Source organism: Acidovorax sp. GW821-FHT09B03 (assembly GCF_059418305.1).
On the sequence record NZ_JBWKPP010000010.1, the window covers coordinates 55,769 to 111,739 of the forward strand.

The 55,971-nt window shown below is 68.4% G+C and carries 49 protein-coding genes and 1 other RNA gene (2 of these 50 only partly in view); 25 read left to right on the top strand and 25 right to left on the bottom strand.

Going from position 1 to position 55,971, the window contains the following annotated elements; genetic code table 11:
* Positions 1-185 carry the 5' end (the start) of a TetR-like C-terminal domain-containing protein gene (locus AC07PA_RS18545; RefSeq protein WP_145698010.1) on the bottom strand. The gene continues 415 nt to the left of window position 1, outside the view, so only the first 185 of its 600 coding nucleotides appear in the window; it begins with the start codon at positions 183-185; its stop codon lies off the left edge, out of view.
* A gap of 70 nt (positions 186-255) precedes the next feature.
* Between AC07PA_RS18545 and AC07PA_RS18550 the strand changes: the two genes are divergently transcribed.
* The 3 genes from AC07PA_RS18550 (at position 256) to AC07PA_RS18560 (ending at position 1,781) form a co-directional block, all read left to right on the top strand.
* The gene (locus tag AC07PA_RS18550) at positions 256-699 is read left to right on the top strand and encodes a DUF4345 domain-containing protein (RefSeq protein WP_494606133.1); all 444 of its coding nucleotides are present in this window, start codon (positions 256-258) and stop codon (positions 697-699) included.
* A gap of 50 nt (positions 700-749) precedes the next feature.
* Positions 750-846, top strand: an RNA gene (gene ffs, locus AC07PA_RS18555) — signal recognition particle sRNA small type.
* A gap of 200 nt (positions 847-1,046) precedes the next feature.
* Positions 1,047-1,781 carry a hypothetical protein gene (locus tag AC07PA_RS18560; protein WP_494606135.1) on the top strand — a complete coding sequence of 245 codons (735 nt, stop codon included), beginning with the start codon at positions 1,047-1,049 and terminating at the stop codon, positions 1,779-1,781.
* Between the two features lie 40 nt (positions 1,782-1,821).
* On the opposite strand, the gene AC07PA_RS18565 is transcribed toward AC07PA_RS18560, so the two are convergent.
* From AC07PA_RS18565 to AC07PA_RS18575, 3 genes are read right to left on the bottom strand one after another with little or no spacing between them, the layout of a single operon-like run.
* Positions 1,822-3,186, bottom strand: a complete 1,365-nt coding sequence (locus tag AC07PA_RS18565; protein WP_494606137.1) for a TIGR03862 family flavoprotein — start codon at positions 3,184-3,186, stop codon at positions 1,822-1,824.
* Positions 3,187-3,224: 38 nt separating this feature from the next.
* The gene (locus AC07PA_RS18570; protein ID WP_494606139.1) at positions 3,225-6,737 is read right to left on the bottom strand and encodes a UvrD-helicase domain-containing protein; all 3,513 of its coding nucleotides are present in this window, start codon (positions 6,735-6,737) and stop codon (positions 3,225-3,227) included.
* Complete coding sequence (locus AC07PA_RS18575; protein WP_494606141.1) at positions 6,734-9,280, bottom strand: PD-(D/E)XK nuclease family protein; 2,547 nt, start codon at positions 9,278-9,280, stop codon at positions 6,734-6,736. The genes AC07PA_RS18570 and AC07PA_RS18575 overlap by 4 nt, the downstream gene beginning before the upstream one ends.
* Positions 9,281-9,389: 109 nt before the next feature.
* Here AC07PA_RS18575 and trxA point away from each other — a divergent pair, with 109 nt between their 5' ends.
* Both trxA and rho read left to right on the top strand, forming a co-directional pair.
* Complete coding sequence (gene trxA, locus AC07PA_RS18580) at positions 9,390-9,722, top strand: thioredoxin TrxA (RefSeq protein ID WP_007847638.1); 333 nt, start codon at positions 9,390-9,392, stop codon at positions 9,720-9,722.
* 261 nt (positions 9,723-9,983) lie between these two features.
* Entirely contained in the window at positions 9,984-11,246 is a 1,263-nt protein-coding gene (gene rho, locus AC07PA_RS18585) for a transcription termination factor Rho (protein ID WP_007847642.1), read from the top strand.
* A gap of 72 nt (positions 11,247-11,318) precedes the next feature.
* On the opposite strand, the gene AC07PA_RS18590 is transcribed toward rho, so the two are convergent.
* Positions 11,319-12,707: a CoA transferase gene (locus AC07PA_RS18590; RefSeq protein WP_494606143.1), complete on the bottom strand. Its 1,389-nt coding sequence runs from the start codon at positions 12,705-12,707 to the stop codon at positions 11,319-11,321.
* 96 nt (positions 12,708-12,803) lie between these two features.
* Here AC07PA_RS18590 and AC07PA_RS18595 point away from each other — a divergent pair, with 96 nt between their 5' ends.
* The 4 genes from AC07PA_RS18595 to AC07PA_RS18610 all read left to right on the top strand — a co-directional run bounded on the left by AC07PA_RS18595 (position 12,804) and on the right by AC07PA_RS18610 (position 17,642).
* A complete protein-coding gene (locus AC07PA_RS18595; protein WP_494606145.1) occupies positions 12,804-13,997 on the top strand; it encodes a citrate/2-methylcitrate synthase in 1,194 nt (397 codons plus the stop codon).
* A 126-nt stretch (positions 13,998-14,123) separates the two neighbouring features.
* Complete coding sequence (locus AC07PA_RS18600) at positions 14,124-14,390, top strand: type B 50S ribosomal protein L31 (RefSeq protein WP_007847661.1); 267 nt, start codon at positions 14,124-14,126, stop codon at positions 14,388-14,390.
* A 178-nt stretch (positions 14,391-14,568) separates the two neighbouring features.
* On the top strand, positions 14,569-16,278 hold the full coding sequence (locus AC07PA_RS18605; protein ID WP_494606147.1) for a hypothetical protein: 1,710 nt from the start codon (positions 14,569-14,571) through the stop codon (positions 16,276-16,278).
* Entirely contained in the window at positions 16,278-17,642 is a 1,365-nt protein-coding gene (locus tag AC07PA_RS18610; RefSeq protein WP_494606149.1) for an MATE family efflux transporter, read from the top strand. The genes AC07PA_RS18605 and AC07PA_RS18610 overlap by 1 nt, the downstream gene beginning before the upstream one ends.
* Here the strand turns inward: AC07PA_RS18610 and phoR are convergent.
* The 7 genes from phoR to pstS all read right to left on the bottom strand — a co-directional run bounded on the left by phoR (position 17,599) and on the right by pstS (position 24,290).
* Positions 17,599-18,951 carry a phosphate regulon sensor histidine kinase PhoR gene (gene phoR / locus AC07PA_RS18615; RefSeq protein WP_145698019.1) on the bottom strand — a complete coding sequence of 451 codons (1,353 nt, stop codon included), beginning with the start codon at positions 18,949-18,951 and terminating at the stop codon, positions 17,599-17,601. The two genes, AC07PA_RS18610 and phoR, sit on opposite strands and share 44 nt — an antisense overlap.
* A 57-nt stretch (positions 18,952-19,008) precedes the next feature.
* Positions 19,009-19,725, bottom strand: a complete 717-nt coding sequence (gene phoB / locus AC07PA_RS18620) for a phosphate regulon transcriptional regulator PhoB (RefSeq protein ID WP_007847669.1) — start codon at positions 19,723-19,725, stop codon at positions 19,009-19,011.
* Positions 19,726-19,740: 15 nt separating this feature from the next.
* Complete coding sequence (phoU, locus tag AC07PA_RS18625) at positions 19,741-20,442, bottom strand: phosphate signaling complex protein PhoU (protein WP_007847672.1); 702 nt, start codon at positions 20,440-20,442, stop codon at positions 19,741-19,743.
* A 10-nt stretch (positions 20,443-20,452) separates the two neighbouring features.
* The gene (pstB, locus tag AC07PA_RS18630; RefSeq protein ID WP_007847674.1) at positions 20,453-21,238 is read right to left on the bottom strand and encodes a phosphate ABC transporter ATP-binding protein PstB; all 786 of its coding nucleotides are present in this window, start codon (positions 21,236-21,238) and stop codon (positions 20,453-20,455) included.
* A 26-nt stretch (positions 21,239-21,264) separates the two neighbouring features.
* Positions 21,265-22,161: a phosphate ABC transporter permease PstA gene (gene pstA / locus AC07PA_RS18635; RefSeq protein ID WP_494606153.1), complete on the bottom strand. Its 897-nt coding sequence runs from the start codon at positions 22,159-22,161 to the stop codon at positions 21,265-21,267.
* On the bottom strand, positions 22,158-23,120 hold the full coding sequence (pstC, locus tag AC07PA_RS18640) for a phosphate ABC transporter permease subunit PstC (protein WP_238541777.1): 963 nt from the start codon (positions 23,118-23,120) through the stop codon (positions 22,158-22,160). The genes pstA and pstC overlap by 4 nt, the downstream gene beginning before the upstream one ends.
* Positions 23,121-23,249: 129 nt before the next feature.
* Positions 23,250-24,290: a phosphate ABC transporter substrate-binding protein PstS gene (gene pstS, locus AC07PA_RS18645; RefSeq protein ID WP_007847680.1), complete on the bottom strand. Its 1,041-nt coding sequence runs from the start codon at positions 24,288-24,290 to the stop codon at positions 23,250-23,252.
* A 194-nt stretch (positions 24,291-24,484) separates the two neighbouring features.
* On the opposite strand from pstS, the gene AC07PA_RS18650 reads away from it, so the two are divergent.
* The 4 genes from AC07PA_RS18650 (at position 24,485) to AC07PA_RS18665 (ending at position 28,313) form a co-directional block, all read left to right on the top strand.
* Positions 24,485-24,976, top strand: coding sequence for a fasciclin domain-containing protein (locus tag AC07PA_RS18650; RefSeq protein ID WP_007847681.1), 492 nt, complete (start codon positions 24,485-24,487; stop codon positions 24,974-24,976).
* Between the two features lie 17 nt (positions 24,977-24,993).
* Positions 24,994-26,178, top strand: coding sequence for an ABC transporter substrate-binding protein (locus tag AC07PA_RS18655; protein WP_494606156.1), 1,185 nt, complete (start codon positions 24,994-24,996; stop codon positions 26,176-26,178).
* Between the two features lie 70 nt (positions 26,179-26,248).
* Entirely contained in the window at positions 26,249-27,727 is a 1,479-nt protein-coding gene (locus tag AC07PA_RS18660; protein ID WP_494606158.1) for a Ppx/GppA phosphatase family protein, read from the top strand.
* Between the two features lie 52 nt (positions 27,728-27,779).
* Entirely contained in the window at positions 27,780-28,313 is a 534-nt protein-coding gene (locus AC07PA_RS18665; protein ID WP_494606160.1) for a hypothetical protein, read from the top strand.
* Positions 28,314-28,366: 53 nt separating this feature from the next.
* Here the strand turns inward: AC07PA_RS18665 and AC07PA_RS18670 are convergent, their stop codons facing one another.
* The 5 genes from AC07PA_RS18670 to AC07PA_RS18690 are packed head-to-tail and all read right to left on the bottom strand — an operon-like array spanning position 28,367 to position 33,862.
* Positions 28,367-28,831 (bottom strand): SixA phosphatase family protein, encoded by a 465-nt coding sequence (locus AC07PA_RS18670; protein ID WP_007847685.1) that lies wholly within the window; start codon positions 28,829-28,831, stop codon positions 28,367-28,369.
* A complete protein-coding gene (ppk1, locus tag AC07PA_RS18675; protein WP_494606162.1) occupies positions 28,831-31,029 on the bottom strand; it encodes a polyphosphate kinase 1 in 2,199 nt (732 codons plus the stop codon). The genes AC07PA_RS18670 and ppk1 overlap by 1 nt, the downstream gene beginning before the upstream one ends.
* Positions 31,030-31,068: 39 nt before the next feature.
* On the bottom strand, positions 31,069-32,160 hold the full coding sequence (locus AC07PA_RS18680) for a glycosyltransferase family 4 protein (protein ID WP_494606164.1): 1,092 nt from the start codon (positions 32,158-32,160) through the stop codon (positions 31,069-31,071).
* The gene (locus tag AC07PA_RS18685) at positions 32,157-33,035 is read right to left on the bottom strand and encodes a UDP-2,3-diacylglucosamine diphosphatase (RefSeq protein WP_494606166.1); all 879 of its coding nucleotides are present in this window, start codon (positions 33,033-33,035) and stop codon (positions 32,157-32,159) included. Before AC07PA_RS18685 ends, AC07PA_RS18680 begins: the two co-directional genes overlap by 4 nt.
* Entirely contained in the window at positions 33,035-33,862 is an 828-nt protein-coding gene (locus AC07PA_RS18690; protein ID WP_494606168.1) for a GNAT family N-acetyltransferase, read from the bottom strand. The genes AC07PA_RS18685 and AC07PA_RS18690 overlap by 1 nt, the downstream gene beginning before the upstream one ends.
* Before the next feature lie 284 nt (positions 33,863-34,146).
* On the opposite strand from AC07PA_RS18690, the gene AC07PA_RS18695 reads away from it, so the two are divergent.
* Entirely contained in the window at positions 34,147-36,375 is a 2,229-nt protein-coding gene (locus AC07PA_RS18695) for an EAL domain-containing protein (RefSeq protein ID WP_007847694.1), read from the top strand.
* Positions 36,376-36,389: 14 nt separating this feature from the next.
* Here AC07PA_RS18695 and AC07PA_RS18700 read toward each other — a convergent pair whose 3' ends face one another.
* Positions 36,390-39,029 carry a diguanylate cyclase domain-containing protein gene (locus tag AC07PA_RS18700; protein WP_494606171.1) on the bottom strand — a complete coding sequence of 880 codons (2,640 nt, stop codon included), beginning with the start codon at positions 39,027-39,029 and terminating at the stop codon, positions 36,390-36,392.
* A 195-nt stretch (positions 39,030-39,224) separates the two neighbouring features.
* Here AC07PA_RS18700 and azu point away from each other — a divergent pair, with 195 nt between their 5' ends.
* The 3 genes from azu to AC07PA_RS18715 all read left to right on the top strand — a co-directional run bounded on the left by azu (position 39,225) and on the right by AC07PA_RS18715 (position 41,429).
* Entirely contained in the window at positions 39,225-39,689 is a 465-nt protein-coding gene (gene azu / locus AC07PA_RS18705; protein ID WP_494606173.1) for an azurin, read from the top strand.
* A 79-nt stretch (positions 39,690-39,768) separates the two neighbouring features.
* Positions 39,769-40,038 carry a hypothetical protein gene (locus AC07PA_RS18710; RefSeq protein ID WP_494606175.1) on the top strand — a complete coding sequence of 90 codons (270 nt, stop codon included), beginning with the start codon at positions 39,769-39,771 and terminating at the stop codon, positions 40,036-40,038.
* Positions 40,038-41,429 carry a 3-deoxy-D-arabino-heptulosonate 7-phosphate synthase gene (locus tag AC07PA_RS18715; protein ID WP_494606177.1) on the top strand — a complete coding sequence of 464 codons (1,392 nt, stop codon included), beginning with the start codon at positions 40,038-40,040 and terminating at the stop codon, positions 41,427-41,429. The genes AC07PA_RS18710 and AC07PA_RS18715 overlap by 1 nt, the downstream gene beginning before the upstream one ends.
* 12 nt (positions 41,430-41,441) lie before the next feature.
* Here the strand turns inward: AC07PA_RS18715 and AC07PA_RS18720 are convergent, their stop codons facing one another.
* Complete coding sequence (locus AC07PA_RS18720; protein ID WP_494606179.1) at positions 41,442-42,347, bottom strand: LysR family transcriptional regulator; 906 nt, start codon at positions 42,345-42,347, stop codon at positions 41,442-41,444.
* 101 nt (positions 42,348-42,448) lie between these two features.
* Between AC07PA_RS18720 and AC07PA_RS18725 the strand changes: the two genes are divergently transcribed.
* Genes AC07PA_RS18725 through AC07PA_RS18735 form a run of 3 tightly spaced genes read left to right on the top strand, consistent with a single transcriptional unit; the run spans position 42,449 to position 46,307 of the window.
* Complete coding sequence (locus tag AC07PA_RS18725) at positions 42,449-44,158, top strand: acyl-CoA dehydrogenase family protein (protein ID WP_494606181.1); 1,710 nt, start codon at positions 42,449-42,451, stop codon at positions 44,156-44,158.
* Between the two features lie 36 nt (positions 44,159-44,194).
* On the top strand, positions 44,195-45,169 hold the full coding sequence (locus AC07PA_RS18730; protein WP_494606183.1) for a Bug family tripartite tricarboxylate transporter substrate binding protein: 975 nt from the start codon (positions 44,195-44,197) through the stop codon (positions 45,167-45,169).
* 7 nt (positions 45,170-45,176) lie between these two features.
* Positions 45,177-46,307, top strand: coding sequence for a CaiB/BaiF CoA transferase family protein (locus AC07PA_RS18735; protein ID WP_494606185.1), 1,131 nt, complete (start codon positions 45,177-45,179; stop codon positions 46,305-46,307).
* 15 nt (positions 46,308-46,322) lie between these two features.
* Here the strand turns inward: AC07PA_RS18735 and AC07PA_RS18740 are convergent, their stop codons facing one another.
* From AC07PA_RS18740 to AC07PA_RS18765, 6 genes are all read right to left on the bottom strand, one after another.
* Positions 46,323-47,363 (bottom strand): amino acid ABC transporter substrate-binding protein, encoded by a 1,041-nt coding sequence (locus tag AC07PA_RS18740; RefSeq protein WP_494606187.1) that lies wholly within the window; start codon positions 47,361-47,363, stop codon positions 46,323-46,325.
* A gap of 212 nt (positions 47,364-47,575) precedes the next feature.
* Positions 47,576-48,088: a GNAT family N-acetyltransferase gene (locus AC07PA_RS18745; RefSeq protein ID WP_494606189.1), complete on the bottom strand. Its 513-nt coding sequence runs from the start codon at positions 48,086-48,088 to the stop codon at positions 47,576-47,578.
* 4 nt (positions 48,089-48,092) lie between these two features.
* On the bottom strand, positions 48,093-49,427 hold the full coding sequence (glmM, locus tag AC07PA_RS18750; RefSeq protein WP_494606190.1) for a phosphoglucosamine mutase: 1,335 nt from the start codon (positions 49,425-49,427) through the stop codon (positions 48,093-48,095).
* Positions 49,428-49,492: 65 nt separating this feature from the next.
* Positions 49,493-50,338, bottom strand: a complete 846-nt coding sequence (folP, locus tag AC07PA_RS18755) for a dihydropteroate synthase (RefSeq protein ID WP_007852348.1) — start codon at positions 50,336-50,338, stop codon at positions 49,493-49,495.
* 168 nt (positions 50,339-50,506) lie between these two features.
* Complete coding sequence (gene ftsH, locus AC07PA_RS18760) at positions 50,507-52,435, bottom strand: ATP-dependent zinc metalloprotease FtsH (protein WP_007852345.1); 1,929 nt, start codon at positions 52,433-52,435, stop codon at positions 50,507-50,509.
* A 357-nt stretch (positions 52,436-52,792) separates the two neighbouring features.
* Complete coding sequence (locus tag AC07PA_RS18765) at positions 52,793-53,446, bottom strand: RlmE family RNA methyltransferase (RefSeq protein WP_007852342.1); 654 nt, start codon at positions 53,444-53,446, stop codon at positions 52,793-52,795.
* A 390-nt stretch (positions 53,447-53,836) separates the two neighbouring features.
* Here AC07PA_RS18765 and AC07PA_RS18770 point away from each other — a divergent pair, with 390 nt between their 5' ends.
* From AC07PA_RS18770 to AC07PA_RS18790, 5 genes are all read left to right on the top strand, one after another.
* The gene (locus tag AC07PA_RS18770) at positions 53,837-54,208 is read left to right on the top strand and encodes a hypothetical protein (protein WP_494606193.1); all 372 of its coding nucleotides are present in this window, start codon (positions 53,837-53,839) and stop codon (positions 54,206-54,208) included.
* Position 54,209: 1 nt separating this feature from the next.
* On the top strand, positions 54,210-54,383 hold the full coding sequence (locus AC07PA_RS18775) for a hypothetical protein (protein ID WP_494606195.1): 174 nt from the start codon (positions 54,210-54,212) through the stop codon (positions 54,381-54,383).
* A gap of 87 nt (positions 54,384-54,470) precedes the next feature.
* Entirely contained in the window at positions 54,471-54,815 is a 345-nt protein-coding gene (locus tag AC07PA_RS18780; RefSeq protein WP_494606197.1) for a hypothetical protein, read from the top strand.
* A gap of 70 nt (positions 54,816-54,885) precedes the next feature.
* Positions 54,886-55,095 (top strand): major capsid protein, encoded by a 210-nt coding sequence (locus AC07PA_RS18785; RefSeq protein ID WP_494606199.1) that lies wholly within the window; start codon positions 54,886-54,888, stop codon positions 55,093-55,095.
* A gap of 629 nt (positions 55,096-55,724) precedes the next feature.
* A protein-coding gene (locus AC07PA_RS18790; RefSeq protein WP_494606201.1) for a hypothetical protein crosses the window boundary here: on the top strand, positions 55,725-55,971 show its 5' end (the start). It continues 1,127 nt past the right edge of the window; the window shows 247 of its 1,374 coding nt (coding positions 1-247); it begins with the start codon at positions 55,725-55,727; its stop codon lies off the right edge, out of view.

The window sequence follows — 55,971 nt, forward strand, 5'->3', positions numbered from 1 at the left end:
GCCAGCAAGGCCTCCAGGTTGGCGAAGTGGTGGTAAGGGGCAGCGTGTGACACGCCCGCCGCCTTGGCCACCGAGCGCAGGCTGAGCGTGGCGCCCGTGGCCAGCAAAGACTCTGCGGCGGCCAGCAGGGCGGCACGCAGATCGCCATGGTGGTAGGGCGCGCGGGAGGCTTGCAGATCGGTCATGGCGGCAATCTTGACACAGTCAAGATCGGCACCGACAATGCAGCCATCTTGACGCTGTAAAGATAAATCCATGACCCGACGCCTGCTGCAAGCCGCCACCGCCGTGATGGCACTCATCCCGGTGGTCACCGGCGTGCTGACCATGATGGGAATCGACGATCCGCTGTACCGCGCGAGCGGCCTGCCGCGCGATGCCCTGCTCGACGGCAACCTGCGATTTTTCGGGGGTGTCTGGCTCGCGCTCGGGCTGGCCATGCTGTCGCTGGTGCCACAGATCGAGCGCGAGGGGCGCATGTTCGCGGTGCTCTGGGGCGCCGTGTTCCTGGGCGGCGTGGGCCGGGCGCTGTCGATGGCCTGGCTGGGCCTGCCGCCCGTGCCGTTCATCGGCTTCACGCTGCTGGAGTTGGTGGGAGCCCCCGCCTTCATTGCCTGGCAGCGGCGGGTGGCGGCGTGCGCGCCTGCTACAGCGCCTTGCCCCACGCGAGGCATAAAAAAGTCCCTTCAGCAGGGATAAACAGGCCCTCGAAGCCGGCGGCCTTGCGCGCACCCGCTACAATAACCAGCGACGGGCCTCCCCGCATGGCAAAGCGGCCAACCGGGTCAGGTGGGGAACCAAGCAGCCCTAACTGTGGAGTCAGTGCCGGGGGTAAGGCTCGTCAACTTCTTTCTGCTGCCGCGACGCGCGCAGCGCATGGATGTGCAGGCGCCACGCGCAGCGCACCATCGCCCCACCCCATTCCAGCTGTTTTTTTGCCCGTGTCGGTGCTGTCCGACACAGTTTTGCGGCGGTCGGCACTTTCCGGCAACACGACACAGGCGCACACTTTGTGACATCGCTTAACCCCCTTTTCGGGTGCTGCCATGTCCACCGCCATGACCGTGCAAGTGTCCAGTGTCCGCCAGAGCACAACGGCATTTTTCGATGACTCGGCCGCGGCAACGGGCCGTGCTGTATCGGCCTGGATCAGGCCTGTGTGCAGCGCGGGACTGGTGCTGTTCGGCACAGGACTGGCGGCAGCGGCCGATACCTCCTCTTTCGGCGACGAGGCCATGGCCGGCTGGCAGGAAAAGTCTGCACGGCTGTCTTCGGCGTATGAGGTCAACAGTGCCGTGTTGCCCGACCTGGGCGACTACACCGCACGCAACCCCGCCCTCGCGGGCGGCAACACCCCCAGCACCCAGTACATGGACATTACGCGCTGGCTCACGCCGGATTCGCCGACCCGCTTCGGCCTGTCCCTGGGCCTGAGCGCGCCCGCAGCGGGCGCCATGCCGCTGGCTGCGGAAGCCGCCGCCCCCGCCAGCCTGGACCTGGGCGTGCGCTGGAGGTCCCGGCTGGAAAGCGGGCGGCAGCTCGATATCTCTGCCTGGGCGCGCACGCCACAGGGAGCGCAGGCCCCCGATGCCCTGGGCCTGATCCGGCAGGCCCAGCAGCCCTCGTACGGCACGCGCCTGGAAGTGCAATGGGCCACCGCGAAAACCGGGGGCCTGACACCCGAGTTCGGTGCCGTAGGGGTGCAATTGCAGAGCGGCTCGCGCCTGGTGCTGCGGGCCCGCAAGGGCGGCCCGATGCTGTATTACCGCTCCAGGTTCTGAGCAGGGCCTGTTGCCACTGTTTTGGGGGGCCGCCAAGACCCTAGCGGGCCTGCCCCAGCCAGCGCAGCACGCCCTCGCCCGCCGCCTTGCCGCTGGCCATGCTCGCGGTGAGCAGGTAGCCGCCGGTCGGGGCTTCCCAATCGAGCATCTCGCCCGCGCAGAACACGCCTGGCGCGGCCGTGGCCATGAGGTGGGCGTCCAGCGCCTCGAAGGTGACGCCACCGGCCGTGCTGATGGCTTCGTCCAGCGGCCGCGCCGCCACCACCGTCACGGGCAGGGCCTTGATGGCATGGGCCAGGGCCACGGGGTCGGCCATGCCGTCCTTGCCCAGGTGCTCGTAGAGGATGCCGGCCTTGATGCCGTCCAGGCCCAGGCGGCTCTTCAAGTGGCTGGACAGCGAGCGCGAGCCGCGCGGGTGGCGCACTTCCACCAGCACGCGCTCGGGCGTGTGGTCAGGCAGCAGGTCGAGGTGGAAGGTGGCGTGGCCATGGGCCTCGATCTCGTCGCGCAGCAGCTGCGAGACGGCGTAGACCAGGCTGCCCTCTACGCCCGTGGCGGTGGCCACGAACTCGCCGCGGCGGTGAAAGCTGCGCCCCTGGCTGTCGGTAAAGCCGATGGCCACCGTCTTGAACGGCTGGCCGCCAAAGCGCTCGGTGAAATGCGGGGTCCAGCCCACGGCGGGCGCAGGCGTGCGGCCGATCAGCTCGCGCAGGAAATCGCGCCGCGTCTCGCCCGCGGGCGCATCGGCGCGCACCACGTCGAAGCCGCTGTTGGCCGGGCGCAGCGGCGCCACGGCCACGCCGCGCGCCTCCAGCAGCGGCACCCAGGCGCCGTCGGAGCCCAGGCGCGCCCAGCTGCCGCCGCCGAGGGCCAGCAGCGTGGCGCGCGCGCCCACGGCCACCTCGCCAGCGGGCGTGGCAAAGCGCAACGCACCGCCCTGGCCGGCATCGGCCCAGCCCAGCCAGCGGTGGCGCATGTGGAACTGCACGCCCTGGCTGCGCAGGCGCTGCAGCCAGGCGCGCAGCAGCGGCGCCGCCTTCATGTCGGCCGGGAAGACCCGGCCCGAGGTGCCGACGAAGGTCTCCACACCCAGGCCCTGGGCCCATGCGCGGACGGCGGGCCCGCCAAAGGCGGTGATCAGCGGCTCGACCTGCTTTTCGCGGCCGGCAAAGCGGGTGGCAAAGGCCTCGTGCGGCTCGGAGTGCGTGAGGTTGAGCCCGCCCTTGCCGGCCAGCAGGAACTTGCGGCCCACCGAGGGCATGGCATCGAACACATGCACGGCCACGCCTGCCTGCGCGAGCACCTCGGCGGCCATCAGGCCGGCCGGGCCGCCGCCCACGATGGCGACATCACAGGCCAGGCCCGGGGCGGCCGCGTCCTGGGCGGTGGAGGTGCTTGCATTCATGGTGGTGGGGCTTTCGGAAATCGGAACAACGGCAGGGGTCAGAACAATGAACCCTGGGGGGAATCATCCACCGCGGGCGGCGCCCGGCGGGGTTTGGCGGCCACCGGCGGTGCAGGTGCTGCGGGGGCGAGAGTATGCCCCAAGGTGCCACCCCCACCCGCCGCACCGGCATCCGCAGGCACCACGACCATGCGCCCGTCGCCGGTCAGGAAGGCTGCATGCACCGGCTCGCCGGGCATCAGCGCGCGCACCGCCTCGCGGTAGCGCTGCAGCTGGGCCATCAGCCCAGGCTGGCGCTCGGGCTGGGCGGCGCTCTTGTAGTCGAGCACCCACCAGCCCGGCGCAGGGCCGGTACCGTGGCCCGCCATCGGCCGATGCACCAGGCGGTCGAGCCGCAGGCTCTGGCCCTGGTGGTTCAGGGGCGCCTCGTTCATGGCACTGTCCATCTCGGCCGGATCCCAGGCCCAGGCGCCCTCGCCCGCCAGGATGCGCTGGGCGAGTTGCGCGGCGCGCGCGGCGGCCGCGGCGGTGATCTCGTGGTCCTGCGCCAGGCGGGCCAGGCGCGCGGGCTGCCAGCCGTGGCTGCGCAGCTGGGCCAGCGCCATGCCCGCGACGCCGGCCTGCTCCAGCAACTGGTGCATGGCCTCGCCCAGGCGGGATTCGGGCGTGGACTCGCGCGCCTGCCGCTCGGCCGGGCCGTCGGGGCGGTTCGAGCCCCCGAACCCTTCGACCAGGCCCGCACCGGACTCGCCCTTGCGACCCTGGCCCAGTTCCGGGGGCAGCACAGGCAACCCGGCCACGGCGAAGACCTCTGGCGCGTCGGCCTCCACCACCAGGCCCCCGGCGCCGTCGTCGCCGGGCACCACGGCCTCCTGCACCAGCGTCGCCAGGCGGTTCCACCAGCTGCCGGGCGCCGAGCTCGTGGGCTGCACGGACGACAGGGCCAGGCAGTGCTTGGCCCGCGTCATCGCCACGTAGAGCATGTTGAGCTCCTCGCGCTGGCGCGCCTGCTGCTCCACGGCCAGGGCATCGACCGCGCTGGGTGGCGGGCTCGATTCGCTGGCCAGGAAGACGAAGCCCGTGGGCACCGCCTGCTCACCGGGCCAGTCCACCAGCACGCCCATGGTCTCGGCCTTCTGCGGGCGGGTGTCGGTGTCGAGCAGCAGCACGCACTCGGCCTCCAGCCCCTTGGCGCCATGCACGGTGAGCAGGCGGATGGCCTGCGCATCCACGCGACCGGGCGCCCGCACCCCGCCCTTCTTCATGGCACGCACGAAGGCATAGGGCGTGAGGTAGCGCCCGCCATCGTGCTGCAGCGCCGCCGCCAGCAAGGCGCGCAGATTGGCCTGCACCGCCGCGCGCTGGGTGGCCGGCGCCGCCGCCGCAAAGCGGGCCAGCACGTCGCCCTCTGCATAGATGGCGTGCAGCGCATCGTGCGGGGGCAAGGTATCGACCCAAGCCTTGTACTGCGCGAGCACAGGGCCGGCCGCGGCGGCTGGCGTGCCCTCCATGAGTTCTGGCCGCTGCAGCAGTTCGAACCAGTTCAGGCTGGCATGCTCGGGCTGGCGGCGCAACAGCGCCAGGGCCACCAGGGCATCGTCGCCCAGACCGAACAGCGGCGAGCGGAGCGCGCGCGCGAGCGACAGGTCGTGCCCGGTGGAGACCAGGGCATCGAGCAGGGCCACGATGTCCTGCACTTCGGGTGCATCGAACAGGTCGGCCTTCTCGGGCTGCACACAGGGCAGGTGCAGGGCACGCAGTGCGTCCTCCATGGAGGCCAGGCGGTCGCGCTTGCGTGCCAGCACCAGCACCTCCTTGGGCGGCACGCCCTGCGCTATCTGCCGGGCCACCCAGCGCGCGGCCTGCTCGCATTCGCGCATGCGCTGGGTTTCCTCGGCCTCGTGGCGCGGCTCGGTCAGGCTGTCGCGCCAGGCCAGCAGGCCGCTGCGGCCCGAGGAGCCCTCTTCGTCCAGCGGGCCGATCGCGGGCAGGCGCAGCAATTCGCCGGGGGCGGTCGATTCGGTCGTGTGCTCGCGAAAGCCGCTGGTCTCGCCCTGCGCCTGGGCCGTGCCCAGGGCATCGTTCACGGCCGCGATCACGCCGGTGGCGTTGCGGCGCGTGTGGTCGCAGCTGAGCAGGTCGCCCGAGAGGCCGTTGCGCACGAAGGCCTGCGCCGCCAGAAAGACCTGCGGCTCGGCCCGGCGAAAGCGGTAGATGCTCTGCTTGGGGTCGCCCACGATGAACACGCTGGGCGCGCCGGCACCGCCGCCCGAGCCCGCATAGCCCGACAGCCAGGCGTGCAGGGCCTGCCACTGCAGCGGGTTGGTGTCCTGGAACTCGTCGACCAGCAGGTGGCGGATGCGTGCATCGAGCCGCTCCTGCACCCAGCCGCTGAGCACCGGGTCGGCCAGCATGACCAGGGCCGTGCGCTCCACGTCGTTCATGTCCACCCAGCCGTGCGCGTTCTTGACGGCGGCGAACTCTCTGACCAGGCACCGCGCCAGCCGCGCCATGCGCTGCTGGTGCTGCCAGGCATCGTGCTGGAGGCGCGCCAGCAGCAGGCGCTGCAGCTCGGGTTCGGCCTCCTGCGCGGCGGCGAACTTTTCGAGGTTCTTCGAAAGCCGGTCTTCCTTGGCCACGAACAGGGCCTTGCGCAGCAGGTCCAGGCGCAGGTCCAGGTCGTCGCAGGCGAAGGCGTCGACGATGGCATCGGCCGCCTTCTGCGGCGTCTTGGCAGACTCGGCGCCCAGGGCCTGGGCGCGGTCGAGCCAGCGGCGGCGCACGGGGTCGCCCCGCAGCGCCTCGGCGGGGCTGTCCAGGCCAACCAGTTCGGGGCAGTGTTCGAAAAACGGCGGCACCGAGGCATCGACCACGCCGGCCTCGTCGGCCAGGTCGAACTCCACGCGCTTGGACAGGGCCGCCGCGAGCGCCTTGTGCGTCTGCGAGCGGCCGTGGCGGAACACGGCGGCCGCGTAGTCGGCGCGCAGGCCGGCGTGGCTGTCCACCGCGTGCAGAAAGGGCTGCCAGACCTCGCGCACGGCTTCGGCATCGTCCTCCAACAGGTCGAAGTTGGCTGGCAGGCCCCGGGCCTGCAGCAGCGCCAGCGGCGCCGTGCCCAGCAGCGCCGCAAACCAGCTGTGGAAGGTGCGAATCTGCACCGGCCGCCCGCTCTCCAGCATCGTGCGGTACAGGCCGCGCAGGGCCTCGCGCTGCTCCAGCGCCCGCTCGGGGCGGATGCCACGCGCCACGAGTTCCCCCGTGAGCCGGTCCAGCGGCGCATCGGCAAACTGCTCCAGCCATTCCTGCAGGCGCTGGCGCATTTCGCCGGCGGCCTTCTTGGTGAAGGTGATGGCCAGGATCTCGTGCGGCGCGGCCCCGTCGAGCAGCGCGCGCAGCATGCGCGAGACCAGCATCCAGGTCTTGCCCGCGCCCGCGCAGGCCTCGACCGCCACGCTGCGCTGCGGGTCGCAGGCAATGGCATAGAAGCCCTCGCGCGAGATGGGCTGGCCGTTGTGTTCGTAGGCGGCGCCCTTCATTCCAGGATTCGTCATGCCCAAAAGTCCTTGCGGCACAGGCCGCGCACCGCACAGTATTCGCAGACCATGCCTTCGCCCAGCGCGGGCATGGGGTCGCCTGCGGCGATGCGCTCGAAGTCGTGCTGTATGCCCTCGACCAGCAGGTCGCGCAGGGCCACCACCTCCTCCTGCTCGTGCATCTGCGTCTCGCCGCGTTCGCCCACGTTCACGTAGGCGGCGCGCAGGGTGTCGTGGCTCAGGAGCGCAGCATAGAAGGCCAGCTGCGTGTCCTCCGATCCGGCGCCGATGCGCTGGCGCGTGACGGAGTCGGTCTCGGTCTTGTAGTCGATCACCAGGGTGGTCACTTCGCCGGTACCCGACACCGCATCGATGCGGTCGATGGTGCCCACCAGTTCCATCGCGCCCAGCGGCTGCGTTGTGCGCAATTCGGCCTGGCGAAAGACCGCTCCCTGCTGCTCGTGCCGTGCCAGCCAGCGCAGATAGCCATCGCGCACCTGGGGCCAGCCGGCGGCAAAGGGCAGGAAGTCGCCGCCCGAGAGGCCCTGGCGCGCGGTGACCGCCAGGGCCGACTCGTCGAGCCGGCCCTGGCGTGCAGGCCCGGCGTCGAGCGGGGCATCGAGCAGGCCCTCGTGGAAATGCTGCAACACCTCGTGCAGCCAGTTGCCGAAGTCGCGCTTGTCCACCTCGCCGCCCAACTCCTCTGCCTCTTGCAGGCCGAGCTGGCGCAGCGCGAAGAAGCGATACGGGCAATGGCGCAGGTCCGAATACGCGGTGGAGGACAGCTTGTGCACCGGCAATGCCTGGCCGCTGGGCAGCGGCCGGGCCGTGGGAGTGCCAGCCACGCTGCGCGCAAGGCGCAGGTCCTGGCCCGCATGCGCCGTGCCATCGAGGTGCAGCGCCAGCACCAGGGCGCTGGCCAGCAGCGGCTCGCCCCCCTCGTCGCCGGTGCGCCACAGCACGTCCACCACGGGGGTCTGCAGCGCGCTGCGCCAGGCCAGGCGCTGTGCGGCCTCCAGCGATTCGCGGGTGGGCAGGCCCCAGGCCTCGCGTTGGGCATGCGTCCACTCACCGGGCGGCTCGGGCGCAGGCTGCAGGCGCTTTTCGTCGCAGCCCGGCAGCACCAGCGCCACAAAGGTCCGCCCCAGCAGCTGCGGCAGCGGCAGGATCACGACCGGCGCGCCGGGCGGCGGCGGGGGCACGAAACGCGCAGCCTCCAGCACCTCGTCGGCCCAGCGCGTGAACTCGGCCAGTGCCATGCGCCGGCCCACGCCCTCCCAGGCTTCGAGCTCGGCCTGCAGTCCTTCGGGCAGGCGCAGCAAGGCCAGCACCCGCTCGCCGGCCTCGTCGGCCTCGAGCACGGTCCACTGGCCCGTGGCCTCGAGCAGCCCCCGCAGGGCCGCGAGCCACTGCACCAGCGGGCGCGCCGCGCGCAGGCCGGCACGCCAGGCCTCGGTCTGCGCCACGCCGGCGGCCAGCGCCGGGTGCGCGCTCCAGTCGCGCGCGGCCACCGCATCCCAGCGCGCGAGCGATGCCCGGCGCAGCGCTTTTTCCAGCGGGTTGAGCGCGGCGGCCGGCCATGCGGGCACCTGCTTGAGCCAGGCGAGCACGGCGTCGGCATCGGCATCCCAGGCGCAGGCCTTCAGTGCGGCCATGACCTGTGCGGCCGCGCGCGTGGTCGACAGGGTCCAGCCGCTTTCATCGCGCACGTCCACGCCGCTGCTGCCCAGGTGGGCGTGCACGCGGCGGGTCAGCGCCCGGTCGGTGGCGGCCAGCACCACGGGCGTGCGGCCTGCGGCCAGGTGGTCCAGCACGCAGGCGGCGGCGCGCTGCGCCTCGTCCTCGGCGTCACTGGCCGCATGCAGGGCGACCTGCCCCTGCGCCCCGCCATCCTCGCCGGGGGCATACAGCTGCAGCACCAGGGCCCGGTCGCCCCAGTAGGCCTGCAGCGCGGCGGCCAGGGGCTCGGCCTGGAAGCCTTCGAGCACCACCAGCGCGTCGGTGGCGGCGCGCACGCCCGCCTCGAACAGCACGTCGGTGGCGTAGCGCGAGGCCAGTGCCCATTCGAGCGCAATGCGCGCCACCACGGCCTCGAAGCGCAGGGCGCTGCCCTCGTCCGCCACCGGCAGCAGGCCGCGCGCCTGCACGCCCCAGGCATCGCGCTGCGTGGGCGGCACGGCCGCCACGGCCAGGGCCAGTTGGGCAGCAGCCTCCTGCAGCGGCGTGGCCAGCACGTCGCGCTGCGCCGACAGGCCCGCCTGGTCGAGCAGGGTGCGCGCAGTGAGCGTATCGCGCGCCACGTCGCCGGCCAGGTCGCGGCCCTCGGGCACGAAGACCGCCAGCTGGTGGGCCCAGTTGCGCGTGGTCTCGAAGCGCGGAACGAAGCTGTCCGGCTGCCGGCGCGCCCACAGGCGCTGGCCCCAGGGCATGAGCTGCGCATAGGGCACCAGCACCACGGTGCGGGCCGCATGCGCACCGCACCCGGCGAGATGCCGCGACACGGCATCCAGCACCCGGGCCCAACAAGGGGCCGCCTGATCGGTTTTAGCTATGACAGTCATAGCATCGGAGGGCCCGGCCACACCGGTGAACGTGGGATTGGTTTCTGTCACAATGACCCAACTTTATACGTACCCCGGTCCCAACCCGCCCAGATACAAGGAATACGCCATGGCCAGCGAACTCATCAAGCACCTCACCGACGCCAGCTTTGAAGCCGACGTACTGCAGTCCACCACCCCCGTGCTGGTGGACTACTGGGCCGAATGGTGCGGCCCCTGCAAGGACATCGCCCCCCACCTCGACGATCTGGCCAAGACCTATGAAGGCAAGCTGCAGGTCGCCAAGCTGAACATCGACGAGAACCGCGAAACGCCTGCCAAGTTCGGCATCCGCGGCATTCCCACGCTGATGTTCTTCAAGGACGGCCAGCTGTCGGCCACCAAGATCGGCTCCATGCGCAAGGAGCAACTGACGGCCTTCGTCGACCAGCAACTGGCCTGAGGCCTTGCTGGCTGCGGCTCCCCGGGCCGGGGTGCCGCAGCCCCCTTTCTTCACCGCCGCTTGCATCTCTTCACATGCCCGCAAGCAGCGGCCCGGCCTTCCCGGATTTTTTCCTGTCATAATTCCAGCAGATCACCGGCTTGCACGCATTGGCAGCCGGTTCGAGAGATCCTCAGGCACGCCGTGACTGCCATCAGCAGACCACCGGCGAACAGCCCACCTCCCCCGAGACACCTACCTACTCCGCCAAGGAGTCATTCCATGCACTTAAACGAACTCAAGGCACTGCACGTGTCTGAAGTCCTGAAGCAGGCCGAAGAACTCGAAATCGAAAACACGGGCCGGATGCGCAAACAGGAGCTGATGTTTGCCATCATCAAGAAGCGCGCCAAGGCGGGCGAGCAGGTGTTTGCGGATGGGGTGCTGGAAATTCTGCCCGACGGTTTCGGCTTCCTGCGCAGCCCGGACACGAGCTTCACCGCCAGCACGGACGACATCTACATCTCCCCCAGCCAGGTGCGCCGCTTCAACCTGCACACCGGCGACATGATCGAAGGCGAAGTGCGCACCCCGAAAGACGGCGAGCGCTACTTTGCCCTGACCAAGCTCGACAAGGTCAACGACGGCCCACCAGAGCAGAACAAGCACAAGGTGATGTTCGAAAACCTGACGCCCCTGTTCCCCAAGGAGCAGATGCGCCTGGAGCGCGACGTCAAGAGCGAAGAGAACATCACCGGCCGCATCATCGACATCATCGCGCCCATCGGCCGCGGCCAGCGCGCGCTGATCGTCGCCCCGCCCAAGAGCGGCAAGACGGTGATGATGCAGCACATCGCCCACGCCATCACGGCCAACAACCCCGACGTGCACCTGATGGTGCTGCTGGTGGACGAGCGCCCTGAAGAAGTGACCGAAATGCAGCGCACGGTCAAGGGCGAGATCATCGCCTCCACCTTCGACGAGCCCGCCGCACGCCACGTGCACGTGGCCGAGATGGTGATCGAGCGCGCCAAGCGCCTGGTCGAGCTCAAGAAGGACGTGGTGATCCTGCTCGATTCCATCACCCGCCTGGCCCGCGCCTACAACAACGTCGTGCCCTCCAGCGGCAAGGTGCTGTCGGGTGGTGTGGACGCCGCTGCACTGCAGCGCCCCAAGCGCTTCTTCGGCGCCGCCCGCAAGGTCGAGGAAGGTGGCTCGCTGACCATCATCGCCACCGCGCTGGTCGACACCGGCAGCCGCATGGACGAAGTGATCTTTGAAGAATTCAAGGGCACGGGCAACTGCGAAATCCACCTGAACCGCCGCCTGTACGAAAAGCGCGTGTTCCCCGCCATCGAGCTCAACAAGAGCGGCACGCGCCGCGAAGAGCTGCTGCTGGTGCCCGAGATCCTGCAGAAGACCCGCATCCTGCGCCAGTTCATGTACAACATGGACGAGATCGAGTCCATGGAACTCATGATCAAGAACATGAAGGCGACAAAAACCAACGTCGACTTCTTCGACATGATGCGCCGCGGCGGCTAGGCACTCCCTGACACCTTCGCACAACGCCTCGCAGGTTTCACGGCCTGCGGGGCGTTGTGCCTTCTGCACCACCTACCAGCGCGCCTGCGCGGAACCCAGCGCCAGTGCCGGCCGGTCCCAATGCATGGCAGCGCCCTGCACCTGAAGCGGCGGCCGCACCCGCCGGGCCGGGCCCCAGGAGGTGGGCTCCAGCGCCTCGCCCACGTCGTCCCCCCGCTCGGGTGCCAGCGGCTCCACAGGATGCTGCTCGGCGGACACCAGCCAGTGTGCCGTGCGCGCCAGCGACAGCCGCGCCGTGCTGCCCGCTCCGGTGGCCACGCGGCGCACCAGGCCGCGCACGGCAGCGGCCGCCATCAGGTAGCCCGTGGCATGGTCGATGGCCTGCACCGGCAGCGGCGTGGGCCGGTCGTGCCCACCCCGGCGCATGCCGGCATCGGCGATGCCGGTGCTCATCTGCACCAGGCTGTCGAAGCCACGCCGGCCCTGCCAGGTGCCACTCGCGCCGTAGGCGCTGAGCGACACATCCACCAGGCCCGGGTTGAGCGCGCGCCTGCGCTGCGCACCCAGCCCCAGGTGCTCGAGGGCACCGGGCCGCAGGCCATGCACCAGCACATCGGCCTGGCGCAGCAAGCCTTCCAACACCGCGCTATCGGCAGGCACCCGCAGGTCCAGCCGCGCGCAGCGCTTGCCCAGCACCACCTCGGGCACGGTGACGGGCTCCTCCCAGCCGGGCGGATCGATGCGCAGCACATCCGCGCCATGGCCCGCGAGAAAACGCGTGGCCGTGGGGCCGGCCAGGATGCGCGTGAGATCGAGCACGCGCACACCGCGCAGGGGCCGCGCGGGATCGGTGGGCCAGGTGGGCTGGGCCACCGGGGCTGCGGTCTCCCAGTGCACCAGGGGCTCCGCCTGCAGCGCCCGGCCCTGCGGGTGGAGTGCCCAGTCTTCGATGCTTCGCATGGCGGCGGCACAACCCCCCTGCGCCACCACGGCAGCCTCCAGCGCGTCGGACTTCCAGCCTCCCACGGCGTGTGCCACGGCCTCCCGGTCGGCCGCCACACCCAGCACGGCCAGGGCCGCATCGCGGTGGTGCGGCGCATTCGTGTGCAACCGCACCCAGCCATCGGCCGTGCGGTAGTCCCCGGCCACGGCATCCCAGACCGGCGGCAGGGTCCAGCCGTGGGGACGCAGCGACATGCCGAACCAGAAGGACGCGAGGCGCCGGTCCACCTGCACGGCAGGCCACGCGCCACCCGCCTGCGCAAGGAGCTCGGCCACGGCCAGCCCCGCCACGCCGACCGAGGCGGTGGCCAGGTCCGTGACCGGAAACACCGAGGGCAGATCGCCCCGGCCTGCAACCGACAAGTGGTCCAGCGCCGATGCGGGGCCACCCAGCGCCATCCATGCCTGGCCAGCCAGCGCCAGGGCGCCTGGGGGAGCAGAAATCAGTGGGGCGGGCATGAGAACCTCCTTGAAAGAAGCTTCTCAGAATAGATTGGCAGCATTTATTGTCAATATTGATTTATATTTTCAACATGCCTTTTCTCTGATCCACCCATGTCCAGCTACCTCACCGCCGCCGAAACCGCCGAGCGCCTGGGTGTCTCGCGCGCCACGCTGTACGCCTATGTGAGCCGCGGCCTGCTGCATGCCCACCCCGGTCCCACGCCACGCGAAAGCCGCTATGCGCAGGCCGACGTGGAGATGCTGGCCGGCCAGCGCAAGCGCGGCCGCAAGCCGCGCGAGGTGGCCAAGGCCACTTTGAGCTGGGGGCTGCCGGTGCTCGAATCGGCGATCACGCTGATCGAGGACGGCCAGCTGTACCTGCGCGGCGTCCCTGTTGAGGATCTGGCGCAGTCCTGCAGCGTGGAGGCCGTGGCCTCCCGGCTCTGGCAGTGCACGCAAGCCGCCGCCTTTGGCGCCGGTGCCCCCGAGGCCTCCCCCGTGCTGGCTGCCGTGCAGTCGCATCTGGCCGGCCACCGGCCGGAGGAGGCCCTGCTGCCGCTGTTCACCATCGCCAGCGACGACGCACCCACCGCCCAGTGGCAGACCACGCCCGAGCGCCTGGCCGAGGGCTGTGGCGCCCTGGTGCGCCAGCTGGCCGCCTGCCTGCTGGGCACGGCGCCCGGTGCCGACCCCATCCACCTGCAGTGCGCACGGGCCTGGCAGCTCGACCACCAGGGGGCCGACCTGGTGCGCATGGCGCTGGTGCTGTGCGCCGACCATGAACTCAATGCCTCGGGCTTCACGGCGCGCTGCGTGGCCTCCACCGGTGCCAGCCTGCGCGCGGCCGTGGTGGGCGGGCTGGCGGCGCTGACCGGCGCGCGCCACGGCGGGGCCACGGCCCGGGTGGAGGCCTTGTGGGACGAACTGGACGGCAGGCAAGAGCAGTCCTCGCCCGCCGCAGGCCTGCGCCAGCGGCTGGCCCGCGGCGAGGCCCTGCCCGGCTTTGGCCACCACCTGTACCCGCAAGGCGATGTGCGCGCCCGGCTGCTGCTGGCGCGCATCCTGCCCGCGCGCCCGGCCTGGGCGCCCTGGGTCGCCGACGCCCAGGCCCTGGTGGGCCAGCCCCCGTCCCTGGACTTCGCGCTGGTGGCCGTGCGCCGCCACCTGGGTCTGCCGCAGGGTGCCGCCTACGGGCTGTTCGCGCTGGGACGCTCCCTGGGCTGGATCGCGCACGCACTGGAGCAGCGCAGCAGCGCCGGCCTGATCCGCCCACGGGCTGCCTACACCGGCCCACGCCCCGCCTGAGTTTGGGGAAATCACTGGACTCTGGTTATAATGGAGGGCTTTTTCTGCGGAAAGTACGCTGGATGCTCCACGGCGCAAAGGTTGCTCCGGGTCCAGCACGGCTCCCGCACTTGACAAGGATTGATCATGAAAGAAGGCATTCACCCCAACTACCGCGAAGTTCTGTTCGTGGACCTGTCCAACGGTTTCAAGTTCGTGACCCGTTCGTGCGTGAACACCAAGGAAATGGGCAAGACCGACGACGGCCGTGAGCTGCCCCTGTTCAAGCTCGATACCTCCAGCGAATCGCACCCCTTCTACACGGGCACGCAAAAGTCCGTGGACAACATGGGCGGCCGCGTCGAGAAGTTCCGCAACCGTTTCGGCAAGACCACCGCTACCGCTGCCAAGTAATCCTTCGCACGCTGTATGCCAAGAAGGCAGCCCGGGCAACCGAGCTGCCTTTTTTCATGTTCGCGTCACTGCGCTGTGACCGGGGTTACCAGACTTACCCTGCCCGCCGCAGCCTGCTGACGGAACCCGGGCGCTTATCCCTTATTCTTGGCGGCTCCTTCAAGCCACCAGCCGACGCGTGAATCCACCGACCCCAGCCATCGTTACCCAGAATGCCGTGCGGCCACTGCCGCGCTGGGCCCTGATGCTGCTGTGCATTGCCTATGTGATCCCCGGCTTCGTGGGGCGCGCGCCATGGAAGAGCGCCGACATCACCGCCTACGGCTACATGCTGGAGCTGGCGCAGGGCCGCACCAGCTGGCTCAACCCGCTGCTGGGCGGCATGGCACCCGAGACCGAGGGCCTGCTGCCCTACTGGATCGGGGCCCTGGCCCTCCAGTGGGCGCCGGCCTGGCTGTCGCCCGAAATGGCCGTGCGCATCCCTTTTGCCGCGCTGCTGGCCCTCACCTTCATGGCCACCTGGTACGGCGTGTACTACCTGGCACGCAGCCCGGGTGCGCAGCCCGTGGCTTTCGCCTTCGGCGGCGAGGCCACCCCGCTCGACTATGCGCGCGCCATTGCCGATGGCGCCCTGCTCGCGCTGATCGCCTGCCTGGGCCTGGCCCAGCTCTCGCACGAGGTGACGAGCTACCTGGTGCAACTGAGCTGCACCTCCTTCCTGTTCTTTGCCTTTGCCGTGCTGCCCTACCACGCCACCAAGGCGCTGGGAGCCATGCTGGTGGGCGCCTTCGGCCTCACGTTGGCGGGCGCCCCCGCGCTCACGGTGCTGCTGGGTGCCAGCGGCGTGCTGCTGGCGCTGCGCCTGCCCGACAAGGACGCGCGCCAGTGCCGGGCCTGGGCGGTGGCCACGGCCCTGGCCATCGTGGCTGCGGCGGTGCTGGCCTGGCAGCTCGACCTGTGGCGCTGGCGCATCGTGAGCACCGAGGGCGGTGGCAAGGAATGGGCGAGCCTGGCCCGGCTGCTGATCTGGTTTGGCTGGCCAGCCTGGCCCCTGGCGCTGTGGACGCTGTGGCGCTGGCGCAAGCAGATCGCCAGCCGCCAGTGGCACCGCCACCTGCTGCTGCCGCTGTGGTTCACGGCCATCTCCATCGGTGCCACCATCACCACCCAGCCGGCCGACCGCGCCCTGCTGCTGGGCCTGCCCGCACTGGCGGCACTGGCCGCCTTCGCGCTGCCCACGCTCAGCCGCAGCATGGGCGCGCTGATCGACTGGTTCACGCTGATCTTCTTCAGCGTCTCGGCCCTGGCGATCTGGGTCATCTGGATCGCCATGCAGACCGGCGTGCCCGCCAAGCCGGCGGCCAATGTGGCCAAGCTCGCGCCGGGCTTCGTGCCGCAGTTCTCGCTGCTGGCCCTGGTGGCGGCATTGGCCGCCTCGGTGGGCTGGTGCGCGCTGGTGTGGTGGCGCGCCTCGCGCAACCGCGCCCCGATCTGGAAGAGCCTGGTGCTGCCCGCCAGCGGCGCCGCCCTGAGCTGGCTGCTGCTCATGAGCCTGTGGCTGCCGCTGCTCGATTTCGCGCGCAGCTATGTGCCGCAGATGCGCGCCGTCACGGCCGTGCTGGGCCCACAGCCCGGCTGCGTGCAGACCGTGGGCCTGAGCCGCGCCCAGGTGGCCGCGCTGCAATACCACGCCGGCCTCACGCTGCACCCGGCCAGCCTCGCGGTGACCGGCTGCGAGTGGCTGGTCTCGGACATCGCCTCCTGGCCCGCACCGGCCTCCAGCGTGGATGGGCTGCAGTGGGAACGCGTGGCCACCGTGGCACGCCCCACCGACAAGACCGACTTCCTGGTGCTGCTGCGTCGCATCGAAACCGAAACCAAACCCTGATGAGCGAGCTGTCGACCATTTCCCGCCACGCCGTGACGGTGCTGGCCGGGCAACTGGCCGTGATGGCCTTCGGCGTGGCCGACACCATCGTGGCGGGCCGCTACAGCGAGGCTTCGCTGGCCGCGCTGTCGGTGGGCTCGGCCATCTTCATCAGCGTCTACGTGGCGCTGATCGGCGTGCTCAGCGCCCTGCTGCCGGTGTGGGCCGAGCAGCGCGGTGCGGGGCAGCAGCAGCAACTGGGCGCCTCGCTGCGCCAGTCGCTGTACCTGTGCACCGTGGCCAGCATCCTGGGCATGGCCGTGCTGCTCTCGCCCGGCGCCGTGCTGCGCTGGACCGAGGTGCCCGATGCGCTGCGCAGCGAGGTCGAGAACTACCTGGCCGTGCTCGCGCTCGCGCTGCCACCGGCCCTGCTGTTCCGCATCTACAGCACGCTCAACCAGGCGCTGGGCCGCCCCCAGCTGGTCACCTGGCTGCAGGTGGGCTCTCTGTTCATCAAGGTGCCGCTGTCCATCTGGTTCACCTTCGGTGGCGCCGGCCTGCCCGCACAGGGCGCCGTGGGCTGCGCCTGGGCCACGCTGGTGGTCAACTGCAGCATGCTGGCGCTGGCAGTATGGTTGCTGCGCACGCAGGCGCTGTACCAGCCGCTGGCCCTCTGGAAACCGCTGGAGCGCCCGCACTGGCCCACCATCGCGGGCTTTGCACGCCTGGGCGTACCGGCGGGCCTGGCGGTGATGGTGGAAGTCACCTCGTTCACCCTCATGGCCTTGTTCATCGCGCGCCAGGGCACGGTGGCCTCGGCCGCGCACCAGATAGCGTCCAACCTGGCGGCCGTGCTGTACATGGTGCCCCTGTCACTGTCCATTGCCGCCAGCGCGCGTGTGAGCTACTGGCTGGGCGCGGGCGAACCGCTGCGCGCGCACCAGGTGGCACTGCTGGGCATGCGCCTGGCCTGCGCCATGGGCCTGGCCCTGGCGGCGCTGATGTTCCTCGGACGCAACCACCTGGGCGCGCTGTACTCATCGAACGTGCAGGTGGTGGCGGTCACGGGTGGGTTGCTGGCCTGGGTGGCCGCCTACCATGTGGCCGACGCGCTGCAGACCCTGTGCGTGTTCGTGCTGCGCTGCTACCGCATCACGGTGGCGCCGCTGGTGGTGTACTGCACCCTGCTCTGGGGCGCCGGCCTGGGCGGCGGCTACCTGCTGGCCTACCAGGGCCTGGGGCCCTGGGGCGCTGTGGCCACGCCGGCCACCTTCTGGGCTGCCAGCGCGGCCGCCCTGGCCGTGACGGCCGCCCTGTTCGCGGCCATGCTCTGGCGCGCGATCAGGCTGCCAGCGCCTGCGGCACTGGCAAGCGCAGCCGGTTGACCGGAAAGGTGACACAGAAGGTCGAGCCCTTGCCCAGCGTGCTCTGGATGGCAAGCGTCGCGCCATGGCGCTGCAGCACATGCTTGACGATGGCCAGGCCCAGGCCCGTGCCACCGGTCTCGCGCGAGCGGCTGCGGTCCACCCGGTAGAAGCGCTCGGTCAGCCGCGGAATGTGCTCGGGCGCAATGCCCGGGCCCGTGTCCTTGACCGAGAAGGTGGCCGAGCCATCCTCCTTGCGCACCCAGCCCACCGTGATCGTGCCGCCCGCAGGCGTGTAGCGCACGGCGTTGTTGATGATGTTGGACAGGGCGCTCTGCAGCTCGGCCGGCACACCGGCAATGTCCCCCTGGGCCAGCAGCTCCGCCTTGCTCGGGAACAGCAGCGTGTGGGGGCGCTGCTGGGTCTGGGCCAGCAGGGCCGACAGGGCACGGCTCTCTTCCTCGCAGCGCTGCACCAGGCCTTGCACCGGCATCCACTCGGCCATGCCGGGTGGCGGACTGCCCTCCAGGCGCGACAGCGTGAGCAGGTCCTGCACCACGCTCTGCATGCGTGCGGCCTGCTGCGACATCATGCCCAGGTAGCGGGCGCGCTCGTCCTGTGCCAGCGGCAGGGTCTGCAGTGTCTCGACGAAGCCCATGAGCACCGTGAGCGGCGTGCGGATCTCGTGCGAGACGTTGGCCACGAAGTCGCGGCGCATGGCCTCGGCCTGCTCCAGCGCCGTCACATCGCGCGACAGCAGCAGCGTGCGCCCGTCGCCATAGGGGTGCAGGTGCACCGAGATGCGCACCGGGCGCGAAGGCGTGCTGTTGCGCCCCTCCAGCACCACGTCGTGCGTGAAATCCTGGGCCGTGTAATAGGCAGTGAATTCGGGGTCGCGCACCAGGTTGCCGATGGACTGCATGACGTCGCGCTGCGCGTCAAAGCCGAACTGGGCGGCGGCCATCTGGTTGCACCACTCAATGTGGCCCTTTGCATCCAGCAGCACCACGCCGTTGGGCGTGGCCTGCAGCGCAGCCAGTATCTCCTGCAGGCGGTTCTGGCTGCTTTGCACCTCCTGGGCCTGCAGGCGCAGCAGGCGCCGCGACCGGTCGGCCGCCTCGCCCCACATGCCGCGCATGACCGGTGCGCGCGACAGCTCGCCCGTGCGCAGCCAGCGCAGCACGCGCGCGCCGCGCAGCAGGTCCCACACAAACCATGCCCAGGCCGCTATTGCCGCTCCCAGGGCCGCGCCCCAAGGCCCGCCCTGCCACCAACCGAGCCCGCCGCCGGCGATTTGCCAGAGCAGAAAATACGTGAATCGCCAGAGCATGCAGGTTGCAAAGCCTTCTCAGAAAACCAGGGGCGCCGTGAGGCGCCCCGTGAACCATCAGGCCTGCAGCTGCTGCGCCTGGGGTTGCGATTGCGCCGTGAGCCGGTAGCCGGCGCCGCGCACCGTCTCCACCATCACCGACGCGGCACCCAGCGCTTCGCGCAGGCGCTTGACGTGCACGTCCACTGTACGCTCTTCGATGAAGACATGGTCGCCCCAGACCTTGTCCAGCAGCTGCGAGCGGCTGTGCACGCGCTCGGCGTGCTTCATGAGGTAGTGCAGCAGCTTGAACTCGGTGGGGCCCACCTTGAGCTGCTGGCCCTGGAAGGCCACGCGGTAGGTGCCGGCATCGAGCACCAGATCGGCAATGGTCACGCTGTCGCTGACCTGCTCGGGCGCACGGCGGCGCAGCACGGCGCGGATGCGCGCCAGCAGCTCCTGCGTGGAAAACGGCTTGGTGATGTAGTCGTCGGCGCCAGCGTCCAGGCCTGCCACCTTGTCCGGCTCGTCGCCGCGTGCGGTGAGCATGAGGATGGGGATGGCCTTGGTGCGCGCATCGGCGCGCCACTTGCGCGCCAGTGACAGGCCACTCTGGCCGGGCAGCATCCAGTCGAGCAGGATGACGTCGGGCAGCACGGCATCGAGCTCGCGCTGGGCCGAATCGCCATCTTCGGCCCAGAAGGGCTGGAATCCGTTGTGCCGCAGGTTGACCGCGATCAGCTCGGCGATCGCAGGTTCGTCTTCGACAATCAGAACACGGGGTAGCTTTCTCATACAGCGTTCACAGGCCTACAGCACGGCCGATTCGATCTCATCGAGGGCCGTGTGGCGCACGTCCTTGCCCTTGACCAGGTAGATGATGAGTTCGGCCACGTTCTTCGAATGGTCGCCGATGCGCTCGATGGCCTTGGCCAGGAACAGCAGGTCCAGGCTCGGGGAGATCGTGCGCGGGTCTTCCATCATGTAAGTGACCAGCTTGCGCACGAAACCGTCGAACTCCTTGTCGATCAGGTCGTCCTCCTTGAGGATGGAAACGGCCATCGCGGTGTCCAGGCGGGCGAAGGCATCCAGCGCCTTGCGCAGCAGGCCCGAGGCCAGCTCGGCCGCCACGCGCAGGTCGCTCGATGGCAGCGAGCGGGCGGCGCCGCTTTCGATGATGGAACGCACCATGCGCGCCATCTTGTTGGCCTCGTCGCCCATGCGCTCGAGGTTGGCCGTGGCCTTGGAGAAGGCCAGCAGCAGGCGCAGGTCGCGCGCGGTGGGCTGGCGGCGCGCGATGATGGAGGACAGCTCGTGGTCGATCTCCACTTCCATGGCGTTCACGCGCACTTCGATGGCGGCGACCTGCTCCACGGCCTCGATGCTGAACTGCGACAGGGCGTAGACCGCCTGGCGGATCTGCGACTCCACGAGGCCGCCCATTTCCATGACGCGGGCGGAGACGCTGTTGAGTTCGGAGTCGAACTGCGACGAAAGGTGCTTGTCGGGCATTGCTGTCTCCTTAGCCGAAACGGCCGGTAATGTAGTCTTCGGTTTCCTTGCGCTGCGGCTTGAAGAACATCTGTTCCGTCTCGCCGAACTCGACCAGGTCGCCCAGGTACATGTAGGCGGTGTAGTCGCTGCAGCGTGCGGCCTGCTGCATGTTGTGGGTCACGATGACCACGGTGTACTCGTTCTTGAGTTCGGCGATCAGCTCTTCCACCTTGGCGGTCGAGATCGGGTCCAGCGCCGAGCAAGGCTCGTCGAGCAGCAGCACTTCGGGCTTGATGGCAATGCCGCGGGCGATGCACAAACGCTGCTGCTGGCCACCGGACAGGCCGGAGCCGGTCTGGTTGAGCTTGTCCTTGACTTCGTTCCACAGGGCTGCCTTGCGCAGCGCCCATTCCACGCGGTCGTCCATGTCGGTGGCGCTCAGGCTCTCGAACAGCTTCACGCCGAAAGCGATGTTGTCATAGATCGACATCGGGAACGGGGTGGGCTTCTGGAACACCATGCCGACCTTGGCACGCACCAGGGCCACGTCCTGCTTGCTGGTCAGCAGGTTCTCGCCGTCCAGCACGATCTGGCCTTCGGCGCGCTGCTCGGGATACAGCTCGAACATGCGGTTGAAGGTGCGCAGCAGCGTGGACTTGCCGCAACCCGAGGGGCCGATGAAGGCCGTGACCTTGTTCTCGGGGATGTCGAGGTTGATGCCCTTGAGGGCATGGAACTTGCCGTAGTAGAAGTTCAGGTCGCGCACCGTGATCTTGGACTTGTTGGGCACGTCGTTCTTGAGAATAGCGGACATGAGAGTGTCTTTCTTGCTGCTAGGGCTTACTTGTGGCGGGTCAGGACCCGCGCCAGGATGTTCAGGCCGAGAACGGCGACGGTGATGAGGAACACACCGGCCCAGGCCAGTTGTTGCCAGTTCTCGTACGGGCTCATGGCGAACTTGAAGATGGTCACGGGCAGGCTGGCCATGGGCTTGGACAGGTCGCCGTTCCAGAACTGGTTGTTCAGTGCGGTGAACAGCAGCGGAGCGGTTTCGCCGGCGATGCGGGCCACGGCCAGCAACACACCGGTGATCACGCCGGCGCGGGCTGCGCGCAGCGTCACCAGGATGATGACCTTCCATTTGGGCGTACCCAGGGCGTAGGCCGCTTCGCGCAGGCTCGACGGCACCAGCACCAGCATGTTCTCGGTGGTGCGGATGACCACCGGGATCACGATCAGCGCCAGCGCCAGGATGCCGGCATAGGCCGAGAAGCTGCGAAAGCGCGCCACCACCACGGCATACACGAACAGGCCGATCACGATGGAGGGTGCCGACAGCAGGATGTCGTTGACGAAGCGCGTCACCGAGGCCAGCAGGCTCTTGGTCTCGTACTCGGCCAGGTAGATGCCGGCCATGATGCCGATGGGCGTGCCCACGAAGGTGGCCAGCAGCACCATCACGAACGAACCGAAGATGGCGTTGGAGATGCCACCTGTTTCATTGGGTGGCGGCGTCATCTGCGTGAACAGGGCGACGCTCAGGCCACCGACGCCCAGGCGGACGGTTTCCCAGAGGATCCAGATCAGCCAGAAGACGCCGAATGCCATGGCGGCGAGCGACAGGACCAGGGCGATCTGGTTGACGCGCTTGCGGCTGTTGTAGCGCGCCTGGCGCTGCTGGTCGAGCTCGGCCGCCGAAATCAGGCGCTGCCCGGTGCTGGTGGTGGTGCTGCTCATGAGCGCGCTCCTTCATTCTTTTGCAGGCGGGACAGCAGGATCTTGGAGCAGGTCAGCACGACGAAGGTGATGAAGAACAGGACCAGGCCCAGGTAGATCAGCGAGGCCTGGTGCAGGCCTTCGCCGGCTTCGGCGAATTCGTTGGCCAGGGCCGAGGTGATGCTGTTGGCCGCCTCGAACATCGACAGGGAGGACAGCTGGTTCATGTTGCCGATGACGAAGGTCACGGCCATGGTCTCGCCCAGCGCACGGCCCAGGCCCAGCATGATGCCGCCCAGCACACCGGTCTTGGTGTAGGGCAGGACCACCTTCCACACCACTTCCCAGGTCGTGGAGCCCAGGCCGTAGGCGGACTCCTTGAGCAGGGCAGGGGTGACTTCGAACACGTCGCGCATCACCGAGGCGATGAACGGGATGATCATGATGGCCAGGATGATGCCGGCCGACAGGATGCCGATGCCCACCGGAGGGCCCGACACGAACGCACCCAGGTAGGGAACGCCCTGGAACAGGGACTGCAGCGGCTGCTGCACATAGGTCGCGAGGATGGGGCCGAACACCATCAGCCCCCACATGCCGTAGACGATGGAGGGCACGGCAGCCAGCAGCTCGATGGCCGTGCCCAGGGGGCGCTTGAGCCAGGAGGGCGACAGCTCGGTCAGGAACAGCGCGATGCCGAAGCTCACGGGCACGGCGATCAGCAGCGCGATGGCGGAGGTGGCCAGCGTGCCGTAGATCATCACCAGGCCGCCGTACTCGTTCTGCACGGGGTCCCAGACACTGCTGGTGAGGAAGCCCAGGCCATATTTGGCGATGGAAGGCCAGGCCCCCACCACCAGCGAAGCCAGGATGCCCAGCAGCAGGAGCAGGGTCAGGATGGCAGCGCCACGTGCAAAAAAGCCGAACAGCTTGTCGGCCAGCACGCCGGAGATCAGGGGGCGGTGTGGGGAGGGGGGCATTTTCTCAGTACGCAAAGGGGCCGTCGCAATGGACGGATTGTCGCGGACCGGCATCGTTGTGGACACGTTGGTAGCCTTGATTCAATGGATTTGAAGTTGAAGGGCCGGCTTACCGCCGGCCCTGTCAAATTACTTGAACGCTACGGCCTTGCCGGACGTATCCTTGATATCACCCCAGGACTTCAGGATGATGGCCTTCACGCTGTCGGGCATGGGCACATAGTCCAGGTCGGCGGCGGTCTTGTCGCCCTGGGTGTAGACCCAGTCGAAGAACTTGAGGGCCGTGGTGGCCTGGACAGGCTTGTCCTGCGCCTTCTGCATCATGATGAAGGTGGCGGAGGTGATGGGCCACGAATCCTTGCCGGGCTGGTTGGTGAGGATCTGGTAGAAGCTCTTGGCCCAGTCGGCACCGGCAGCAGCGGCCTTGAACGTGGCATCGTCAGGAGAGACGTAGTTGCCGGCGGCGTTCTGCAGCTGCGTGTAGGTCAGCTTGTTCTGCTTGACGTAGGCGTACTCGACGTAGCCGATGGAGTTGGGCAGGCGGCCCACGAAGGCGGCGACGCCTTCGTTGCCCTTGCCGCCCGCACCGGTGGGCCAGTTCACGGCCGTGCCTTCGCCGACCTTGGACTTCCACTCGGCGTTCACCTTGCTCAGGTAGTTGGTGAAACCGAAGGTGGTGCCGGAGCCGTCGGCGCGGCGCACGGGGGCGATGGCGGCGTCAGGCAGGTTCACACCGGGGTTCAGCGCCTTGATGGCGTCGTCGTTCCACTTGGTGATCTTGCCCAGGTAGATGTCACCCAGGACCTGGCCGCTCAGCTTCATCTGGCCGGGCGCGATGCCCTTGATGTTCACCACGGGAACGATGCCACCGATCACGGTGGGGAACTGCACCAGGCCCTTCTTGGCCAGTTCGTCGTCCTTCAGGGGCGCGTCCGAAGCGCCGAAGTCGACCGTCTTGGCTTCGATCTGGCGCATGCCGGCACCCGAACCCACCGACTGGTAGTTGATCTTGACGCCCGTGGCCTTGTTGTAGTCAGCCGCCCACTTGGAATACAGAGGAGCCGGAAAACTGGCGCCTGCGCCGGTGGCTTCCTGCTGTGCCATGGCCTGAGAGAACGCACCAGCAGCGACCACACCAGCAACAAGGACCCGAATCGCGGACATTTTCATGGAGATACCTCTTGGGATGAATGAGTTGGGATGAGGCGACTCTAGGACCCGTATGTGACATTGTCGTGACACACAGATCGGTTGTCACACATCCCGCTCCTCTGTACAGGCGTTTACGTTTGTCATCCAGTTGTCACGGTGCCTGCTTAGTCTCCCGCCACCGAGATGAATCGGCTACCTACCTGGAGAATCACATGTTCCGCCGTTACGCACTGCAATCTGCCCTCGCCCTGGCTACGGTCGCCGCCCTGGCCGGCTGCGCCAGCACCGGTTCCGCCCCCACCCCCCTGGACAGCACGATTGCAAAGACGCCTTCGCTGAGCACCTTCAACAAGCTCGCAGCCCAGGCGGGCCTGGCTGACACCCTCAAGGCCGCCGGCCCCTACACCGTGTTCGCCCCCTCGGACGACGCCTTCAAGGCGGTGCCCGCCAAGACCCTGGCCGACCTGCAGGCCAACCCGGCCCAGCTCAAGGCCGTGCTCAGCCACCACATCGTGGCCGGCAACGTGACCGCTGCCGCCGTCAAGTCCGGCAACACCAAGACCCTCAACGGCTCCGACGTGGCCCTGTCGCGCGCCGGCACCTTCGTCACCGTGGAAGAAGCCATGGTGGAGAAGGCCGATATCGTGGCCACCAACGGCGTGGTGCACGTGGTCGACCGCGTGCTGATGCCTCCCAAGAAGTAATCGCACCACCACGCGACATGGAACGCACACCCCTTCCCTCCGGCGTTCAGCGCCGCCACTGGCTGCAAGGGGTGGCGGCCATAGGTCTGGCAGGCCCGGCCTGGGGCCAGGGCACCGACCCATCCACCAGAAAATCGGATGCCGACCGCCCCCATGTGGTGGCGCAGATCGCCGACCTGTCCCCCGACCAGCAGGACGTGAGCCGCGACTTCCTCGTCGGCTCGCGCACGGCCTGGCAGGAGATCAATGCCAGGGGGGGCGTCCAAGGCCGGCCCGTGCAGCACCTGACGCTCGAGACCGACGGCACGCCCGCGGGCCTGCAGTCCGCCTGGCAGACCGCGCAGCGCCAGGCCGCCTGCATCGCCCTGTCGGGCTGCGTGGGCAACACTGCGGCCAGCGGCCTCATCGCCCTGCAGGCCAAGGCGCCCGGCGATGCCGCCCTGCCCTTCGTGGCGCCCTGGCTGCACGACACGGCAGGCATTTCCACCGCCACGGGTTCCAGCGACACCGTGTTCGACGTGTTCGCCGGGCACGAGGCCCAGATCACCCATGCCATCAAGAACCTGGCCAGCATGGGGGTGCAGACGGTGGGGGTGGCCTATGCCAGCGCTTCCGTGCGGCGCCAGTCTGAAGCCATGGTGGCGCATGCCGCCCAATCGATGGCGCTCAAGGTGCAGGCCCTTGCGCCGCCGGGCCCTGCGGCCAAGACCGGTGCCGGTGCACGCGTGGAGCAGTCCATCGTGCTCTTCATCGGCGGCACGCCCGAACTCTTTTCGTTCCTGGACCAGCTCGCGCTGCCCCAGGGCCGCCAGTGCTATGTGGTGGCCCTGGCCGATGTGAACCTACAGGTGCTGGCCCAGATGGGTCCGACCGCGGCCAAGGCCTCGGTCATCGTCACGCAGGCCGTTCCCATGGTGAACGCCAGCCTGCCCGTGGTGCGCAGCTACCGCGAGGCGCTGGCCCGCCTCTACGACGAACCGCCCTCTCCGCTGGGCCTGGCCGGCTACATCGCCGCGCGCTACACCGCCGAGGTCATGGGCGGCATCAACGGCCCCATCACCCGGGCCAGCATGCTGGCCGCGCTGCAAAAGCGCGCCACGCTGAACATCGGCGGCTATACCGTCAGCTACCAGGGGCGCCAGCGCGCCAGCGCCTACGTGACCCAGGCCATGCTCACCACGGCGGGACGCATCATTGGCTGAACTCGCCTCCAGACGACGGCCCGGGTGCTATGCTGGGCCGAAAGGAAAACAGCGCACCCCGCGCACCACCATGCACAACGGAACACTGCTCGCAGCCGTGGATCTGGGATCCAACAGCTTTCGCCTTGAAATCGGCCGCTACGAGCACGGCCATGTCCAGCGCGTCGAATACCTCAAGGAGACCGTGCGCCAGGGCAATGGCCTGGACGAGGACCGCAACCTCACCCCAGAGGCCATGCAGCGCGGCTGGGACTGCCTGGCACGCTTCGGCGAGCGCCTGGCCGGCTTTTCGCGCACGCAGGTGCGTGCCGTGGCCACCCAGACCCTGCGCGAGGCGCGCAACCGCGAGGAATTCATCGCCCGCGGCAGCCAGGTGCTGGGCTACCCGATCGACGTGGTCTCGGGACCCGAGGAAGCACGGCTGATCTACCAGGGCGTGGCACGCCTGCTGCCCCAGTCCGACGAGCGCCGGCTGGTGGTGGACATCGGCGGACGCTCCACCGAACTCATCCTGGGCCAGCAGTTCACGCCGCACGCCGTGGCCTCCTTTCGCGTGGGCAGCGTGGCCTGGTCCTCGCGCTACTTTGCCGGCGGCCTGTTCACGCCCCAGGCCTTCATGGCCGCCGAGATCGCCGCCAAGGCGGTGCTCGACGAAGCCCTGGCCACCTTCCGGCCCGACGGCTGGGATGTGGCCTACGGGTCCTCGGGCACGGCGGGTGCGGTCGGCGACATCCTCACCGCCGCTGGCGGGCCCGAGGGCCTGATCACGCGCGAAGGCCTGGACTGGCTGCACGAGCGCCTGCTGCGTGCGCAGAGCGCCGACCGCGTGCGCCTCGATGGCCTCAAGGACGAGCGCCGCGCCGTGATCGGCGGCGGCATCAGCGTGCTGCGCGCCGTGTTCGACCTGCTGCACATCGAGCAGATGCAGGTGGCCCAGGGCGCCCTGCGCCAGGGCGCGTTGTACGATCTGCTCGACCGCGAGCAGCCGGGCACCGACCTGCGCAGCACCACCGTCCACGGCCTCATGCAGCGCTTTGGCGTGGATGTGGAGCATGCCGAGCGCGTGGCGCGCATCGCCTGCCAGCTGTTCGACCAGGCCGCCCCGGCCGGCAGCGAGCGCGCCTCGCGCAAGCTCGACTGGGCGGCGCGCCTGCACGAGATCGGCTGCCGCATCTCGCACAGCGACTACCACCGCCACGGCGCCTACATCCTGGACCACACCGACGCCGCCGGCTTTGCCATGCCCGAGCTGCACCGCCTGGGCCAGCTGGTGCTGGGCCAGCGTGGCAAGGTGCGCAAGCTCGATGTGGACCTCGAAGACGCGGGATTCGCCCTGCAACTGCTGTGCCTGCGGCTGGCCGTGGCCCTGTGCCATGCGCGCCGCGACCCGGACACCGAGGGCCTGCAGTTGCAGGTCAAGGGCAACCGCTTCCTGCTGTCGGCACGCCGGGGCTGGGCGACGGGCTACCCGCAATCGGCCCACCTGCTGCGCGAGGAAATGCTGGCCTGGCAAAAGACCCCATGGGAGCTGGTGGCAGAGCTGCCGTGACGCAGAAAGAAAAACGGTATAAACTGTTTATACCGTTTTACTCTCTTTTGTCATGACCAGCACTGCACCCGCAACCAGCACCCCCACCGCTGCGGCCACCCCGGCCACGGCCCCTACCGTGAAGGCCCCCGCAGCCGCCAAGCCTGCAGCCAAGGCCGCCAAAAAGCCGGCGCCCAACGCAGCTGCGGCCAAGGCTGCGGCCAAGGCCCCTGCCGCCAAGCCCGCGCCAGCGGCCAAGCCGGCAGCCAAGGCCGCTGCCAAGCCCAAGGCCGCGGCACCTGCTGCAGCCAAGCCCAAGCCCGCAGCCGCCCCAGTCCCCGCCAAGGAAGCCAAGGCCAAGAAGGCCAAGCTGGTGCGCGACAGCTTCACCATCCCCAAGGACGAGTACGCCGTGGTCGAGACGCTCAAGCAGCGCGCCGCCGCCCTGGCCCAGCCCGCCAAGAAGAGCGAGCTGCTGCGCGCTGGCCTCAAGCTGCTGGCCGGCCTGTCCGACACCGCCTTGCGCAGCGCGCTGCAGGCCGTGCCGTCGATCAAGACCGGCCGCCCGAAGGCCGACGCACCTGCCGCCAAGAACGGCCGCAAGTAAAAAGCGGCCCTCGGGCCGCTGCGTGGTGGTGACCGAAGGCGCTGCCGCGAGGGTCAGACGAACTCTGGCGACTGCACAGCCATCAGCACCGTCTGGCTTTCGTCCATGCGCTGGCGCTGGCGCAACCACCACACGGCGCCCTTGCGCACCGCGCATTCGGGCGCCTGCATGCCCAGCAACTGCGCAATGGTCTGGCCCAGCACCGGCTGGTGGCCCACGATCAGCACGGCGCCGCGCGCCCGTGGCCACTGCGCCAGCTCCAGCAGGTCCTCGGTGGTGCCGCCGGGCAGCAGCTCGGCGCGCATCTTGAACTTGCGGCCCAGGGCATCGGCCGTCTGCTCGGTGCGTCGGGATGGGCTGGCCAGCACGCGCAGGCCCTCGGGCAACTGGCGGTCCAGCCAGGCGGCCATGCGCGCCGCCTGCTTCTCGCCCCGTGGCGTGAGCGCGCGGGTCAGGTCGTCCGAGCCGTCCTGGGCTTCTTCGGCCTCGGCATGGCGCCACAGGATCAAGTCCATCATCACGTTCCTTGCTGCTCCACCCGCGCCACCGGCACAGGCGGTCCGTAGCGCACCATGAGCGCCGCCTGCGCACCCTGCCCGTCTTCGGGATGGGGGGCCCGGGCATAGGTGCCGTCGGGGTTGAGCGTCCATGCGTCGCGGTCGTCGTGCAGGTAGGCCACCAGGCACTCGTCGACGATCTGGCGGCGCAGGCGCGGCTCGGTCACGGGCCAGGCCAGTTCCACGCGGCGCATCATGTTGCGGTTCATCCAGTCGGCACTCGACAGGTACAGGTCTTCCTCACTGCCTGCGCGAAAGTAGAAGACCCGTGTGTGCTCCAGGAAGCGCCCGATCACCGAGCGCACGCGGATGTTGTCCGTCACGCCTGGCACCTGGGCCGCGAGCATGCAGGCGCCGCGCACGATGAGGTCGATGCGCGCGCCGCGCTGGCCGGCCGCGATCAGGGCGCGCATCAGCGCCTCGTCGGTCAGCGCATTCATCTTCGCGACGATGCGCGCATCCTCGCCCCGGCTGGCGGCCAGGCCCACCTGCTCTATCTTCTCGATCATGCGCCGCTGCAGGTGGAAGGGCGCGAGCAGCAGCTTGCGCAGCTTGGGCGGCCGGTTCTGGCTGGCCAGGTGGTTGAACACACCATCCATGTCGGCCGTGGTGTCCTCGTCGGCCGTGAGGTAGCTCAGGTCGGTGTACAGGCGCGCGGTGCGCACGTTGTAGTTGCCGGTCGACAGGTGCCCATAGCGGCGCAGCTGGCGCCCCTCGCGGCGCGTCACCAGCAGCATCTTGGCATGGGTCTTGAGCCCCACCACGCCATACACCACCTGCGCCCCGATGGATTCAAGCGCCTCGGCCCAGTTGATGTTGGCCTCTTCGTCGAAGCGCGCCTTGAGCTCCACCACGGCCATGACCTCCTTGCCGCGGCGCACGGCCTCGGTCAGCAGGTCCATGAGTTCGGAGTCGGCGCCCGTGCGGTAGATGGTCTGCTTGATGACCAGCACCTGGGGGTCGTTCACCGCCTCGCGCAGAAAGGCCAGCAGCCCATCGAAGCTCTCGAAGGGCTGGTGCATGAGCACATCGCGCTTGCCCAGCTGCTCCATGATCGAGACCCCCGGCACCAGCTGGCGCGGCCAGGCCGAGCGCCAGGCCGGGAACAGCAGCGCGGGGTCGTTCACCAGGTCCACCAGCTGCGTCAGGCGCACCAGGTTCACCGGGCCGTGCACGCGGTACAGCGCCGGCTCGGGCAGGTCGAACTGCTCGAGCAGGAAGCGCGAGAGGAACTGCGAGCACCCGGCCGAGACCTCCAGCCGCACGGCCTGGCCATAGTGGCGGTGCTGCAGGCCCTGGCGCAGGGCGGTGCGCAGGTTGCGCACATCCTCCTCGTCGAGCGCCAGATCGGAGTGGCGCGTGACGCGGAACTGCGAGAACTCCGTGACCTCGCGGCCGGGAAACAGGTCGTCCAGGTGCGCGCGGATGATGCTCGAGAGGCTCACGAACAGCGATTCGCCCTTGGCAGCCAGGCGCGGCGGCATGCGCACCAGGCGCGGCAGCGCACGCGGCACCTTGACGATGGCCACCTCGTTCTTGCGGCCGAAGGCATCGTGGCCATGCAGGCGGACGATGAAATTGAGCGACTTGTTGGCCACCTGCGGGAACGGGTGGGCGGGGTCGAGCCCCACCGGGATCAGCAGCGGGCGCACCTCGCGCATGAAATACTCATGCACCCAGGAGCGCTGGGCTGCCGAGCGCTCGCCGTGCGAGACGATGCGGATGCCGTGCCGCGCGAATTCGGGCACAAGGGAGTCGTTGTACAGCGAGTACTGGCGCGCCACCAGGTCATGGGCCTTGGACGCCAGCGCAACGAAGGAGGCCTCGGTATAGACCCCCTTGCCCTCGCCGCTCTTGGCGGCGGTCAGGTGGGCGGCGGCGCGCACCTCGAAGAACTCGTCGAGGTTGGACGACACGATGCACAGGTAACGCAGACGCTCCAGCAGTGGCACGTCGGTGCGCACGGCCCAGTCGAAAACGCGCTCGTTGAAGCCCAGGATGCTGTGGTCCCGGTCCAGGAACATCGGCGCCCCCGGCCCGGCGGCAGCCACCACTGGCGCGGGCACGGGCTCGGCCGCCGCCTGCAGAGCGGCTTCCTGGCGGTCATCGGGGCTGTCACATTGCGAAATCACAGGTTTTCTGGAGGAGAAGGAAGGCATGGGCACTCGAAAGCCACGGGGAGCGGGTGCCTGCAGTATTTAACGGCCAGATGACAGTGATGTGACAGTTTTTGTGACAGAAACCGCGTCGTCATCTCGGCGTGGACGGGCGGGAACCAGGAATTGCTGGAACAACCGGGCGGTATGCGCCCAGGTGAACTCCAGCGCCCGGTTGCGCGCCTCGTGGCGCGGCACGGCCAGCGCGCTTTGGGCGGCGGTCATCAGGTCCGTGTCCAGCACGCCGCCGCGCGCCTGCCCGCCGGCATGGGCGCCCAGCACTTCCATCGGGCCGTCCTCGAAGTAGGCGGCCACGGGCGTGCCGCAGGCCATGGCCTCCAGCATCACCAGGCCGAAGGTCTCCGAGCGGCTGGGAAAGACGAACACGTCGGCCGCCGCGTACACCCCGGCCAGGGTGGCGCGGTCCAGGATCCCGAGCCAGCGCGCCTGCGGGTAGCGGGCCTTGAGCCGCTCTTCGAGCGGGCCCACGCCACAGATGACCTTGCTGCCCGGCATGTCCAGCTGCAAAAAGGCCTCGATGTTCTTCTCGTAGGACACCCGCCCCACATAGAGGGCCACCGGATGGGCCAGGGCGCCCACCAAGGGGTGCGGCGTGGCCTCGGCCTGGTAGCTGAAGGCCGTGGTGTCGACCCCGTGCGTCCACTGCCGCAGGTTGCGGAAACCCCGCCGCTCGAGCATCTTGAGCACGCCGACCGTGGGCACCATCACGCCCGACGAAGGCCGGTGGAAGTGCCGGAACAGTGCGTACCCCAGTCCCAGCGGGATGTGCGCCGCGGCATTCAGGATCTCGGGAAAGCGGGTGTGGAAGGCCGTGGTGAAGGCCAGCTTCCTGCGCAGGCAGTAGCGGCGCCCGGCCCAGCCGATGGGGCCCTCGGTCGCCAGGTGGATGGCGTCGGGCTGCAGCGCGTCCAGGATGCGCTGGATCTCCCGGCCCGGCCGGACAGCCAGGTCGATCCCCGGGTAGCCCGGGCAGGGGCGCGTCTTGAACAGGCCCGGCTGGATCACATGCACCTGGTGCCCGGCGCACTCCATGTGGCGCACCAGTTCCACCAGGGTGGTGACCACGCCATTGATCTGGGGGGACCAGGCGTCGGACAACAAGGCGATTTTCATACGGCCATCTCGCTGCTGCGGGTTTGCGTGTTCGTCTGGTGCCCGGGCACGGTGTGCCACTGCACCAGCTCCAGGCGGCCGTCCATGTGCTCGACCAGCGCCGTGTGGCTTTCCACCCAGTCGCCATCGTTGCAGTACATGATGCCGTCGATCTCGCGCATCTCGGCGCGGTGGATGTGGCCGCAGACCACCCCATCGTGGCCGCGGCGGCGCGCCTCGGCGGCCACGGCCACCTCGAAGTCCGTCACGTAGTTCAGCGCCGTCTTCACCTTGCCCTTGAGGTAGGCCGACAGCGACCAGTACGGCAGCCCCATGCGCGCGCGCAGCGTGTTCAGGTGCCGGTTGAGCTTGAGCGTGAACTCGTAGAGGTTGTCGCCCACATAGGCGAGCCACTTGGCGCACTGGATCACGCCATCGAAATAGTCGCCGTGGGTCACCCACAGGGTGCGGCCATCGGCCGTGGTGTGCACCGTGTCCTCGGCCACCTCGATGCCGCCGAACGAATGGCCGACGAAGGCCCGGGCGAACTCGTCGTGGTTGCCGGGCACGAACACCACGCGGCAGCCCTTGCGCGCGCGGCGCAGCAGCTTTTGCACCACGTCGTTGTGAGCCTGGGGCCAGAACCAGCGGCGGCGCAGTTGCCAGCCGTCCACGATGTCGCCCACCAGGTACAGGTGGTCGCTCGGGTGGTGCTTGAGGAAGTCGAGCAGGCCCTCGGCCTGGCAGCCGGGCGTGCCCAGGTGCAGGTCGGAGATGAACACCGCGCGCAGGTGGCGGTGGCCCGGTGGATGCGCGTCGTCGGCGTCGGCGACAGAGTCCTGCCCACCTCCCACGTGTGCAGTCCAGTCGCCGAGCGCGTCGAACGCGGCGCGCATCAGGCCCCCAGGAAATGCTTGCGGTAACGGGGGTGCAGGTCTGCCAGGCGCATCAGCATGGGCAGGTCCGCGGAATTGAAATCCGGGTCCCAGGCCGGGGCACCCAACACCCGCGCACCCAGGCGCAGGTAGCCCTTGATCAGGGCCGGCGGCTCCACGAAGGTGGAGCCGTCGAGCTTCTCGACGGGCAGTGGCAGGCGGGGCAGCACGTGGTATTCGATGGGGGCCAGGTGCGTCTGGCGCACCTGGTTCCAGATGCTGGCGGCCGCGTCGCCGCTGATCACGCCGTTGTGCAGCATGGGGATGCTGGCACAGCCGATCATGGTGTCGAGCTGGTTGCGCACCATGAAGTCGGCCAGCGCGCTCCACAGCGCCATGATCACGCCGCCGTGGCGGTGCTCGGGGTGCACGCAGCTGCGGCCCAGTTCCACCATGCGCGGGCGCAGGGTGCGCAGGCGGGTGAGGTCGAATTCGGTGTCGCTGTAGGTGCTGCCCACGCGGCGCGCCTGCGCGGGGGTCAGGACCCGGTAGGTGCCAATCACCTGCCGGCTGGCCGCATCCCGCACCAGCAGGTGCTCGCAATAGTCGTCGAACAGGTCCACATCGTGGCCGGGCACGGGGGTCGTCAATCGAGCGCCCATTTCCCCGGCAAACACGTCGAACCGGAGCTTCTGTGCCTGGCGGACCTCGTCGAGGTGCCGTGCCCACTCCACCTCCACACCGCCACGCACCGGGATGCCGGCCACCGCGGATTCGGTGCGCTGAATTGCGCCCCTGGAGGGGGCGGCGGGGGCCAGCGGCAGGGTGGGGTTGGGCAAATCGCTCATGGATCAACTCCTTCGTACAAGGCGGCCCCATGGCCGCTGGTGCCCCGGATCACCGGGTGGTGTGCTTCAATGCGATGGAGTTTGAAAGCCGCAGGTGACGCCTGCGTGTCCGCAGGATGTCAATGCCATGACAAGCGGGATGCACCACCCGACTGCGCCCTGGGGGTGCCTGCACCTGTGCGGAAGGGGTCCGGTTACCAGGCGGTTACCGCTGTAAGCCTGGACTGCTACACTTTGGTACATTTTTTTGGGGCATCGCGCCTCTCCCTCCGGGTCCGGCCGCCATGTCCTTGCTGTCCATTGCCCCAGAACGCCTGCCGTCTGGGGACTCTTCCGACGCGTCTTTGGAGCGCACGCTGCGCGAGCAGCAGATGCTGCTCGAGAGCGCGGGCGTGGGCATCGTGTTCATCCGCCAGCGGGTGGTGGTGCGCTGCAACCCGCGCTATGCGGAGATCTTCGGCTACGAGTCGGCGCAGCGTCTGGCGGGCCTGAGCAGCGAGGCCTTCTACCCCGACCGCGACGCCTTCCGCGCCCTGGGGCGCGAGGCCTACCCGGTGCTCGCCAGGGGCCAGGCCTACCGCGTGGAGCGCCAGATGCGCCGGCGCAACGGGCGGCTGTTCTGGGGCAGCCTCACCGGGCGGCTCATCAACCCGCAGGACACGAGCGAAGGCTCGATCTGGATCCTCGACGACATCGACGAGCACAAGCAGGCCCAGGCCCTGCTGAGCGCCGCTGTGCGCGAAAAGCAGGTGCTGTTCGACCAGGCCATGGTCGGCATCGTGTTCCTGCGCGACCGGCACCTGACGCGTTGCAACCGCCATTTCGAGCACATGCTGGGCTACGGCCCCGGTGAGCTGGCGGGCAGTCCCTCGCGCCGCTGGTATGCCAGCGACGAGGACTGGGAGGAGGTGGGCCACCGCTGCTACCCCGTGCTCGCCGCCGGCCAGTCCTACGAGGGCGAGGTGGTCATGTGCCGCCGGGACGGCACGCCGCTCACCTGCGAGGTGCGCGCCAAGTTCATCGATCCCGACGACCCGGACCAGGGATCGATCTGGATCACCATGGACATTTCCGAGCGCAAGCAGGCCCAGGCGGCCCTGGCGCGCGTGCATGAACAACTGGAGCAGCAGGTGCAGGACCGCACGCGCGAGCTGCGCGAGACGGTGGACAACCTGCACCGCGAGATCAGCGACCGCAAGGCCGACCAGGACCGCATCTACTGGCTGGCCCACTACGACCCGCTCACCGGACTGCCCAACCGCACCCTGCTGTCCGAGCGCGCCCAGGAGGCCATCCGCGTGGCGCAGGAGGGCAATACGCCGCTGGCGCTGATCTTCCTGGACCTGGACCATTTCAAGCATGTCAACGACTCGCTGGGCCACCGCGTGGGCGACGCCCTGCTGGTGGAGATCGCCAAGCGCCTGCGCGCCGTGGTGCGCGACAAGGACACCGTCTCGCGCCTGGGGGGCGACGAATTCATCCTGCTGCTGCCGGGCGCCAATGCCCACGGGGCCGCACGCGTGGCCGGCAAGCTGCAGGAGGCCTCGCGCCAGCACTACCAGATCGACCACCATGAGCTGACCATGGCGCCGTCCATGGGAGTGGCCCTGTTCCCGCAGGACGGCGCCGACTTTGACACGCTGACCCAGTCGGCCGACGTGGCCATGTACCGCGCCAAGCTCGACGGGCGCAACACCTTCCGCTTCTTCACGCCCGAGATGCAGGCCCAGTCGGTGCGCGCCCTGCAGGTCGAGAACGCGCTGCGCCGCGCGCTGGAGCGCGGCCAGCTGTACCTGCACTACCAGCCCCAGATCCACCTGGCCACCGGCCAGGTGCACAGCGTGGAGGCGCTGCTGCGCTGGGACCACCCGCAGATGGGCAGCATCTCGCCCACCGAGTTCATCCCCATCGCGGAGGACAGCGGCCAGATCCTGCAGATCGGCGAATGGGTGCTGCGCACGGCCCTCACCCAACTCAAGGACTGGCACGCCAACGGTTTTCCGGGGCTGACCATGGCGGTCAACCTCTCGGCGATCCAGTTCCGCCAGCCCCAGTTGCCCGAGCTGGTGAGCCGCATCCTGACCATTTTCGAGCTGCCGCCCGACTGCCTGGAGCTGGAACTGACCGAAGGCGTGGCCGTGGACGACCCGCACTCGGCCGTGGCCACCATGGACAGCCTGCACTCGCGCGGGGTGCGCATGTCCATGGATGACTTCGGCACCGGCTACTCGTCGCTGAGCCAACTCAAGCGCTTCCAGATCTTCAAGCTCAAGATCGACCAGTCCTTCGTGCGCGACCTGGGCGACGATGGCAACGACCGCGCCATCGTCAGCGCCATCATCCGCATGGCCCAGGCCCTGGGCATGCGCACCACGGCCGAAGGCGTGGAAACGCCAGGCCAGTTGGCCTTCCTGCGTGAGCAGGGCTGCGACGAGGCCCAGGGCTACCTGTTCAGCCGGCCGTTGCCGGCCGACGAGCTGGAACTTTTTCTGCGCCAGTACCTGCCCGCGTAGTCCCCCGCGCGGCGTCAAGACAGCGGTTGCACCACCTGCGCCAGCTGCACGCGGTGCTTTCCGGACCGCTTGGCCTGCAGCATGGCCTCGTCCGCCTCGGCCAGCAGTTCCTGCGCGTCGAGCCGCCCCTGCGACAGCGCGACACCGATGCTCATGCCCACGCGCACGGTCGCGCCGGAGGCCGGCAGGTGCACGGGCTGGCAAACCGCCTGCATCAGGCGATCGAGCACGGCCCGCCACTCTTCCCCGGCCACGGGCGTGAGGACCAGCACGAACTCGTCTCCCCCGATGCGCGCCGCCGTGTCCGATGCACGGATGCTGCCGGAGATGCGCCGGGCCAGCTCGACCAGGAGCTGGTCACCCGCATCGTGCCCGAACTGGTCGTTCACGGCCTTGAATCCATCCAGGTCGGAGAAGCACACCGCCACCCCGTGGCCGGCCCGCTGCGCCGCCGCCAGGGCCTGGCGCAGGCGGTCCACCAGCAGCAGGCGGTTGGGCAATTGCGTGAGCGCATCGTGGAAGGCCACGTGCGTCATCTGCGCATGCGCCCGCTTGGCCGCCGAGATGTCCACCGCCATCCAGAAGGTCTCGCTGTCGGACAGGCCCACTCCGCTCAGGTCCACCCAGATGGCCTCGCCGCTCCTGTGCTGCAGGCGCACGTCGGTGCGGTAGTTCTGGCCCCGGCCCAGCCGCAGCGCGGCGGCCTCTTCCACGTTGCGGTAGTCCTCGCCGCGCGCATACAGGGCCTGGACCTCGGTCCCCTCGAGTTCGCCGGGCCCATAGCCCAGCATGCGCTCCATGGCGACATTCTTCCAGGTGATGGTGCGGCCGCTGAGTTTGAGCATGCCCACCAGGTCGCTGTTGAGCATGGCCGACTGCTCGTGCAGCAGTGCCTGTACCTGGCGCAGCGCCTCGTGCTGCGCCGTCACATCGACCGCCACGGTGCGGCTCATCAGGAAGTTGCCCTGCCCGTCCTGTCCATCGCGCACAGCCGTGGAGTTGATGCGCACGAAGCGGCGCGCAGCGCCCGGCGGCGCCAGCTCGACCTCGATCTCGGGCGCCCGCTCCTGCAGGGTGAGCATGAGGAAGTGGTCATGGAAGCGCTGGCGGTGCTCGCCCTGCAGCAGCTCGCTGAAGCGGGTATGGGAGTCCAGGGGCGTGCTGCCCAGCCATTGCTGCAGGGTGGCATTGATGTGTACGACACCGCCATCGGCATCGAGTGAAAAATACCCGCAGGGTGCATGGTCGTAGAGGTCTTGCATGCGCGCCGCGGACTCTTCGACACGCTGCAAGAGGCGCTTCCTGTCGGTGATGTCCCGGGCTGAGCCGAAGATCAGCAACCGTCCGTCGATGCCCACCGCATGCCAGTGCAAGTCGACATCGATGACCTCGCCGTCCGCCCGCCGGTGCTGAACCTCCACACGCTGCCGATCACCATCACGCACTTTGGCCAGCCAGCCGCGGATGGCCGTTTCGTTCTGGTTGGCATCCCAGCTGGACACATGCCTGCCCTGCAGCGCCTCCCGGGAAGATCGGTGCATCTGCGCGAACGAATCGCTCATCTCGACCAGGTGTCCCTGGCGGTCGATGATGTGGATGCCGTCACCAGCCACGCGCAAGAGGATCTGTGTGCGCCGGCTCTGCGCCTCCAGGGCGCGCAGGGTGCCCAGTTCGCGCAGTCCCAGCCGGTAGACCACGATGGCGGCAGCGCAGCTCAGCAGCCACATGAGCCCCGCCATCAGCGACAGTGTGCGTGCCTCCTGCGCCAGGGGCTGGAAGAAATGCTGGTTGTTGAGCCCTGCAAAGACGATGAACGGCCAGCCCTGCACTTCACGGTAGGCGACCGTCCGCTCCACTCCATCGGTCGCAGAAGCGGCCGTGTAGACGCCGGATGAAGGCTTGATCGCCAGGGTAGCCCGCAGCTCATCGGAGACCTGGGTCGATCCAATCTCGACATGGACCTCGTTCCCGGGCGACATCCATGCCACGAAACGCAGATCCCGCGTCCGGAGCGTGATGGCGTCGCGCTCACCCAGCTCGTAGCCGTGGAACATCTGTGCAAAGTGGTCCACCCGGATGGTCGCGTACAGGACCCCCGCGAACTGACCATTCACGCGCAGGGGGCGTGCGATGACGATCACCCAGTTGCCTGAGACCTGCGAGACCACGGGTCGGGAAACGATGGGATCGCCCGATACGGACTGGCTGGCCTGCTGGAAGAATTCCCGGCCAGCGATGGACGGTACCATCGCCCCTCCCACCTGATTGCCCCACCGCACGGCGCCCTTCTCATCCGCCAGTCGAAAGCCTTCGGCGCCCCGGAGCAGGTGGCGCCGCTCATCGAGCAGGCGCTGGATGTCGTCGCCCGCCACACGCGAGCCAAATCCGCTGCGCAGGAGGTCATCCATCGTCATCCTGAGCACGGCATCGATCAGGCCCAGCTCGGAGCCCACGTTGGCACCGGTGATCGCCACCAGGCTTTCCGCCGTGGTGCGGGCTCGCTCTTCGTGGTTCTGCCGCGAAGAGGACAGCACCCACAGAACCAGGCCACACAGCAGCGCCGCAAGCAGGGCACTGGCGCCCGTCAGCAATGCCCCCAGCCGGCGGCCGGGTTGCTCGGCGCGCAGGGGCATGGGTGGGGAATTCTCGGCCATGGACCATGCTAGCTCAAGCCGGGGTCCCGAAATACCGGGCCTTCCCCTGTCCCCACCGGATTGCCGCTGCAAGAGGGCGCGCGCGCCGTTGATGCACATCAAGGAGCCCAGCGGCCAGCGGTGGTCCACTCATCGCCAAGCCCGGCCTCCCTCGCCGGGCATGCAAGCGCCTTTTTACCAATGGAGAAATCGACAATGACGACCAGGATGATGATGAAGAGTTCCGCCGCCCTGCTGCTGACCGCCCTGCTCGCCGGTCCGGCGCTGGCCGCCACCTGCGACGTGGAGATCGAAGGCAACGATGCCATGCAGTTCAACAAGCAGAGCATCGCCGTGCCTGCCAGCTGCAAGCAGTTCACCGTGAAGCTCAAGCACGTGGGCAAGCTGCCCAAGACGGCCATGGGCCACAACTGGGTGCTGACCAAGGCGGCCGACGCCCAGGGCGTGGCTGCCGATGGCATGGCGGCCGGTGTGGACAAGGCCTACGTCAAGGCCGGGGATACCCGCGTGATCGCGCACACCAAGGTCATCGGCGGTGGCGAGGCCGACGCGGTGGGCTTCGACGTGGCCAGGCTCAAGGCAGGAGAGGCCTACGCCTGGTTCTGCTCCTTCCCGGGCCATTCCAGCCTGATGAAGGGCACGCTGACGCTGGCCAGGTAAGGCCCCCCAACCCGGGCGCATCCAGCCAACGCGCGACAGGCAGGCGAGAATCGGGGGCAGAACCCGAAGAAAGTCGCCCATGAGCATCGTCGTCTACTGGCTGGAAGCACCCGGCACTCCCGCCATGCAGGTCTTCGACCCGGGCCAGCTGATGCCGGCCCTGCAGTTCTGCGAAGACAAGCGCAAGGCCGGCAAGCGCCATGTGAGCCTTTCCAGCGAACTCAGCGAGAGCGTGGGGCGTGCCGGGGTGAGCACGGTGCAAGCCCGGCTCCTGCCCGATGGTTCGCCCTACGACTGGACCAAGTCCCACCGTGGCGCCGGACCCGAGCCCACAGGCGGCACGGGTTGATGTCCGAAACGGGGGCACCGTCCCTGCCTCTGCGCCCGCCCCTGCTCGACCAGGTGCTGCGCACGGCTGCACGCCGCTACCGGCTGCCTGCAGAGCCTGAGGCAGGACCCCAGGCCGGCCCCACGGCCGCCATGGCCCTGGCCCTCGAACAGGTGCGCCGGGCCCGGGCCGGCGCGCAGCGCCCCGATGCGGCCACGCGGCAGTCGTTCCTGGAGGCCCTGGCCCACCTGATCCGCGAGGCCATGCGCACGGAGGATGGGGACGCGGCCTACCAGGCCACTGTGCTCGCACGCCAGGCCCCGCAGGTGCAGGAATGCATCGACCTGCAGAACCACGCCGAGCAGGACCGCCGGCAGCTGCGCGCGGGCGCCAATGCCGTGGCACACCCCGCCAGGCGCCAGCACTGCGACCCCGGTGCACTGCGCGAGGCCCTGGAGCGCCTGCACGCCCAGGCGGAGTCCGGGCAGTGGGCCGCACTGGGCGATACGCTGCGGCAGTTGCTTGCCATGGCGCAGACCGCCGATGCGCCTGAGCTGCAGCGCAGCCTGGCCCGGCTGCTGGAAGGCCCCGCCCTGGCACGCCTGCAGCGCGCCGGCGCGCTGCAGGACGACCCGCAGGTACAGGCCTACCAGCGCCTGCGCGACCGGCAGGGCCCCCGCCCGGGCACGGCCGAAGCCAGCGCCTATGGCGACATGGCGCAGCAGCGCGGTGCCGCCATGGAAACCCTGGCCGCCCGGGCCCTGGAGGCTCTGGCGCAGCGACTGGACCGGGCCGAGGGCACGCACGGTGCCTGGCGCGTGGTGACCTCGCTGCGGGTGCCGCCCTCCATCCCCGCCAGCGCCGAGCGCGCCAAGAGCGAATGGGATGCCGTGCTGCTGCACCAGGCCCCCGGCACTGCGGGCCAGCAACCGGCCTGGGATGTCTGCCTGCTGCTGGAGGCCAAGGCCTCGGTGGATGCCGTGGCGAGCGATTTTTCGCGCCTGCGGCGCGGCCTGCGCCTGCTTGGCCATGCCGACGCGGGCACGGCGTACACCTTCCTCAGCCGAGAGGGCGAAGTGCGGCTGCGCGGCGCCTCCCTGGGCGCCTTGGACAGGCCGGACACGGATCTGCGGGCCACGGTGCTCTACTGCACCGACGCCCCCGCCCCGCCAATACCCCACCTGCTTGCCGCCGCAAGCCGCATGCAGCTGCTCGGCGCCGCTCAGAGCCTGGCGTTCGCCACCGCACTGGCCAAGGGCCGGCCGGCCGATGCGCAGGACCTGGAGCCCGTCTGGCAGGCCCTGCTGGAATCACCGCAGTGGGAACCCGTGCTGCAGCAGTACCCCACGCTGCGCTGCGTGCGGGAGCTGATGGTGCACGTGGACGACCTGGCGCAGGCCGTGCAAGGCTGAGCGACCTGCCAGTCAGTCGATTGCCGCCCGGCCGGCGCGATCGGGGTGTGCCGCCAGCTCCTCGAGGAGGCGCGGCACCAGCACGTTGCGCGAGGCCGCCTGCCAGACCCCATAGGCCTCGGACTGCCGGCCCGAACCGGCCAGCGGCCGGAACACCGCTCCCGGCAGGGCGCAGTGCCGCATCGCATCGGGCACCAGGGCCACGCCCATGCCCTGGGACACCAGGGACACCACGGCCAGCCAGTGCCGCACCTGCATGCGCACCTCGGGGTAGAAGCCTGCGTCGGCACAGACCGAGAGGATGCGCGCGTGGTAGTCGGGCGACGCACTGCGCGAGAACAGCACGAACGGCTCGTCCTTGAGCTGGCCCACCGCCACCGCGCGCTTCCTGGCCAGCCGATGACCTGCGGGCAGGCAGGCCACGAAAGGCTCGGACACCAGCAGGCGGCAGTCGAGCTCGGCCGGCACGCGGTGCGTGTGGGCAAAGCCGATGTCCAGCCGGTCGTGGAGCAGCTCGGCCATCTGCTCGGCGGAGTTGAGCTCGGTCAGAGTGACCCGCACGGCCGGGTGCGCGGCCTGGAAGCGCACCAGCGCCTGCGGCAGGCCGCGGTAGAGCATGGAGCCGACGAAGCCGATGCGCAGCCGGCCGGCCGCCCCCTGGGCCACCTGGCGCGCCTCGGTGGCGGCCTCCTGGGCCGCCTGCAGCAGGCTCAGCGCCGAGGCCTGCAGCGCCTGCCCTGCCGGCGTGAGGCGCACGGCCTTGCTGCTGCGCTCGAACAGCTGCGCGCCCACCGAATCCTCTAGCTGGCGGATGGCCACGCTCAGCGGCGGCTGGGAGATGGCCAGACGCCGGGCGGCCCGTCCGAAGTGCAGTTCCTCGGCCAGGACAACAAAGTACCGAAGATGGCGCAGTTCCATCGCAAACCCTTTACCGATATTCAAATCGGAATGAACAAGACCTAATCAATATTAGACAAGAATTGATCACCGGCCAAGAATCGCGGCAAAGGAGACATGCCATGCCCACCCGTTCTTCGCCATCCGACGCGGTCCACGACCACCCCGTGCCCGACCGCCATGGCGCCAGCCTCTACGACAGCGACACCGAACTGCACCGGCTGCTGGCGCTCTACCTGCCGGCCGACCTGCTGGCGCACATGCGCCCGCATTTCGAGCGGCTGGGCGCGCTGGCCGGTGGCGTGCTGGACGAACTGGCCGGCACCGCCGACAGGAACCCGCCCACCCTGTCGCTGCGCACCCGCACGGGCATCGACCTGCAGACGGTCCACAAGCACCCGGCCTACGTGGAGATGGAGCGGCTGGCCTTCAGCGAGTTCGGCCTGGCCGCGATGTCGCACCGCGAGGAGACGCTGGGGTGGAAGGGGCGCATGCCGCCGCTGGTCAAGTACGTGCTCACCTACCTCTTCGTGCAGGCCGAGTTCGGCCTGTGCTGCCCGGTGTCGATGACCGACTCGCTGGCGCGCACCCTGAAGAAATTCGGCAGCCCCGAGCTGGTCGCGCGCTTCCTGCCGCGCCTGCAGCACCTGGACTTCGACCGCGTGGCCCAGGGCGCCATGTTCATGACGGAGCAAACCGCCGGCTCGGACATCGCGGCAACGCAGACGCGCGCCTGGCTCGATGGGCAGGGCCAATGGCGCCTCACCGGCGACAAGTGGTTCTGCTCCAACCCCGATGCCGATTTCGCGATGGTGCTGGCGCGCTGCGATGGCGGCAGCCCGGGCCTGAAGGGGGTCTCGCTGTTCCTGCTGCCCCGCCTGCTCGATGGCGGGGTGCCCAACCACTACCGCATCCTGCGGCTCAAGGACAAGCTGGGCACGCGCTCCATGGCCAGTGGCGAGATCCGGCTCGAAGGGGCGCTGGCCTACCTGGTCGGCGAGCAGGGCCGGGGTTTCGTGCAGATGGCCGACATGGTGAACAACTCGCGCCTGTCCAACGGCGTGCGCGCAGCCGGCCTGATGCGCCGCGCCGTGGCCGAGGCCGAGCACATCGCCCGCGAGCGCCGGGCCTTCGGCAAACCCCTGCAGGACATGCCGCTGATGCAGCGCCAGTTGCACAAGCTGGTGCTGCCCGCCGAGCAGGCCCGCAGCATGGTGTTCCAGACCGCCCAGGCGCTGGCACGCTCCGACGCGGGCGAGGCCGCTGCCTATCCCCTGCTGCGCATCCTGACGCCGCTCATCAAGTTCCGCGCCTGCCGCGATGCGCGCAAGGTGACCGGCGATGCCATGGAGGTGCGCGGCGGCTGCGGCTACATCGAGGAGTGGAGCGATCCCCGCCTGGTGCGCGACGCGCACCTGGGCTCGATCTGGGAGGGCACCAGCAACATCGTGGCCCTGGACGTGGTCCGCGCGGTGAAGCGTGAGGGCTCGCTGCCCGTGCTGCAGGCCCATTGCGAGGCGCTGCTAGACGACGCTGCCATCGCGCCGGGCTTTGCGGACGCGCTGCGCGGTGCGCTCGCCCGCGCGGCAGCGCTGGCCCTGCTCGCGGCCGACGAGGGCGGCGATGTGCTCGCGCGCCAGGCCGCCTCGGCGCTCTACCACGTCACCAGCGCCATCGCCATGGCCTGGGAGGGCGCACGCGGTGGTTCCGCGCAGCGCATCGAATGGGCGCAGCTGGTGCTGCTGCACCGCGTGCTGCCGCGCGACCCACTGGCCCCGGCGCACCTGCCGCTGGAATGGACCGGCGGCGCCGCGAACGCCGTGCCGGCCTGATCGACCGCTTTCCCACGACAACACGGAGACACACCGATGCGACTTCTCACCACCCTCGTGCTCGCCAGCGCCGCTGCACTGCCGCTGATGCCGCTGGCGCACGCCGACACCTTCCCGGACCGTCCCGTCACGCTGGTGATCCCCTTCCCGCCTGGCGGCCCCACCGATGCCATGGCACGCACGCTCGCGGCCGAGATGAAGGACCGGCTGGGCCAGCCGATGGTGGTGGAAAACCGCGCCGGAGCGGGTGGCAACATCGGCGCGGAGCACGTGGCACGCGCGGCGGCCGATGGCCAGACCCTGCTGTTCGGCACCTCGGGCCCGCTGGCCATCAACGCCAGCCTCTACCGCAAGATCGGCTACGACCCGGTGAAGAGCTTTGCCCCGGTGATCCAGGTCGGCCACCTGCCCAACATCCTGGTGGTGAACCCCGCGGTGCCCGCCAGGACCGTGAAGGAGCTGATCGCCTACGCCAAGGCCTCGCCGGGCAAACTGAGCTATGCCTCGTCGGGCAACGGGGCCTCGTCGCACCTGGCGGGCGTGCTGTTCAATGCCTCGGCCGGCGTGGACCTGCAGCACATCCCCTACAAGGGCACGGGCCCGGCGCTGACCGACCTGCTCGGCGGGCAGGTGACCATGAGCTTCACCGACGTGCTCACCGCGCAGCCCTACGTCAAGAGCGGCAAGCTGCGGGCCCTGGGGGTCACCACGGCAGAACGCTCGCAGGCGCTGCCCGAGGTGCCGACCGTCGCCGAGCAGGGCGTCCCGGGCTACGACGTGAGTGTCTTCTTCGGCATCGTGGCGCCTGCAGGCACGCCGCCCGAGCGCATCGCCAAGCTCAACAAGGCCTTCATCGAGGTGCTGAACACCGCCAAGGTCAAGCAACTGCTCGCCTCCCAGGGACTGGAGCCCGCCCCCTCGCCCAGGCCCGAGCAACTGGGCAGGTTCATCGAGGCGCAAATGGCCAAATGGGCCGGCGTCGTCAAGCAGTCCGGCGCACAACTCGACTGAGGCCCCCATGACTCCCTCCGATTCCCTTCCCCGCGGCGCGCTGGCCGGCGTGCGCGTGCTGGACATCTCGCGCATCCTCGGCGGCCCCTACTGCGGCCAGATCCTGGGCGACCACGGCGCCGACGTGCTCAAGGTGGAGCCCCCGCAGGGCGATGACACCCGGACCTGGGGCCCGCCCTTCAAGGACGGCGTCGCCTCGTACTACCACGGGCTCAACCGCAACAAGCGCTGCATGCACCTGGACCTGGGCAGTCCCGAGGGCCGCGAGGCGCTGCTGACGCTGGTGGCCGAGGCCGATGTGCTAATCGAGAACTTCAAGTCCGGCACGATGGAGCGCTGGGGCATCGGCTACGAAACGCTGTCAGAGCGTTTCCCGCGCCTGGTGTGGTGCCGCGTCACGGGCTTCGGGTCCGATGGTCCGCTCGGCGCACTGCCCGGCTACGACGCGGCGGTGCAGGCCCTGGCGGGCATCATGAGCATCAATGGCGAAGCGCAAGGAGGACCGCTGCGCGTGGGCCTGCCCGTGGTGGACATGGTGACCGGCCTGAACGCCGTCATCGGCGTGCTGCTGGCGCTGCAGGAGCGGCAGCGCAGTGGCCGCGGGCAGTTCGTCGAAGCCGCGCTGTACGACAGCGGCCTGTCGCTGCTGCACCCGCACGCCGCCAACTGGTTCCTGGACGGCAACACGCCCCGGCGCACGGGCAATGCGCACCCCAACATTTACCCCTACGACACCCTGGCCACCCGAACGCAGCCGCTGTTCGTCGCCGTGGGCAACGACCGCCAGTTCGCCAGCCTGTGCCGCTGCATCGGTGTGCCGGCACTGGCGGACGACCCCCGCTATGCCCGGGCCGGCGACCGTTCGGTGAACCGCGTGGCGCTGAAGGCCGTGCTGGAAGACGCGATGAAGGATTTCGACGGCAGTGCGCTGGTGGACACGCTGATGGCCGCAGGCGTGCCCGCCGCGCCGGTGCTGTCCGTCGATGCGGCGCTGGCGCACCCGCACACCGCGCACCGGCAGATGGTGGTGGACCTGCCGGGCGGCTACCGCGGCATCGGGGCGCCGGTGAAGCTCAGCCGCACGCCGGCCAGCTACCGCCATGCGCCCCTGGCGCCCGGAACGGGCTTCGAGGGCTGACCGCTCCGCGAATCCTCAGCGGATGGGGAAGGCGTACATCAGCCCGTTCCGGTTCCACAGGTTGTTCAGGCCGCGCTGCAGGCCCAGCGCGGACTTGGGGCCCACGTTGCGCTCGAAGATCTCGCCGTAGTTGCCCGTGGTCTTGACCGCGCGGGCCAGCCAGTCGCGGTCCAGGCCCAGCAGCTTGCCGGTGTCTTCGGTGGTGCCCAGCAGGCGCTGCACCACGGGGTCGGTGCTGCCGGTCTTCTGGCGGTCCACCGAGGCCTGGGTCACGCCGTACTCCTCGGCCTCGATGAGGCCGTAGACCACCCACTTGACGATGGCGAACCATTCGTCGTCGCCGCGGCGCACCATGGGGCCGAGCGGCTCCTTGGAGATCAGCTCGGGCAGCACGGCATGTTCGGCAGGGTTCTTGGCCTCCTTGTTGCGCACCGAGGCCAGACCCGAGGCGTCGGTGGTATAGCCCACGCAGCGCCCGGCAAAGTAGGCCGCGGTGGCGGCCTCGACCTTCTCGAACACGGCGGGCTTGATGCCTAGGTCGTGGGTCTTCGAATAGTCGACGAGGTTCTTCTCGGTGGTGGTACCCGACTGCACGCACACCGTCTGGCCCTTGAGCTGCTTCATGCTCTTGATGTTGCTCTTCTTGAGCACCATCACGCCCTGCCCGTCATAGTAGGTCACGGCGGTCTGGTGCAGGCCCATGGACGCATCGCGGGTGAGCGAAAAGGTGGTGTTGCGCGAGAGCACGTCGATCTCGCCCGACTGCAGCGCCGTGAAGCGCTGCGAGGTGCTCAGCGGCACGAACTTGACCTTTTCGCCATCGCCCAGCACCGCCGCCGCCACCGCGCGGCAGATGTCCACGTCGAGGCCCGACCAGCGGCCACCGGTGTCGGCGACCGAAAAGCCGGCCAGCGCCGTGTTGACACCGCAGACCACCAGGCCCCGGGCCTTGATGCTGTCCAGCGTCTTGCCGGCATGGGCCGACCAGGGGGCTGCGGCACAGGTGGCGGCAAGGAGCAGGCGGGCGACTGCGGCGCGCAGGGGGGAATGGGTCATGAAAGGCGTGCTCCTTGGAAAATGCAGTCGCGGTGCCTTGTGTGCACCGCCGGCCGCCACCTTGTGGGTGCGAGATTCTGGACGATACCGGCTGTGCACCTGCATCGGGATTTACGAGGATGGAAGCAGCCCACAGGCTACACGGATCGCGCCGCCGTGGCCGCAAGCAAACAGCTGCTTACAAAGACCGGGCCGTGCCGGCCCGGTGGAGCTCAGGCCAGTTTCTTCTGCAGAAACTGCGCCTGGCCCATGGCCGGGTCGAGTGCATACGGCGCAAAGCCCTCGCGCAGGTACAGCGCCATGGCACTGGTGTTGCCCGAAAGCACCTCCAGCGTGAGCTTGCAGGCCCCGCGCTCACGCGCCATGGACTCGACGAGCGCCAGCATGCGCTGTGCGATGCGCTGGCCGCGCCAGCCCGGGGCCACCACCACGTCGTGCACGTTGACCAGGGGCTGGCAGGCAAAGGTGGAAAAGCCCTCGAAGCAGTTGACGAGACCCACGGGCACGGACGCCGTGTCCGCACCCTGCTGCGCCCAGGCGATCACGCTGAAGGCCTGGGGGCGCTGCTGCAGTGCAGCGGGCAGGCCCTGCAGCACCTGCCCGGCCAACGGCTGGCCGCCACCGGCAGGATCCCGGGCATAGCCGTCGAGCAACTGCACCAGGGCCCGGGCATCGCCGGGGTGGGCATAGTCCACGCGGCGCACCTCGATCGCTACGTCGGCCATGGCATCAACCGGCACGCGCGGCATCGGCCAGGCGCTGGGCGCTGCGGCTGGCCAGTTGGGCTTCGCGCGCCTCGACCATCACGCGCAGCAGGGGCTCGGTGCCGCTGGCACGGATCAGCACGCGGCCGGTGGTGCCCAGCTCCTGCTTCACGGCCTCTGTCTCGCGGGCCAGCAGCTGGTTGGACTTCCAGTCCTGCCCTGACGCCAGCCGCACGTTGAGCAGCACCTGGGGGTACAGGGTGACGTCGCTGAGCAGATCGGGCAGCTTCCTGCCGCTGCGCACGCAGGCCTGCAGCACCTGCAGGGCGCTGACCAGGCCGTCGCCCGTGGTGTGGCGGTCCAGCGCTAGCAGATGGCCCGAGCCCTCGCCGCCCAGCGTCCAGCCGTGGCGTGCCAGCTCTTCGAGCACATAGCGGTCGCCCACCTTGGCGCGCACGAACTGCACGCCGCGCTGCTGCAGAGCCACCTCCACCGCCATGTTGGTCATGAGGGTGCCGACCACGCCGGGCACTTCCTCGCCGCGGCCCAGGCGGTCGGCCGCCATCAGGTACAGCAGCTCGTCGCCGTTGTACAGGCGGCCCGAGGCATCCACCATCTGCAGGCGGTCGGCGTCGCCGTCCAGCGCAATGCCGTAGTCGGCGCGGTTGGCGCGCACCGAGCGCACCAGCGCCTCGGGGTGGGTGGCCCCCACCTCGTGGTTGATGTTCAGGCCGTCGGGCGCGCAGCCGATGGACAGCACCTCGGCGCCCAGTTCATGGAACACCTTGGGTGCCACCTGGTAGGCGGCGCCATGGGCCCCGTCCACCACGATCTTCAGGCCCTTGAGCGTGAGGTCTTGCGGAAAGGTGCTCTTGCAGAACTCGATGTAGCGGCCCGCGGCGTCGTCGAGCCGGCGCGCCTTGCCCAGGCTGGCCGAGTCGGCCCACACCGGGGCCTCTGCCAGGGCGGCCTCTACCGCCAGTTCCCAGGCGTCGGGCAGCTTGGTGCCCTGGGCGCTGAAGAACTTGATGCCGTTGTCGGGGAAGGCGTTGTGGCTGGCGCTGATCACCACGCCCAGGCTGGCGCGCTGCGCGCGCGTGAGGTAGGCCACGCCAGGCGTGGGCAACGGGCCGAGCAGCACCACGTCCACCCCGGCGGAGTTGAAACCGGACTCCAGCGCGCTTTCGAGCATGTAGCCCGAGATGCGCGTGTCCTTGCCAATCAGGACGGTGGGGCGCTCTTCGGAGCGGCGCAGCACGCGCCCCACGGCATGGGCCAGGCGCAGCACGAAGTCGGGGGTGATGGGGGCCTGGCCCACGGTACCGCGGATGCCGTCGGTGCCGAAATACTGGCGTGTCATGGGTGGAATCCTCGGGTTCTATCGTTTTTTTGGTTTGCCATGCGCCTGCCATCGGCGCACGGCCTTCATGGCTGTGCCTGCTTCTGCTGCTCCATCGCCTGCCATACGGCCAGGGCGCTCACTGTCTCGGCAACGTCGTGCACGCGCACGATGCGCGCACCGTTCACCACGGCCAGCAGTGCCGCCGCCACGCTGGGCAGCATGCGCTCCCCGGCCACGGCCAGCCCCGTCACCGCCCCCAGGGACGACTTGCGCGACCAGCCGGCCAGCACGGCATGGCCCGTGGCCACCAGCTCCTGCTGGCGTGCCAGCAAGGCAAAGTTCTGTTCCACCGTCTTGCCGAAGCCGATGCCCGGGTCCAGCGCTATGCGCTCCCGGGCCACGCCCAGGGCCTGCAGGCCGTCGGCCGCCCGCGCCAGGAACGACAGCACCTCGCGCACCACGTCGCCCGCCATGGGCGCCACCTGCATGGTCTGCGGGTCGCGGTGCATGTGCATCAGGCAAACCCCGCACAGGGGATGGCTGGCCACCACGGCCGCCGCGCCGGGCTGGCGCAGCGCCCACACGTCGTTGACGATGTCGGCACCCAGGTCGAGCACGGCCTGCATCACCCCGGGCTTGTAGGTGTCCACCGAGACCGGCACGCCCAGCGACACGGCCCCCTGCACCACCGGCAGCACGCGGGCCAGTTCCTCGGCCAGCGGCACCGCCGGGCTGCCGGGGCGTGTGGATTCACCGCCGACGTCGAGGATGTGGGCGCCGTCTTTCACCAGCTGTTCGCAATGCCGCAGCGCCGCCGCCGTGCTGGCATGCTGCCCGCCATCCGAGAAGGAATCGGGCGTGACATTGACGATGCCCATGACCTGCGGCCGGGCAAGGTCGATGGCGAAGCGGGAGGTCTGCCAGAACATGGAAAAAAGGGGGGAGGTGCGCCGCCAGGGGCGCACCGGCAGGGAATGAGGGGACGTGGATGCGGATGGGGCGAAGAAGGGGGCAGAGCAGGCCCAGCCACGAAAAACGGGGCACTGGGCCCCGTTGGTGCGGTTGAACCGCTGGTTCGCCTGCCTCGCCTGGCTCTGTCAGGCGGCCGACGGTGCTGCCGGTGCTGCCTCGGTGGCCACGGCAGGTGTGCCGCCGCCCGGGGTGTCGCCACCCGACGAAGGTGTGCGTGGCGTCCAGTCCTTGGGGGGACGGGGCGGCTTGCCGGCCATGATGTCGTTGAGCTGTTCCATGTCGATGGTTTCCCATTCGAGCAGGGCCTTGGCCATGGCGTGCATCTTGTCGCTGTTCTCTTCGATCAGGCGGCGCGCCAAGTCGTACTGCTCATCGATGATGCGGCGCACTTCGCTGTCGACCTTTTCCATGGTCTGTTCGCTCATGTTCGTGGTCTTGGTGACCGAGCGGCCCAGGAAGACTTCGCCCTCGTTCTCGGCGTAGACCATGGGGCCCAGGGCCGTGGTCATGCCGTAGCGGGTGACCATGTCGCGCGCGATGTGCGTGGCACGTTCGAAGTCGTTGCTGGCGCCGGTGGTCATCTGGTTCATGAACACTTCTTCGGCGATGCGGCCACCGAACAGCATGCTGATCTGGTTGAGCATGTATTCGCGGTCGTAGCTGTAGCGGTCCTGCTCGGGCAGGCTCATCGTCACGCCCAGGGCACGGCCACGGGGGATGATGGTGACCTTGTGCACCGGATCGCACTTGGGCAGCAGCTTGCCGATCAGGGCGTGGCCGGCTTCGTGGTAGGCCGTGTTGCGGCGCTCTTCCTCGGGCATGACCATGCTCTTGCGCTCGGGGCCCATGAGGATCTTGTCCTTGGCCTTCTCGAAGTCCTGCATCTCCACGGTGCGGGCATTGCGGCGCGCAGCCATCAGGGCCGCTTCATTGCACAAGTTGGCCAGGTCGGCACCGCTCATGCCGGGCGTACCGCGGGCGATGATGCCCGGGGCCACGTCCTGGCCGATCGGGATCTTGCGCATGTGCACGTTCAGGATCTGCTCGCGGCCACGGATGTCGGGCAGCGTCACGTAGACCTGGCGGTCAAAACGGCCGGGGCGCAGCAGGGCGGCGTCCAGGATGTCGGGGCGGTTGGTGGCAGCCACCACGATCACGCCCAGGTTGGTCTCGAAACCGTCCATCTCGACCAGCATCTGGTTCAAGGTCTGTTCGCGCTCGTCGTTGCCACCACCGAGGCCGGCGCCACGCTGGCGGCCCACGGCGTCGATTTCATCGATGAAGATGATGCAGGGGGCGTTCTTCTTGGCGTTGTCGAACATGTCGCGCACGCGGGCCGCGCCCACGCCAACGAACATTTCCACGAAGTCCGAACCCGAGATGCTGAAGAACGGCACCTTGGCTTCGCCCGCGATGGACTTGGCCAGCAAGGTCTTGCCGGTGCCGGGCGGGCCGACCAGCAGCAGGCCGCGCGGAATGCGGCCGCCGAGCTTCTGGAACTTCTGCGGGTCCTTGAGGAAGTCCACGACTTCCTTGACTTCTTCCTTGGCCTCGTCGCAGCCAGCCACGTCCGCGAACGTGACCTGGTTGTTGTTCTCGTCGAGCATGCGTGCCTTGCTCTTGCCGAAGCTGAAGGCACCGCCCTTGCCGCCGCCCTGCATCTGGCGCATGAAGTACACCCACACGCCGATGAGCAGCAGCATGGGGCCCCAGCTGACCAGCAGGGTCATGAGCAGGGAGCCTTCCTCGCGGGGCTTCACGTCGAACTTGACGTTGTGGCTGATCAGGTCGCCCACGAGGCCACGGTCCAGCACGGAGGCGTTCGTACGGATCTTGCGGTCGTCGTTGGTGACGGCCACGATCTCGCCACCGCTCAGCCCTTCGGGGATGGTGGCGCTCTTGATACGATTGTTACGAACTTCCTCGAGGAATTCGGAGTACCCGATATGTCCTGCGCTGGCGCCGCCACGGGTGTCAAACTGCTTGAACACCGTGAACAGCACCATGGCAATGACCAGCCATACGGCAATTTTTGAAAACCACTGATTGTTCAAGCGGGGCTCCAGTTGCAAGGGAGAAAGGGCGACGGTCACAAAGCCGTCACGGCCTATATGTGGCCCATTTTAGGTCTTTCAAGCCAAGGCGCCATGGCTATTCCCCCTAGCGGCCATGGGCACCGCTCGGGATTTACGGGGGTTTTTCACAAATCGGCGCTCTTTTCGATCGATTGACCTCCTCGGCACGCCCCTTTGTACTCTGAACTCCCTACTGCCGGCGGCCCACGAAACTGGCGCAAACCAAACCAGTGCTCCCGCGCAAGGGCCGCCCCGCCGCGCTGGGAGCGTCCCCCTCCCCGCATTGCGCAGCAATGCAGGAGAGAGGGGGAAGGCGCGAAGCGACTCAGGGGGTGCTTACTTCAGCCCCATGCCGACGAGGAAGGTTTCCGACGATTTGTCGCGCGAGGCCTTGGGTTTGACGGGTTTCACGACCTTGAAGGTCTGCTTGAACAGCGTGACCAGGTCGCTGTAGCCGCTGCCATGGAACAGCTTGACCACCAGCGCCCCGTCGGGCTTGAGGTGGGCCGTCGCGAAATCCACCGCCAGCTCCACCAGATGGGAAATGCGGGCAGCGTCGGCCGATTCAATGCCCGAGAGATTCGGCGCCATGTCCGAGACCACGACGTCCACCACCCGGCCCTCCAGCGCCGCCTCCAGCTGGGCCAGCACCGATTCCTCGCGGAAATCGCCGTTCAGGAAGGTCACGCCCTCGATGGGCTCCATGGGAAGGATGTCCAACGCGATGATGTTGCCATTGAGCTGCCCCGTGGCCGCGCCGCTGGGCGACAGGCGCCGGCGCACGTACTGGCTCCAGGCGCCCGGGGTGGAGCCCAGGTCCACCACGGTATTGCCGGGCTTGATCAGGTGCAACTGCTCGTCGATTTCCTTGAGTTTGTAGGCCGCACGGGCCCGAAAACCCTCTTTCTGGGCCAACTTGACATAGGTGTCGTTGACGTGGTCGTTGAGCCACGCCTTGTTGACCTTCTTGCTTTGGGTTTTAACTTTCATTTCGATCTCTTCCGGTTCGGGGAACGCGTTCAGGATGGCATTCAGCGTTTCCTTCGCCCTGCTCTGCCATTCGTCATTTTCGTCTAGTTGACCCGCGAGCGATTCCAGCACCGCATAGGTCGGGTCCATTCCTGCCATCTGGTACAGCTTTATCCGCTTGTCCATCCCGCATGGCCTTGACCCTTGCTTCCAGCCGCTTATCCACGTGTGGCTGACCCCCATTGCTTCGGCTACCTCCTTCTGCGTTCCAAGCAATGAAGTTGCTCTTTCAATAGCAATTTTCAATGTCATAAGTTGCTACTCCAGTGGTAATTTTCGTTTACATTAAATTGCCATTTCACTAGCAACTTACCTATTGAAGTGGTTAGTTTAACCATCATGGAGCCACCCATGCCAGCCACCCAGCTCTCGTTCTCTGAATTCGCCCAAGAGCGCTTCTTGGCGCTCACATTCCTCCCTGCACCACCTGCAGCGGTCCCCAGCACTCCCCCTGTCCAGCAAACCGCCGTTGCGGTGGTGGCTCACCCATTGGCGGTGGACGGTGGGGAGTGCCCTCGCTTTGAACCTCCTGTTGCTCGCGTGTTTCGAGGTATTTCCTATTTCGACATGCGCGACGACTACAGGTCGTCCGACGTCGATATGTCCGGTGACGACATGGATGCGCCCTCCATGATTCCTTCTGGTAGCCACACCTCCGATCGGTACTCCAAGGGCGTCGTTACTGCCTGGGGTTTTGGTTGCAGCCGCGCCGGGAATTTCTGAGATGCCAGCGAACCTTGACCTCAATGACAAGCTGATCAAGCGCGGCTTGCTCGTTTCCTGGCATGGCTATCGCGGGGAAGTGCTCCGCGTCCGCACGGGCCGATGCTTGGTCCGCATCCCCGGCAATGCCCTCGGCAAGTGGCTCCCCTGCTCCACCGTGCAGGTCGTCATCTGACACCCCTCCGCCATGCCTCGCTGGCCGGGGCATGTCAGAGCGCTGTTGCTCATATCCGGGCCATAGCTGCCCATCAAAGGAGTCTCCATGTCTGCCTATGCATCCCTGATGGAAATCATCCTCATCGAGGACAAAACGTCCAAGACGCCGAATGCCAAAACTGGTCAATACACCCAATGGAAAGAGGCACGCGCCATCGTTCGAAAAGAGGACGGCTCTGTGGCCACCGTCGGCATGTTCCGCGTCCCGGCCAGCCTGGAGGGGCAGGTAGGTTTGGGACTGTTCGCGGTGGGCTTCACGCTCGGTGTACGCGACTACGGCGACAACGCGGGCCGTATCGAGGCCCAGTTTGTGTCGCTGTCGCCAGTTGATCCAAAGGCCGTTTTCGCACCCAAGAAACCCGGCGCAACCCCTGCCCCTGCAAACGCTTGATTCCACCCCCTGGCGGCTTCCCTGAGGCCGTCACAGGGTGCAATCCCGCACCGCAAAAAGGAGTCAATCCATGCGCAAGCAAACCCTCGTCAAGCTGGCCGCCGTGCACGCCTTCACCCTGGCCACTGCTGGCTACGCCCACGCCGCCCTGCCTGCAGGTGTCACCACCGCCATCGAAACCGCCGGCACCGACATGACCACGGCGGTCACGGCCATCATCGCGGCCTTCGTCGTGTTCTGGGGCTTGAAGAAGCTCGCAGGCAAGTTCGGCTGGATCTAAATCCGGCTATTTCCTTAACCTAATAACCTTCAGCAAGTTATTCGGCTGTGTTCGGTTTAACAGGGACCTTGGTCCCTGTTTTTTAAGGCGGGGTACCTATGCCTCAATGCATTAAGTTATTGCCTGCGGGGAGCGTTATTGGCGTCGCCGGTGGCAGTAACGTATTTAGCTCCACTGGTGTATTTGTCAATGACAATACCTGCGCGTCCGGTCTTCAGGTGCTCAATGCCGCTGAGCTTGCAGAACAGCGCCAGACAATCAAAGTAGATAAGACTTCAGACCCTGAGGTCCGCGCTGACTTAATGGACATGTTTTACATATTCATTGTTGTGCTGATTGTCATTTGGGGCCTAAAGCAGTTGCTTAATCTATTTGCCTCCGACACGTCAAAGGATTAATCAAATGCTTTCACCAGTCGATTACATGATGGCCTTTGGCCTCTGCATGATTCTGTTCATCGCCTTTAAGTGAGGTGCTCATGTCTCAGTCAGATTTGCTCTACGTTACTGATGCTCTCCTAGCGTCGGCTTTGTACTTCGGCATCATGGGAGGCATTATCGGTTCTGGCATATTCACCATTGCCGGTATTGCATTCCGCGCTGGGCAGCGTTTTTTCAAGGGGCGCTAAAATGCTGCGCCTATTTCTTGCCCTGGTGCTGATTGCCGCTAGCCCTGCTTTCGCTGGCTATGCCCAGCTGGCCCCACCCCCTGGCATCACGTCCGTGGGTGGCGTTACCACCATCTCCACGGGCGCTGCTGCTGCCAACGGCGCTCGGTACGCTGGCGGCCATGTCATCGCCAATGCAACCCTCAATGTCGGCGCTCGGTCTGTCGTTGTTCCTGTCGGCATGCGGGTTGCAGCCAATGCTGCTTCAT

What these genes read in the sequence shown, in the direction of transcription:
- AC07PA_RS18550 (WP_494606133.1), top strand. Translation starts at nt 256, where the DNA reads ATGACCCGACGCCTGCTGCAAGCCGCCACCGCCGTGATGGCACTCATC.
- AC07PA_RS18560 (WP_494606135.1), top strand. Translation starts at nt 1,047, where the DNA reads ATGTCCACCGCCATGACCGTGCAAGTGTCCAGTGTCCGCCAGAGCACA.
- AC07PA_RS18565 (WP_494606137.1), bottom strand. Translation starts at nt 3,186, where the DNA reads ATGAATGCAAGCACCTCCACCGCCCAGGACGCGGCCGCCCCGGGCCTG.
- AC07PA_RS18570 (WP_494606139.1), bottom strand. Translation starts at nt 6,737, where the DNA reads ATGACGAATCCTGGAATGAAGGGCGCCGCCTACGAACACAACGGCCAG.
- AC07PA_RS18575 (WP_494606141.1), bottom strand. Translation starts at nt 9,280, where the DNA reads ATGACTGTCATAGCTAAAACCGATCAGGCGGCCCCTTGTTGGGCCCGG.
- trxA (WP_007847638.1), top strand. Translation starts at nt 9,390, where the DNA reads ATGGCCAGCGAACTCATCAAGCACCTCACCGACGCCAGCTTTGAAGCC.
- rho (WP_007847642.1), top strand. Translation starts at nt 9,984, where the DNA reads ATGCACTTAAACGAACTCAAGGCACTGCACGTGTCTGAAGTCCTGAAG.
- AC07PA_RS18590 (WP_494606143.1), bottom strand. Translation starts at nt 12,707, where the DNA reads ATGCCCGCCCCACTGATTTCTGCTCCCCCAGGCGCCCTGGCGCTGGCT.
- AC07PA_RS18595 (WP_494606145.1), top strand. Translation starts at nt 12,804, where the DNA reads ATGTCCAGCTACCTCACCGCCGCCGAAACCGCCGAGCGCCTGGGTGTC.
- AC07PA_RS18600 (WP_007847661.1), top strand. Translation starts at nt 14,124, where the DNA reads ATGAAAGAAGGCATTCACCCCAACTACCGCGAAGTTCTGTTCGTGGAC.
- AC07PA_RS18610 (WP_494606149.1), top strand. Translation starts at nt 16,278, where the DNA reads ATGAGCGAGCTGTCGACCATTTCCCGCCACGCCGTGACGGTGCTGGCC.
- phoR (WP_145698019.1), bottom strand. Translation starts at nt 18,951, where the DNA reads ATGCTCTGGCGATTCACGTATTTTCTGCTCTGGCAAATCGCCGGCGGC.
- phoB (WP_007847669.1), bottom strand. Translation starts at nt 19,725, where the DNA reads ATGAGAAAGCTACCCCGTGTTCTGATTGTCGAAGACGAACCTGCGATC.
- phoU (WP_007847672.1), bottom strand. Translation starts at nt 20,442, where the DNA reads ATGCCCGACAAGCACCTTTCGTCGCAGTTCGACTCCGAACTCAACAGC.
- pstB (WP_007847674.1), bottom strand. Translation starts at nt 21,238, where the DNA reads ATGTCCGCTATTCTCAAGAACGACGTGCCCAACAAGTCCAAGATCACG.
- pstA (WP_494606153.1), bottom strand. Translation starts at nt 22,161, where the DNA reads ATGAGCAGCACCACCACCAGCACCGGGCAGCGCCTGATTTCGGCGGCC.
- pstC (WP_238541777.1), bottom strand. Translation starts at nt 23,120, where the DNA reads ATGCCCCCCTCCCCACACCGCCCCCTGATCTCCGGCGTGCTGGCCGAC.
- pstS (WP_007847680.1), bottom strand. Translation starts at nt 24,290, where the DNA reads ATGAAAATGTCCGCGATTCGGGTCCTTGTTGCTGGTGTGGTCGCTGCT.
- AC07PA_RS18650 (WP_007847681.1), top strand. Translation starts at nt 24,485, where the DNA reads ATGTTCCGCCGTTACGCACTGCAATCTGCCCTCGCCCTGGCTACGGTC.
- AC07PA_RS18655 (WP_494606156.1), top strand. Translation starts at nt 24,994, where the DNA reads ATGGAACGCACACCCCTTCCCTCCGGCGTTCAGCGCCGCCACTGGCTG.
- AC07PA_RS18660 (WP_494606158.1), top strand. Translation starts at nt 26,249, where the DNA reads ATGCACAACGGAACACTGCTCGCAGCCGTGGATCTGGGATCCAACAGC.
- AC07PA_RS18665 (WP_494606160.1), top strand. Translation starts at nt 27,780, where the DNA reads ATGACCAGCACTGCACCCGCAACCAGCACCCCCACCGCTGCGGCCACC.
- AC07PA_RS18670 (WP_007847685.1), bottom strand. Translation starts at nt 28,831, where the DNA reads ATGATGGACTTGATCCTGTGGCGCCATGCCGAGGCCGAAGAAGCCCAG.
- ppk1 (WP_494606162.1), bottom strand. Translation starts at nt 31,029, where the DNA reads ATGCCTTCCTTCTCCTCCAGAAAACCTGTGATTTCGCAATGTGACAGC.
- AC07PA_RS18680 (WP_494606164.1), bottom strand. Translation starts at nt 32,160, where the DNA reads ATGAAAATCGCCTTGTTGTCCGACGCCTGGTCCCCCCAGATCAATGGC.
- AC07PA_RS18685 (WP_494606166.1), bottom strand. Translation starts at nt 33,035, where the DNA reads ATGCGCGCCGCGTTCGACGCGCTCGGCGACTGGACTGCACACGTGGGA.
- AC07PA_RS18690 (WP_494606168.1), bottom strand. Translation starts at nt 33,862, where the DNA reads ATGAGCGATTTGCCCAACCCCACCCTGCCGCTGGCCCCCGCCGCCCCC.
- AC07PA_RS18695 (WP_007847694.1), top strand. Translation starts at nt 34,147, where the DNA reads ATGTCCTTGCTGTCCATTGCCCCAGAACGCCTGCCGTCTGGGGACTCT.
- AC07PA_RS18700 (WP_494606171.1), bottom strand. Translation starts at nt 39,029, where the DNA reads ATGGCCGAGAATTCCCCACCCATGCCCCTGCGCGCCGAGCAACCCGGC.
- azu (WP_494606173.1), top strand. Translation starts at nt 39,225, where the DNA reads ATGACGACCAGGATGATGATGAAGAGTTCCGCCGCCCTGCTGCTGACC.
- AC07PA_RS18710 (WP_494606175.1), top strand. Translation starts at nt 39,769, where the DNA reads ATGAGCATCGTCGTCTACTGGCTGGAAGCACCCGGCACTCCCGCCATG.
- AC07PA_RS18715 (WP_494606177.1), top strand. Translation starts at nt 40,038, where the DNA reads ATGTCCGAAACGGGGGCACCGTCCCTGCCTCTGCGCCCGCCCCTGCTC.
- AC07PA_RS18720 (WP_494606179.1), bottom strand. Translation starts at nt 42,347, where the DNA reads ATGGAACTGCGCCATCTTCGGTACTTTGTTGTCCTGGCCGAGGAACTG.
- AC07PA_RS18725 (WP_494606181.1), top strand. Translation starts at nt 42,449, where the DNA reads ATGCCCACCCGTTCTTCGCCATCCGACGCGGTCCACGACCACCCCGTG.
- AC07PA_RS18730 (WP_494606183.1), top strand. Translation starts at nt 44,195, where the DNA reads ATGCGACTTCTCACCACCCTCGTGCTCGCCAGCGCCGCTGCACTGCCG.
- AC07PA_RS18735 (WP_494606185.1), top strand. Translation starts at nt 45,177, where the DNA reads ATGACTCCCTCCGATTCCCTTCCCCGCGGCGCGCTGGCCGGCGTGCGC.
- AC07PA_RS18740 (WP_494606187.1), bottom strand. Translation starts at nt 47,363, where the DNA reads ATGACCCATTCCCCCCTGCGCGCCGCAGTCGCCCGCCTGCTCCTTGCC.
- AC07PA_RS18745 (WP_494606189.1), bottom strand. Translation starts at nt 48,088, where the DNA reads ATGGCCGACGTAGCGATCGAGGTGCGCCGCGTGGACTATGCCCACCCC.
- glmM (WP_494606190.1), bottom strand. Translation starts at nt 49,427, where the DNA reads ATGACACGCCAGTATTTCGGCACCGACGGCATCCGCGGTACCGTGGGC.
- folP (WP_007852348.1), bottom strand. Translation starts at nt 50,338, where the DNA reads ATGTTCTGGCAGACCTCCCGCTTCGCCATCGACCTTGCCCGGCCGCAG.
- AC07PA_RS18765 (WP_007852342.1), bottom strand. Translation starts at nt 53,446, where the DNA reads ATGAAAGTTAAAACCCAAAGCAAGAAGGTCAACAAGGCGTGGCTCAAC.
- AC07PA_RS18770 (WP_494606193.1), top strand. Translation starts at nt 53,837, where the DNA reads ATGCCAGCCACCCAGCTCTCGTTCTCTGAATTCGCCCAAGAGCGCTTC.
- AC07PA_RS18775 (WP_494606195.1), top strand. Translation starts at nt 54,210, where the DNA reads ATGCCAGCGAACCTTGACCTCAATGACAAGCTGATCAAGCGCGGCTTG.
- AC07PA_RS18780 (WP_494606197.1), top strand. Translation starts at nt 54,471, where the DNA reads ATGTCTGCCTATGCATCCCTGATGGAAATCATCCTCATCGAGGACAAA.
- AC07PA_RS18785 (WP_494606199.1), top strand. Translation starts at nt 54,886, where the DNA reads ATGCGCAAGCAAACCCTCGTCAAGCTGGCCGCCGTGCACGCCTTCACC.